Origin of the sequence: Sphingomonas citricola (assembly GCF_019429535.1) — a bacterium.
Classification (GTDB): Bacteria; Pseudomonadota; Alphaproteobacteria; order Sphingomonadales; family Sphingomonadaceae; genus Sphingomonas; species Sphingomonas citricola.
In genome coordinates, this window is record NZ_JAHXZM010000005.1 from 221709 (window position 1) to 278997 (window position 57289).

Genomic DNA, 57289 nt, shown 5'->3' on the forward strand with positions numbered 1-57289 from the left:
CGCTGTTCGACGCGGTCGCGGCGGCGCTGCGGTGAAGGTCCAGCCGAGGGATGTGCTCGACTTCTGGTTCGACGAGGTGACGCCCGAGCAGCGTTTCGCGAAGGACGACGCGCTCGACCGCACGATCGCCGAGCGGTTCGGCGCAGCGCGCGACGCAGTGCTGGCGAGCCGTGCGCAAGGGTGGCGCGACACGCCCGAGGCGTTGCTTGCCGCGATCATCCTGCTCGACCAGTTCACGCGCAACATCCACCGCGGACAGGCCGAGGCGTTCGCCGCCGACCCGCTCGCACGCGAACTGACGCTCGCGGCGATCGAGCGCGGATGGGAGACGCGATACACGCCCGAGCAACGCAAATTCCTCTACCTGCCGCTGATGCATGCCGAAGACGCCGCGCTACAGGCGCTGTCGGTCGAGAAATTCGAGGAACTGGGCGACGTGGAAGCGCTCGATTACGCGCGCGACCACCGCGACGTCCAGGCGCGCTACGGGCGATTCCCGTCGCGCAATGCGGCGCTCGGGCGCGCGTCGTCGCCCGAGGAACAGGCGTATCTCAACCGGCCCGATGCGGGTTGGTGATGTAAGAATGATGGCGGGGTGGTGGAGCTGAGGGGAATCGAACCCCTGACCTCTGCAGTGCGATTGCAGCGCTCTCCCATCTGAGCTACAGCCCCGCCCGGCCCGGCCACGATGGACCGAGCGCTGCCACTAGCGGCGTTGATCGCGCGGTGCAACAGCCTTTGCGGCAGAAATCTGGTCGGCGTCGCGAATAGATCGGTCGCGCATCGCCCGACCGATCCAATTCCTTTACCGCCCCAGCAGGACGCGTGCCTGCCCCGCGATCTGCGCGAGCATCGCCGCGTTCGGCGCGGGGGCGTGGCGGGCGCGGTCGACCACGGCCTTGAACTGTCCCACGCGCGCGGCATTGTCGGCGAGCCAGCGCGCGACTGCCTCCTCGGGCGCGCCGTTCGCGGTGCGGCCGAGGAAATCGAGCCGCAGCTGCTGGAAGTCGCGCGCGAGCCCCGCGATCAGCAACCGCTCCCACGGATCGCTCGACGTGATCCGCGCCGCGGTCGACTGCGCCCAGTCGAGCCCGAGCGCCTGACCCAGATGCGTGAACGCGCGCGCCAGCCGCGTCTCGTCGACCTGCGAGCGCCCGCCCAGATCGGCGAGCCCGACGACGCCATCCAGTTCGAACAAGCGGACGACGCGCGTGACCAGATCGGCGGGCGCGCCCGTTCCTTCGAGCGTCGCGGCGATGCGGCGGCTCTGCGCCTGCGCCTCGTCGAGCAGCAGATCGCGTGCAGCGGCGTCGAGGTGTGCGATCCCCTGCCCCAACCGCTCGAGCACCGCCGAGGGCATCGTGCCCGGAGCCTCGACGCGGAGCAGGTCTGCGACGTGCGAGCGCGTCGCGACCGCGACCTCGTCGAACAGCGCGTAACGCGCCGCCTCGGGCATCGCGGTCTGCTCGATCTCGCGCCACAATTCGGCGAGGCCGAACTGTCGCTCGGCGACGACGAACATCGCCGCAATGTCGGCGAGGGTCGCGCCTTCTTCCTCCGCGAGTTCGAACGGATGGAGGATGCCGATCCGGTTGACAATTCGGTTGGCGAGCTTGGTCGCGACGATCTCACCGCGGAGCCGATGCTGATCGATCGCGTCCGCGAACCGTTCCTGCATCGCGTGCGGGAAAGCGGCGTGGAGGTCGGGCAGCAGCGCGGGATCGTTGCCGAGCGCGCTGCCCTCGATCGCGTCCTGCAACGCGAGCTTGGCGGTCGCGAGCAGCACCGCGAGTTCGGGGCGCGTCAAGCCCCGCCCGTCGACGCCGCGACGCAGGAAGTCGACGTTGGAGGCGAGCCCCTCGACCTTGCGATCGAGCCGTCCGGCCTCCTCGAACACTTCCATCACGCGGACGTAGCTCGGCACCGCTTGCGCGGCGTCGTTGCCCGATCCTTCGGCGATCGACAGCGCCAGCGTCTGGAGGCGGTTGTCCTCCAGCACCAGATGCGCGACGTCGTCGGTCATGCTGGCGAGCAGCGCGTTGCGGTCCTCGTAGCCGAGCCGCCCCTCGGTCATCTCACGATTCAACGCGATCTTGATGTTGACCTCGTTGTCCGAGCAATCGACGCCGGCCGAATTGTCGATGAAGTCGGTGTTGATGCGGCCCCCGCGTGCGGCGAAGGCGATGCGTGCGGCCTGCGTCACGCCCAGGTTCGCACCCTCGCCGATCGCGATCGCGCGCAATTCCTCCGCATCGACGCGCTGGCGATCGTTGGCAGGATCACCGACCGTCGCGTTATTCTCCGCCGCGGCCTTCACGTAGGTGCCGATGCCGCCGAACCAGATCAGGTCGACCGGCGACTTCAGGATCGCGGCGATCAACAGCGACGGCTCCATCTCGCCCGCGGGGATATCGAGCGCGGCGGCAACTTGCGGAGTGATCGTGATCGACTTGGCCGCGCGGCTGTGGACGCCGCCGCCCGCCGACACGGGGGCGGAATAATCCGCCCAGCTCGACCGGGGCAGCGCGAACATCCGCGCGCGTTCGTTCCAGCTCGTCTCGGGATCGGGGTTGGGGTCGAGGAAGATGTGGCGATGGTCGAACGCGGCGACCAGCTTGATCGCCTTGGACAAGAGCATGCCGTTGCCGAACACGTCACCCGACATGTCGCCGCAGCCGACGACGCGGATCGGTTGCGACTGCACGTCGACCCCGCGTTCGGCGAAGTGGCGCTGGACCGAAACCCACGCGCCCTTGGCGGTGATGCCCATCGCCTTGTGATCGTAACCGACGCTGCCGCCGCTGGCGAAGGCATCGCCCAGCCAGAAGTCACGCTCCAGCGCCAGCGCATTGGCAACGTCGCTGAACGTCGCGGTGCCCTTGTCAGCTGCGACGACGAAATACGGATCCTCGCCGTCGCGGATCACCACGCCCTGCGGATGCACCACGCCGGTGCCGACGATATTATCGGTGATCGACAACAATGTGCGGATGAAGATGCGATACGCCTCGGTGCCTTCCGCCAGCCACGCGTCTCGGTTCGCAGGCGACGGCAGCTGCTTGGCGTAGAAGCCGCCCTTCGCGCCGGTCGGCACGATCACCGCGTTCTTGACGCGCTGCGCCTTCATCAGCCCGAGGATCTCGGTGCGGAAGTCGTCGCGGCGGTCGGACCAGCGCAGGCCACCGCGCGCAACGGGTCCGGCGCGCAGGTGGATGCCCTCGACGCGCGGGGAATAGACCCACACCTCGCGCCACGGCAGCGGCTTCGGCAGCCCCGGCACAAGGGCGCTGTCGAGCTTGAAGGCGAGCGCCTCCTCGGCTGCGGGCGTGAAGGCGTTGGTGCGCAGCGTCGCGTCGATCACCGCGCGGAAGGCGCGCAGGATGCGATCGTCGTCGATCCCCGTCACCGCGTCGAGCGCCGCGGTGATCTCGCCGTCGCTCTCACCCGCGTCGCCGGTGAACGACGGATCGTGAAGCGCGTGGAAGCGCGCGATCAGCATGCGCGCGAGCCCGGCGTTGCGCGCCAGCGTCTCGACCACGGTCGACATCGTGTAGGTCAGCCCCGCCTGGCGGAGGTAGCGGTACCAGGCGCGGAACAGCACGGTCGCACTCGGCGACAGCCCGGCCGCGACGACGAGGCTGTTGAATGCGTCATTCTCGGCGGTACCGCGCAGCGCGGCCGCGATCGCTGCCTCGAGCACGCGGGGTTCATGATCGAACGCCGCGTCGGGCGCCTCGACGACGAAGTCGTGGACGAAGGCGTTCTCCGCCTCGCGCAGCCGCGTTGGCAGTTCGCCGATCACGCGGAAGCCGAAATTTTCCAGCACCGGCACCGCGTCCGACAGCGCCAACGCGCCGTTCAGCTTGTAGATCTTGAGCCGGTGATCCTCACCCGCGACGGTCGGATACAGATGAACCTGCCGGTCGCCCTCGCCGTCCAGTTGCGACAAGCGCACGATGTCCTGCGCGGCCTCGTCCGCGCTCTGCACGTTGCGGTAATTGGGCGGGAAGGCCGCGGCCCAGCGCAGCGCGAGCCGCGCGGCGCGCGGCGGGGGCATCCGCTCGGCCAGCGCCGCCTCGACATCGGGCACCCAGCCGCGCACCATCCGCGCGAGCCGCTGGTCGAGCGGGTCGGCGTCGGGCACGCGCCCGCCCTCGCGCAGGTCGAGCGTGAAGCGCAGCAACGCGATCACCTGATCCTCGAGGCTGATCGACCAGTTGATGACGCGCCCGCCCGCGGCCTCGGCCAGCATGTCGCCGATCGCGACGCGGCGCGCGGTGGTCACGTCGTCGCGCGGCAGCCACACGAACGCGAAGAGGTGACGCGCGAGCGGCGAACGCACCAGCACCAGCTTGGGGCGCGGGCGGTCGGCAAGACTCATCGCGGTCAGCGCGAGCTGCTCCACTGCCGCGGGTTCGACCGCGGTGAGCAGGTCGTGCGGCAGCGATGCGAGCGCGTGCATCAGCGCCTTGCCGGTGTGACCGGCGGGATCGAAACCGAACTTGCCCTCGAACTCCGCCAACCGCTGCCGCAGCACCGGCACGCTGCGCGGGGGCGCGTTGAGCGCGGCCGAGGTCCACAATCCGGCGGTGATCGACAGCCCGATGACGCGTCCGGCCTGCATGACGGGGACGACCAGCAGGTCAAGCGGCACGCGGCGGTGGACCGGCGAAATGAGGCTCGACTTCAGCAGCAGCGGCGCCTTGTTGCCTGCCTGGAACCACTCGATCGCGAGGTGGCGCGAGCGGTCGGCGAGGAACGGCACGCCATGCTCGTTGCGCATGATGCCGAGCGCACCGGCGAGATCGTCGCCGTCGCTGACGCTCCAGCGCTGATGCCCCAGAAGCGTGAAGTGGCGGTCGAGGAACCAGCGCAGCAGGCTTGCACCCTCCGCGTCGCCGCCGGTGTCGTCGAGCGTGCCCGCATCGTGCGCGAGCGCTGCCTGCATCGCGCGCCAGTCGCGCGTCGCGGCGCGCACGTCGGCGAGGACCGAGGCGAGCTCCTCGACCAGCTCGCGCCGGTCGCGCGCGTCGGCGCGGTCCATCTCGATGTAGATCATCGATTCGCGCGCACCACCGGCCGCGTCGATCGCGGTCAGCGTGCCGTCGGCGTTGCGCGTGACCTGGACAACGGGATGGATGATCCGCTCGATCGCGATGTCGCGCGCGCCGATCGCACCCGCGATCGAATCAACGAGGAACGGCATGTCGTCGTTGACGATCGCGACGCGCATCTGGCGCGGGCCACCGTCACCCGGCAGCGGCTCGAGCGCGATTGCGGGGGTGCCGGGTGTGCGGGTCGCGCCGGTTTCGATCAGGAATTCGGCCGCACTCGCCTGCTCGGCCGCCGAAAAATCTAGCAACTCGTCGGGCAATGCACCGTGGGTAAGACGCGCCGCCAACGTGTCAGACAGTATCATCTGTAACTTCCTCGCCATGACCGCGGCTATGCGCTCGTCGCGATCATAGCTCAACCCCGCGCGAGACAGCGCGAGCGCGTGCCGCCCGCGTCCCCCGCACGCGGTCAGATCACCGTAACCGTGCGAGGACGCGCCGCGCCAGCAGCGGCTCCGCGCTGGCGCCCACGACCTCGATCGAACCGTCCGACGCGACGCGGCCGAGCATCACGACCGGCTCGCCCTCGCCCGCCGCGAGCCCCAGCTTATCCGCAGCGCCGATCCGGGCAAGCACGTCGCGCTCGGCGAGCAGCGCCGGTTCGCGCCGCAAGCGCGCGCGCCGGCGTGCGGCGCGCTCTTCCGCCACCATGCCGCGCACGCCGCCCGGCAGCGCCTCGATCAATCGTGCAAGCCCGCCCTCGGGCACGTCGCGGCGACGCGCGTAGGACAGCACCGCGCTCGCTTGCGCGACCGCCGCGCCGCGCCGCGCCGAAGATTGGTCGTCGGGGGCGGCGCCAAACACCAGTCGCGCCACCGTGCCGAGCGGATCGCGTGGATGCTCGGCGAGCCCCGTCGCCGCGAGCAGATCGGCGTAAGCGAGTGGCGCGCGCTCAGCCGCGCGGGCGAAATCGTGCGCGCGGCCGAGCGCGCGATGATGCGCTGCATGACTACGCGACCGCGCAGTGCGTGCGGCCGCGGCGCTCTCGCGCGCCAGCTCGAGCCGTTCGGACAGGTCGGCGTCGGCGCTGACATGGAGCGCGGGTGCGGCACTCGGTCCGTCGGCCCATACCGGCGACAGGTCGCTCGCGCGCGGCGCGGTGCGCACCGCCGCGGCAAGCTCGGCATCGAGCTGCGCCTGCGCGTCGCTGCTCACCATCTCCTTCCAGTTGATGACGCCGTAGATGTAATCGATCGCCGCGCCGTCGGACGAGAACGGCATCAGGATACCGCGGTAGAAGGTATTGTGCCCGCGGATGCCGACGAACTCGGCCTCGAAGCCGACCGGCGCGCGATTGGCGATGATCTGCAGATAATGATCGGTCAGGCGCGACAGCAGCGAGCGCGGCGGCACTTGCGCGATGCTGGTGATCGAATGGTCGACGCCGCATTCCACCCGCAGCGCGGTGCCCAGAAACTGGATCGCGGGGTTCTCCAGCCCGTCGCTAAAATCGAGCAGCACGCTGTGCGGCCCGAAATCGGCGATCTGCGCCGGGTTCAGGTCGGCGATCGTCGGAAACGGCCGATCGGCGAGCAGCGACACCCAGTGATTGTAGGCGCGCACGTGCATGCGGCGCTCGTCGCTGCCGATCTTGATCTCGGGCTCACCCACGCCCCCTTGCACCGGCTCGTTGTCCTGCCTGATGCCGGTCTCACCGGCGCCATCATTGCCGCGCGCACTGTCCATTACCCGTTCTTTCCCGACGGCGTCGCCAGCCAGCGATGCGACCCGTTTGCGCGCCGGCATGCACCCCGACGCGTAAATGCGGCGTAAACCCGGTGGTCGCCCGATCGTTCGAATGGCGCGGGACCGTGCGCGTCCGAGCCTCACGACGATCCCGCTTGCCACCCCCCGCCCCACCTGCTAAGCGCCGCGCCTCGCCCGATCAAAGGGCGCACCAGGCCGCTTTAGCTCAGCTGGTAGAGCATCGCATTCGTAATGCGGGGGTCACAGGTTCGAGTCCTGTAAGCGGCACCATCCTTCTTTATGTGCTTCCACGAGGAAAGCGGCGGCGGCCCAAGCTAGAAGGTGTTGGCTCGGGAACCCCGTGGGTTCCAGCTGGGGCGGCTTCTTATAGGGAACGCGACAAGGGCGCGTTCGCTGCAGCCCTCGCATCCAACATGCGAAGGCGCTGGCTAAACTGAGCGTCGGCGACCAGTTATTCTGCTCAACAAGACCCAAATGCAGAAGTTCAGGAGACCGCAAGCCAGTCCGGAAAGCGGACGCTTGTTCACCAGCTATACCGCGGTTCAGCCTGGGCAGGGATGGCCGATAGGTAGCGTCGGTGCACCTCACACCTGCAGGAGGGCAGGAGCATCAAGACAGCGCTGGCTGCCGCCGGGCAGACCACCGTGCCAGCGCGAACGCCACCCGAATACGGTGGCAGTTGCGAGCGATGGCGGGGCGATGTTCCCTGCCCCAATCGCCCGCAGCCCACAACTGGACCGAAATGCCGGCTGGCGGGTTTCCCCGGCGCTGTAGCAGCCTCGGCTGCTCGCCGGGGACGTTCGCGCCTTCTTCAGGCCGTTGCGCTGGCCGGATCTCCGCCGCCGGGCTGCTGCCCGAATATCAGGGCGCAAAGGCGGTCGTATTCGCTCGGTCTCGCGGACGCCGGATCCGAGAGGTCAGTAAGCGGACCCGGCTCGTGGCTGATCTCGGTCAGCAGGTCGGCGAAGTCGACCTTGCCTCTCACGACCACCTCCTGATGGTCACCGGCATCACGCGTGCTCAGGGCCGTGCCGTGGAAGCAGGACATGACCTGCGCCAGCCCACCGTCGTCGGTGACGTAGGTGGTGTGCCGGATGGATGTCAGGCCGAGATGGTAGTCCCTCTCGAACTCCAGCTTCCGGTCCATGAGCCGGCGGATCGCCATGACGTCCGCCAGCGCATTCTCGGCGTCGAAGGCGGCGGGGTCCCGCCTGAACTTCAGGACGCGCCTGGCCGACGCGTTGCCGTAGAGGCACGCGAGCGTGACGGCCAGCACGGGGTGCTGCCGGCTGATCTCCAGATCGTCGGCCATCTCGACCAGCGTCGACGCGACTTCGAAGCGCCTCGGCTTTGGGATCGGCTGATGGATGTCGAAGTCGCCACCGTTGACGGCGCGCAGAAACGCGAGGTAGGCGGGACGCCCAAGCTCGACGGCAATTCGCCTCAGCTGAGTAATGTAGTCTTCCACATACTCGTCGCGCTCAACCACTTCCGCGTGGTCGAAGAAGGACCGCGCGTGCTGGATGTCGCCGATGATCTGCGCCTTGAGATTCTCGTCGGTCCGGGTGCTCCGCGTGTCGCTGGTCTTTTCCATCAAGGCGAGCAAACAGGAGATGCGGTTCGTTGGGATGTCGAGCGCTTCCAGCCTTCCGGCCATAGCGGCCTTGCGCGGCTCGGCCGCGATCTGGGCCTTAGTCCGCTTGGTCACGTCGAGCGCGCAGATGTCGAGGAAGTGGATGGTAAGGTCGGGCGTCGTCCGCACGATCCCCCGCCGGCTACCTGGGGCGTAGGTCACGCGGAAGCCCCACGAGACTATGGGTCTTTTGACGCGGTCGACGTCGTTCGGTGTCGCCGCTCCCCGTCTTCGCTCCTCCATCTTGCTGCGACTTTCCGGCTGGCTGCCCGTCGGCACCCTGTCGCGACGCGTCGCACCTGATATAGGTGGGGTCTCGCGCGTTTGTAGGCGCGGCGGTTATCGTCGCCCTTCCGTCGAGGATTACCGGTCGATTTACGGCGGGTCGGCGGTCGGGGCGGCGCACCGCTTACGCGATGGGCGCGAAGCGATCCGAATACCTCTGCCCCGGGAACATGGCGCCGATTACGGCATCCGTCACTTGCAAAGGGGCTCGATCCCAAATGAAGTGCGCTTGCTCGATCGGCGTACCGGGGATCTGCGCGCCTTGAGGGAAGCCCTGAATTTCTGCGAAGTTAGCCAAGATCCGGGGATCCCAATGATAGTAGATCGGTCGGCTAGGATAGGCGCGGGAAGCCCGTGCCAAGACACCGAAGAGCTCGCCGGCTATATTCAGCTTTTCTCCATCCTCGGCGTCAATCGGCTGCTGCAAATCTGGGCGCCCATTGAAGCCAAGGTGTGCTTCCTGGTGGCACTTCTTGCACAGAGTGATGCCATTGCCGGGCTGGCAGCGAGCGCTCGGCATCAGCGTTTTGCGGATGATATGATGGGCGTCGAGCTTCTCGCTGCTCGTGCAAATGAGGCAGCGGAACCGATCTCTCGACCGGACGAAATGACTCCAACGACGGTGCTTCGTCGTGTCCTTGCGGTCAAGGACGATCGCATCGTCGAGCCGGATGAGCGCTGCATCGAGCTCCGGGATCAGCTTGTTCATGGTGGAGACCCCAATTTTTGTTATCAGTGAACATACGCATTAGTCAGTTTTGCATCACGGCATTTTCAAGCCGTAAGTTGCGGTTCTCCCGACTTGATGCGACCCGACATACCGGATGCGTCTGATCCCCTGTCAGCTGATAGCCCCCACCGCGGGGTAGGGCACCTTTCTCAGCCCGTGCTCCCTTGTGGGCCGCCTTCGCCTCGGCCACGTTCCCTCATGGGCCGGGCCACTCACCCATTTCCGGATACGGCATCCCGCTCCCCTCTCGGTCGAGGAGCTACCCCAAAGCAGCTGCTGAGCCATCAGCGGAAACGACGAAAACTAATCCAGCTCGGCAGCGTTTCGGGCGGTGCCGGGTAATGCACGGTTGACGGGCGAGCCATGTGATGGTGTAATTCCGACCTTGGGGGGAACATGCGCGCGGAATATGAGACGACACAGGATAGCGGACCGTATCGAGGAGCGACACTCCCGACGGCACCGGTTCCGGCTCGTCCGACCGTCAGCGCGTAGCATGACGATCACGCCTGAACCAGCCGACGGTGAACCGCCGGCGCCGCCCCGATTCATCGCCGTCGACTTCTTTTGCGGCGCCGGGGGCACTACCCGCGGCCTCATTGACGCAGGGGGATACGTGTTGGCCGGGGTCGATAAGGAGGCGCGCTGCAAGCGCACCTACGTCGAGAACAACACTAACCTGCGCGGCGACAGGAAGGCTCCCGAGTTCCTCCAACGAGACATCTTCCTCAAGTGCGAGGCGTACCCGGAAGGCGAGCAGGAGGAACTCGCGCGCGAGCTGAGCGATCTTATCCAAAAGGCGCAGGAACAGTTTCCCGGCGCACCCCTCCTCTTTGCCATCTGCGCACCTTGTCAGCCCTTTACCACACTGTCGTCGCGCAAGAAGATGAGCGGCGACAGGATCGAGAAGCGCGGCCGCGACAGCAACCTCCTTCGTGCCGCACTTACCTTCGTCGAGAAGCACAGGCCCGACTTCGTCCTTTCGGAGAACGTCGCCGGCATTCAGGATGAGCGTTTCGGCGGCATCTGGGGCGACTTCCGCGAGCGACTGAACCAACTCGGGTTCGTCACCGGATCTGAGACGGTCTGCGTGTCAAAGTTCGGCGTGGCGCAGCGCCGCAAGCGTTCGATCCTTCTCGCGGCTGACCGTGATCGGGTCCGCAAGGATCGGCTCACCGAGGACTTGGTCGCCAGCGAACTGATTGTGCCCAAGAAGGACGAGAACGCCGAGCCGCTAACCGTGCAGGAGGCTATCGAACACCTTCCACGCCTGGAGGCTGGAGACAACGATCCCTCGGTGGCAAATCACCGGACACGCTCGCTCACCGAAATCAACATCAAGCGCATCAGCTCGGCGAAGCCCGGCGAGACGAACCGCTATCTGGACGCGACCGAGCATGGCGACCTCAGCCTCGACTGCCACCGCCGCGTTAACGCCAAGCTGAAGACGCGCGGCTTCAACGACGTCTACACCCGGATGCGGCCGGACGGCCCCTCGCCCACAATAACAACCCGCTGCCACAGCATTTCGAACGGTAGGTTCGGTCACTATGACACGACCCAGAACCGCGGAATATCCCTGCGCGAGGCGGCGGCGCTCCAATCCTTCCCGGACGGGTACGTCTTTCACCCGGTGGAAATGATCGAGCCGGTTGCCCGGATGATCGGGAACGCCGTGCCCCCGCGCCTCGCCCAGTTCTTCGCGACCTATCTAGTCGAGTCCGTCGAGACCTGATCCCGACGCGCCTCTAATTCGGCAAGGAGGGCGGCAACACCGCACTCGAGGGCGCATTCCCAGATCACCCACACGTTCCAGCCGAGCTCCCGCAGGCCCGCCTTGGTAAGACGGTCACGCTCGAGGTTCCCGTCCAGCTTGGCGGTCCAGAACTCCCGGTTGGACGCTGGCCGTCTGCCGCGAGCGCAGTCGTGACCATGCCAGAAGCAGCCGTGCACCAGCACCGCAACGCGGTACCTCGGCAGGATCACGTCGGGCCTGCCCGGCAGTTCTTTCGCGTGTAAGCGGTAGCGGAAGCCACGAGCGTGGAGCGCGCGCCTGACCACCATCTCTGGACCGGTATTCCGATTCCTCACCCGTGACATGTTTCGGGATCGAGTCTCTGGGCTCACCCGATCCATTCAGCTTCGGCGTCCAAAGCGGCCTAGGCAATGATCATTGCCGATCACGACGAGAAGGCGGCACGCAGGGTCGCAGCGTCGTACGCCACTGGGGGCTCCTCATCGGCGACCACGCCATCAGCCGCAATCATGGTGGCGATCAGATTAGCGATCGCCTCATCCGGACTTCCCTCCACGACCGGGTCAGGCCGCGAGGCCGGACTTGCCGCTCCCCTCATTCTCTCCCGCCAACTCGCCGAACTTCGCATAATCCACCCCGATGCGGGACTGGTGATTGCCCAGGAGATGTAGGAACCTGGCCGCGTACTGGGGCCTAAGCTGGCTCACGGCGAAGGCCTTGCGCTCCCCGATGTCGAGCGCATCCCCCACTTTCCTCAGCTCCTTGAAGAGGAAGCCGTGCCTCTGCCACCCCAAATCGCCCGAGAAGCCGGTCGGCTCCAGCATCCACGTCAGCGGCCGAGGCTGCCGCATCTGCGTATGGACTGCGCGCAGGAAGTGTTGCTTACCGTCCACGCTGACGAAGACCTGCGTCCCGCGCTCTGCCTCAGGCAAGGCCTGCTTCGCCTTGCTCTTCTCCAGCTTGAGCAGGTGCACCGGGCGGAACGGGAACATGTCCGCGTGCCAACTGAATGCGTCCGAGGACTTGCGCGGCACCATGTCGCAGGCCGGCGTCACGCAAATCCACCACTCGTCGGTATCAGCCGAACAGAGCACCGTTCCGGTGGTCAGGTGACCGCCCCGAAAACGGTCCGACGACAGGTACTCGTTTAAGGCGTGCAGAACCTCGAACTCCATGTTCGCCTTGTCCCGCCAGGCTACACCCGCCTCCTTCGCCGCGGCCGCCACCACCTCCACCTCCGGCTTGCCGGTCAAGTCACCCATCGCCTCCACGGAGAGGCGGGCCGCAACCTTACCAAACCGCATCAACTCGGATTCCGGGTCGGCCAGTTGAACCTGGATGGACTGTTCGATGGACTCGGCCAGCCGGGCGTTCAGGGAAGCCACTAGGCCGTCAACGGCCATGTCTTCGCCACCGGCACCGTGCTCGCGCAGCATGTGGAACATCCAGCCTGCCTTAAGCAGGCTGGATGGCATTAGCGAGCTGTCGAAGGCATAAGACCGGTGTTCAAGCTCGTTCTGCAGCTCGGAGACGAGTAGCTGAAGGACGCTCGGCTTCCACGTCTTCAACGCCGCGTCGAGGCAGTCGAAGATGCCCGGCTCCTCATGCTGCGTCGGCCGCCCGTCCTCGCTCTGCTCGGGCTTCTTCATCAGGCAGACGAAAACGCTTCCCGCGTTCAGATAGGGTGGAGCCCCAGCCGGAGCGCCCTCGAGAGGGTGAGGTTCGGCCGCGTCCGCCTCGGCGCCATGACGTTGGATCGCGGCGCGGTGGATCAATGCCTCGAGGACGGCCTTCGTCTGGGCACCCGGCACCCTGTGCAGCTCTCGGAGGTCCTTGAGCAGTTGCTGGTACTGAGAGCAGATGTGCCTCATCCCGTGCAGGACGTAATCGCGCAGGACTTCATCGGGAACGAGTTCCAAGGTCCCTTCCGGGTCAATGTCGCCGACCAGCTCGTCCGCATCCCTGCCCTGGCCGAGGTCAAGGCCGTCGAGGAAATGCTCCTTTTCGCGCCAACCTCTATGCAGCCTGACGGCGGCTCGGGTCCAGACCTTCAAAAGGTTGTCCCGCGTGTAGATGATCACAAGATTGAAGTGCGGGCTATGCGACAGGCCCGAGAGCACGCGGACCGCGTCCTCGCTGTCCTGGGGCTCGGCCCGCCTCAGGTTCCAGTCGAGCACAACGAGGTCGCTCTTGCGGATCTTCTCGATGAACTCGCCATCCACGTGGCCGACCGTGTTCTCGACGTCGCACACGATTCGGTGCCTGTGCATCAACTCGTAAAGGCGCCGCGCCTCGTCGACGTCGGGGAAATCGGCACGAACGGCGGCCGCGTCGTTCGCCGCCAGCAGGTCGTTGTAGCTTGGGAAGCTGTCGTCGATGAGGATCGCGGACTGGACGGCCCGCTTCCGCAGCGTCTCGACGACTGCCTCGTCATAGGTCGCCGGCTCAGCCATGGGTCATGCCTCGAAACTCGATGATGAAGTTTGCGCCCGGCAGGACCTTGGGATCCTCCGGACCCGCGTAGCGGATATCGTGGTGCGAGACCGCCAAGTTCAACTTGCAGAGATGCAGGCCGACGCCCCTGCCGTTGGTCCGGCGCGTGAAAAACAGGTCGAACAGATTGGGAATGTCGTCCGGGTCAACGCCGGGCCCCGAATCTGCCACGACGACCAGTTCGCCGACCAGGTCCAGCGTTATCCTGCGGTCATCGACGAACCGCACCCAGTATAGGGCGTTGTTCACCAGGTTGATGAACACTGGCAGCAGACGGGACCTGAGATCGATGACCCGGATGGACCGGAACGCGGGCGTAGCGGTAAACTCAACCCGCTCGTCCTTAAGCCGGCGGCGGAAGAAGTCCTGGACGAAGTCGGCTATTGATTCCCCGGTGATCGTCTCCCGTGACCTGTAGCCCGCCAGGCGGAGCGGCGCCAGGAAGCGCAGCCGATCTGTGATCGCGCTGTGAGCTTCGAAGGCGAGCCGATAAGCATCGCTTTTCTGAACGTCGGCGGGAAGCCGGTGCAGGTTGCGCCGGACCTCGGCGTCCATCGTGTCCAGCTCGTGACCGATGATCTCGATCGCGATGCCCATCTGCGCTAGCACGTTGAAATCGTTCACGCGGCGATCGAGCTGTGCCCGCTCGTCCTCCGTGACGGCCAGCGCGCCCTCCAGGTCGATGTCGTTGCGCAGCTGCTCGAGCGCCCGTAGGAACGGCTCGTAGCGGCCGACGAAGTCCTCCTCGAGCTGGGCCGCCGTCGCGTCCAGCCCGTTTAGCACCGTGCCGAGCCGGATTCCGCGCTCGAGGTCCTGCAGCTGCGGGCTTGCCAGCAGATAGTACTGCTTAAAGTCGGACTCGGCCTGCGCCCGCCACTTCTCCCGCAGTTCGGAGATCTGGGCGTCGATGATTTTGCGGAACCGGTCGACCCTTGCGCTCAGCCTCGACTGATTGCTTTGAAGCCGCCGCGTCGCGACGGCATCCGGAGGCTCCACCCTCATCACCTCGATTGCAGCGGACATTTCGTTACCGGCAGCATCGATGGCCGCCCCGAGCGCCCGGTAGTCGTCGCGATACCGCCTGTACGCTACCTCCTGGTCGCCCAGCTTGGAAGGTACCTGCGGGACGCGGAGTCGATCTCGCTCGTCGCGCAGAGCGTCGAGTTCCTCGGATACGAGCGCGACCTCTCCCGGATCCTGCTCGGCTAGTGCCTCCGCAAGGCGCTGCCTCAGCGCGCCCGCCGCCTCCACTGCCTGGCGGACGGGCTCGGCATTCGACTTCAGGAATTTGCGAAAGGTCGAGGCCCGCGCCCGTGTGGCCTTCTGCGCCGCCTCCGCAGCAGACTTGTTGCGGGCCTTAATATCCTCCAGTTCCCCCTTCCGGATATCGGAGTCGGTGCCGAAGTACCGCTTTCCAACCGAGACCAGGAGGTCCTCCACGAGGATCCTGAGCTCGCGAAACGCCCGGTTGTCGACCAGTCCCTCGCGTCCCGCCTTGTCACGCAGATTGGGATTTTGCTCGCGGGTGAACGCCGTCCGGCCAAAGCTCCTTCGATGGGCCCAGAAGTATCGTCCCGCGTGGCGGGACCTGCGCTCCTCAATGGCATAAAGGTCGGATTCCGGATTGCCGTAAGGCATGATCCGAAGATTATCGCGATAGACGTAGACGCCCCCGTACTGATCCGTCTTCGCCGACAGGGCGGCATGGACAGCCTTCGGGTGCGTACTCGCATCCGCATCCTGCTCGAAGGTTCCGATGCAGAACTTCACCGGCCCTAGGCGTTCGCGAGAGCCGCGAGGCGGCGGCCGGGTCGGAACATGGGTGATCTCCCCGCGATCCTTGCCGAGCACGCGTAGCTTCCCACGAAAGACGCCGAGCTCGTCGAAGCCGCCGTCGATCGAGTGCTCAAGCGTTCGGAACTCGTCGATCCCGAACACATCCGCAGCCTTCACAATGGCGCGACGTTGTTCACCTTGGTGCAGGACTACCTCGTAGTCGAACGGTTCGCGGTCCTCCTCGAAGGGGTCGGTGAAGCCGGTCAGCGTCTTAACCAGATCCAGCCTGACCACTTCGACCTCGGCGTCGTCATCCGCCGCCGAAGTGTCGACTTGGACGGACAGCTCACGATGCACATCTAAGAGGAGGATGGCGGTTCCGGTCTCTCGCGTGCCCGCGAAGGCCGGCCAATCACGCAGGTGCCGCTCCTCGAGCTGCACGCGTGCTCCGGCTCGGATTCGCTCGGACGTGGTCTCCGAGAGGCCTAACGCGCGCTCGTATTCGTCAAACCGCGACCACGCCGCCGTCAGCCGGTCATGCCTCGGATCGTCCTCGTCCGGTCTGACGTTTGCTATGAGGGTCGCACGCATCGAGTCCAGAAGGCCGAGGATTTCACACGTCGAGGTGAAGCTCTCGACCGCCACTGCGATGTCCTCGAGAGCCAAATACGGGTTCTCGAACAACCGCCAGTCGACCATCACTGCGGCGAAATCGCTGTCCGCCCTCTTTGAGAGGATCAGGGTGACGGGCGCCAGGAACGCCGCCGAGAGACGCCCGATGCCTTTCTCGCCCTGACGGGGCCGCGGCGCCCGCCCCTTGGGAACATCGGCCTGGTCATCCCTGACCCTGATCTTCGAATCGGTGCCGACCACGAGCCAGCGCTCTAGGAAGTCGGCCCGCGACATGCCGAGGCCGTCGTCATAGATCGCGCCTACGGCGGGGCTGCCGTCAAACACGTGCAGGGACACGCTGTCGGCGTAGGCATCGTAGGCGTTCTTCCAGAGCTCGCTGACCGCGGTAGGGCAGTCGGCTATCTGACCGCGCCCAAGGTGGTCGATGGTGCGGGCGCGAGTCTGGAACGTGGTGCGCTGCACCGTCATGCGGACCACCATCGCACGTACGCGCCCCTGCCTCTCGGGCCGCTCGGCAACCTCTTCAAACCTTCTCCCCCCGCCCGCTGCGACCCCGAACCAGTACGGGTTTCCCTCTCTCGGGCTAACGAACCATAAACGCCGCGGCTGCGCCAGTCAGCAGACGTCGCAATTGGATTTGGGATTCAATCTATTTCGGCTGCAATTTCCTCCCAAATTTGGGGCAAGCCGAACAGGACGACCGGCGCCATGCAGTTCATCGTGGGTCTTCCAACGAGGTATGCCAGCTACGAGGGCGGAACGCGTACCCTCGCCACCTCCCGTTAATGGCTAGAACTGCACCCCGGATATTTCTCCAAGTGAACGAAGGGCTGCTCACCGCGGTCGGTACCCGAAAGCGGACCGGCCGAAATCCACCACAGAAGCTCAGATGAAAGGTCTGCGATATTGGCGGCCACGTTCAAGATGGGTCCGCAAGGGTCACCTACGACGCGCTTTACAAACGAGCAGTCTCAGCCATCTTATATGTAGGTAAGCAATACTTACCTACTTAGGAGCTCGTGTGGCTGAACCTTGAGCGCGTCGGCAAGCCTACCAAGCGCTCGCACGGACGGGTTTCTCGTACCACGTTCAAGGTCGCTGAGATAGCTGCGCTTCATTCCAGCCTCGAGCGACAGCTCCTCCTGCGACATGCCCGCTAGCTTCCGATAGCGGCGCACGTTCGCGCCAAGCAGCTGCACCACGTCCATGTCTCGACTTGGCCGCAGACGCATGCCCACGTCTGTCCACTAGACGTGTCATTTTCGCTTGCGGCCGCAATCCAAAGCGGGAACGATCCCGCTCAACCGCCCGACATCGGGCTCAACAGGAGAATAGATATGATGCTACGATCACGGGCGGGGTGCATCCTCGCCACTTTGCTGACGCTCGCCGGCTGCGGACGCGATCGCTCAGGCGCCGAAGCAGCCGTCAAAGAAGCCCTGAAGGCCCCTGAGTCAGCGCGCTTTGGCGAGTTCTACTTCAACAGCAAGACCGGCAAAGCTTGCCTTGAGACCAACGCGAAGAACTCGATGGGTGGGTACACCGGCGACAAGCAGGTCCAGCTCGTCAAGAACGGCAGCGGCTGGGAGTACATCGGCGAAACTGAGGAGACAGCGGACGAGTGTCGAAAGACACACGCCGATGAGACGCGCGATCCGCAACAGGTGCTCGACGACCGCCTGAAGAACCTGGAGTAGCCGGGTGGTACAGATCATCCTCGCGCTGCTCGCGATCGCCGCCGCCATCTACGCGGTGAAGGTCGCGGTCCTGCTCATCATCCTGGTCGGGCTGATCTTCCGCACCAGAACGACGGTCAGCATCCTGGTGATGCTGGGCGCGTGGGCGCTGCTCGGCCGCTACCCGGTCGCCGGCATCGCCCTGATCGCGCTGGTCGCCTTCGTGACGATCAAGCGCGCGCTCGCCAGCAAGGACGGCGACAATCTACCGGACAAGCCGTCCGACTGACCACCATCCTCTGATCGACCCATCAACCCACCAAAGCCCTCGGCCTCACCGCCGGGGGCTTTTCTCGTTTCAGGAGACAAGACCCATGCTCACCATCGACACCGACGCCCGGCTCGCCCGCGCGCTCGACCAGCCACTCGGCGCCGCCGTCCACCGCCTGCTGGCGCTCAGGCGCCATCAGCTCGGCAGCATCGAGGGCACCGCCGCCTTCCACCTCGTGGAGGCAGGCGACACGCTCGCCGACGCGGAAGCGGCTCTAGGCTTTCCCATCGCCACCGACATGGTCGAGGGCACCAGCTACCCCGACCCGGACTTCGTGCCCTCCTGGGAGAGCGCGGAACGGCACTCGGGCGGAGTGTACGAGATCGTCTACGTCCTCACCGACGACGGCCACGCGCACGTGCTGCTCGTGCCCGATCGCGAGGACACCGATCCCGTGCTGAGGTCGCTCCTTCGCGACCACGTCGACCAAGCCGAGGGTGCTCTTCCAGCCCCTTAGCTGTCCCCGCCGCCACGCTCTCGAAGCGGAAACGGCGGAAAACCTCACCGTCTCAAGCACCCCGCACCCGCAGCGCCCCGGCAGACCCGCCACGGGCGCTTTTCTCATGCCAGAAGGACAAGACCCATGCTCCACCTGACCGACCGTGCCGCGATCACCGCCGCGCTCGCCTCCGACATCGACCCTGCCTTGCGCGACCTGCTGGCCACGCGCGCCGCCGCCCTCGTCACCGACGACTACGACCTGACCGATTGCACCGAGTTCCTCATCGTCGAGGAAGGCGACACCGAGGCCGACATCGTCGCGGCCGTCGGCTTTTCGCCGCTGGTCGACCCGATCGATGGCTACCGCATCGACGAGCGCGGCTTCCAGCCCGGATGGGACTGGCTAGCCGATCAAGGCGAGTGGCTAGAGCTGAGCTTCAGCTTCGGTTCTGACGCCGCGGTTGTCACGATGATTGCAAGAACAAGTGCCCTCGGCAACGCTATAAAGGATTTAATGGTATAAATTAGACCAAACACGCCATGTGACACACTCCGCAACTTTAGACTTGAATTTACAGTCCGGTTCCAGGACGAAGAAGCTTAAGTGGTGATCTTTGATAGCTTTTCCATAGAGCGTCGACACCTACCTCGATTGCCTTTCGCTCAGCCGCGTTTGCCTTGCTTTGGGGAGGAGAATGATCAATTGCCAGATTGCGCAACAACGACTCCAGCCCTTCTACCCTTGCAGCCTGCTTGCGAAGCTCCTCTAGATATGGCACGTTTTTGACACTTGAACTCTGTACACAATCAATCTCGCGCCTGATTTTACGTATCACGTAAACATGATGAATTCTTAGTTTAGTAACCGTGTCATTGACATCGTAGTCACTGAGCGCCCTTAGTCTGGAACCCAGCTTTTCCGGTACACTTCGAGACTCATTTAGTATTTCTTCGATCTCACCACCGATCAGGTCAACATCTGCGAATCGCTGAAGCACTTCCTTGAAGACATCGTATACGGTCTTGCCATACTCCGTGGCTTGCACAGAAGGTCCCGGCCCTAGCAACTTGCCACCCCCCATAGCGTGTTTTACGCGACGTATGTTCCTGCTGATCGTTGCCTGACTTTTAGGAAGATGAACATCAACCTTCTTTCTACTGTTTGTCTCAAGAAGGCGCGTGAAGAGGTACATGTCTCTAAATGTGAGATTATATGCCCGCCTCACAAATTCGTCATTTTGCACTTCAGCGCTATCTTGCGCGATGGTTCGCACCTTTTCGAGAAGAGGTAACGCTTCAATAAGCAATGTATTGCAGTCTTCAAAAAACCATGGCCCATCACTCATATCAACCAGGATTGTGTCAAACTCTTTCTCAAGTGATCTAAGCTGGGACCTCACCGTTTTAGCATCAATCCCAAGCTCCTCCGCCGCCTTCACTTGCGACCTATAATGTACAAATGAACTGAGAGTATGCAGCCATTGCAGCCTTAGCTCAGGCGCCTTTTTGACAAGCTCCTCGATAGTCACCCTTCCCCCCAATTCCACTAACCATGTCACGTCGGCGGACGGTAGGTGCCACTGATCCATGCCTGTAGCCACTAGATAGCTGGCAAAGATCGCGGCCACTCCAAAGCTTTAGACCGCCGCGCTTCTGCGACGACCCATTGTGTGGTCGCGCTTCGACCGCAAGAACGGTCGTTGGAGACCGTGCGCACTAATCGATTCGACCGTGCGAATGACGATGAACGGCTCAACCACGCATTGATGACGATGGCTATCGAGACGCAGCCTCAGCAGCCCTCCCCCGTGCTGATCGCACCAGCACCGCGTTCAGCCGGTACGCACGCACCGGCCAGATAATACGCCTCCGGTATTCTGATAAATGCACCCTGTCTCTCTGCCGAATCTACCTAGGCGTATCGTGCAATTCTGAGCAGTTTTTAGTTCGCTGCTCGTTTGCTAGTTAGCCGTTGCGCCACCCAAACAGCGGCGGCGCAAAAGGATAGTTTCGGCGCAATCGGCGCCGCAACGCTCAAATATAATTTGGAGAAACAAAGATGCGACTTTTGGATAAGGCCGGCCTCATCCGCGGAGAAGCCATCATTGAGTGCGCTTTCAGCGGTGATGAAACACCCGAGGACTTTGAATTGGCAGATATCGTTGGCCTCGTAGCGGCATACGTCAACATGCGCGAGCCAACTCATGATATGTTCAAAGTCATGCACAAGCGTGTGGGCGTTGGCCTAGCTCGTGACATGGAGCGGGTTTTCCACATGTTTGACGACCTTGGTGGACGTGGTTTGTGGTCACAAGGCCCGGATATTGCGGACGTCCAGTTTACTCACCGGAAGCTAAACAAGCATTATCCACTCTTTGAGAAGAACACTCAAGCCTTACTGAACCGGGAGCGCGATCACCGCCATGGGGATAGCACTCCTTTCTAGGTCGGGTATCCACCACGATGACGGGCAGCCTTCCCTTCCGAACGACCTCCCAGAAGGCAGCTAACCCGTTCACTTAGTAGAGCGTGCCCTAAGCCCCCTGCGGGAACGCCCTTAAACCTCCATCGCCGAAGCCAAGCCGATGCGCGAGCAGTCCCTGCGCGTCGCTGCATTCGTGCGCCTGGAGAACACCGCTGCCGCCGTTTCGGACCACCCGGGCGGCGGCGGCATCTACCTTCTTGGAGAACAGGAAACCACCATGCGACCCTACACCAACGACGAGCTACTCAAGGGCATCGGCGCCTTCGAGCACGCGATGAACGCCCAGACCGATGTACCGGGCTTCCGCAAGCGGACCTCGCCAGCCACCGCCATCGGCATTCTCGCCTCCATGATGCGCAGCGGCCTGTCGGCGACCAAGATCGACCAGGTCATCGACAGCGAGTTCGCCGCCGACGCACCTCTCCTGCGGAAGGTGCTGGCCATGTACGAGGGCAACAACTGGGACATGGACATGTGGCACCTCCAGCCCAGCGGACAGTACAAGGTCTGCACCGACCTGTGCAGCGCGGTCGATCCCAACTGGCGCTACGCTCCCAACATCAGCCTGATGGACTGATCCACCACCCGCGTCCGGTCTGACAGCACTAGCCCAGACGCGTTACCCAGCCGCACTGCATCCCGCCGTCGGCTCAACCCAACACAGACCCGGTCACCCAAGGGTTCGCGAGCGCCGTGCTCGCGGGCCGCTGGACAGCCGCGTCTCGTCACCGAGAAACAAACATGAACGACATTGAACACACTGTCCAAGCACCGACACCTACCGACAGCCCGCTCGTGGCTGGCGACAACGACAACCCGGCGGCTGCCGATCGCTGGTCAGCCCTCGGCTTCACGCCCGCGGACGGCGGCGGTTACCTGACACCAGCCGACCTGATCGTCTTCGAGATCAGCGACGCCGCCGCCCGGCCCGCCATCGTGCAGACGCTGATGCACATGGGGGAGCCACCGCGCCTCAACGTCAAGATCGGTGCAGCCGAGCAGACCTTCTTCCGGCTCGCCGATCCCGAGCTCGCCGCGACGCTGAAGCGCAGCGTGCCGGCGGGTGTCTACGTCCGCACCGGCGGCGACACCATCCAGCTGCCCGACACAGCCGCATGGGCGACGCCAACCAGCTTCCCCGCCACCGCCGCCGACCTGTCGGCGATCACGGCGGTGGAGGTCAGCCGCATTGCCAAGGCCGACCTGCCGACCGCGCAGCCGCTGATCGAGCGGACACCACTCACGGCCATGAGCCTGCGCGGCCTGTCCGCCGAGTTCCGTGCGCGCGCAGTGGAGGCGAAGCCACTCCTCGCCGACCTGTGCTTCAGCGGGCAGGTCACGACGTGGTACGCGGCCCCCAACACCGGCAAGACGCTGATCACGCTCAACCTGCTCGTCGACGCGGTCAGGGAGGGCCGCGTGACCGGTGGCAACGTCTACTACATCAATGCAGACGACGGCAGCGACGGCATCGCCACCAAGATGGAGATCCTGGATCCTTTGGAAGTGCACACGCTGGTGCCGGGCTTCCGTGAGTTCAACCCGATTGAGCTCGCGGGCAAGCTCACCAAGATGGGTGTACGTGAGCAGTCCAGGGGCGTGTTCGTCATCATCGACACGACGAAGAAGTTCGCGTCGCTGATGGACAAGCGCGAGGCGACCGCCTTCGGCACCGCGTGTCGGCAGGTGGCGATGAACGGCGGCGCGGTGCTCAACCTCGCGCACACGACCAAGAACCCGAACGCGGACGGCACGCCGCGCTACTCGGGCACCACCGACCTCCTCGAAGATGCCGATGCGGCCTACACCATTGCCAAGGTCGACAGCGGCGGCGAGGCGGGCGAGCGCGTGGTCGAGTTCAAGTGCTTCAAGCAGCGCGGCCCCAACGCCGAGACAGCGGCCTACGCCTACGATGCAGCGCCGGACACGTCCTACCTCGACCGGTTCGCGTCGGTGCGCCGCGTCGACCTTGAGGCACTCGACCAGTTCAAGCGTGTCGAAGCGCAGCGAGCCGACGCCGAGGTGATCGAGATCGTGCGCAAGTGCATCGCCGAGGGGCACAACTCCAAGATACTGCTCGGCAAAGAAGCCGCGAAGCGTGCCGGCGTGAGCGTGCGACAGGCCTACCTGCTGGTGGAGCGCTACACCGGCACCGACCCCGCCCAGCACCGCTGGAGCTTCAGCGTCGGCGGTCACGGCATCCACCGCTTCGAGCTGCTGCCGCTCGCCGCCTGAGCCAGCCCGGCGTCACCGGTCGGGCAGCGTCGCAGGTTCGCAGCTTTTCAGTTTTTCAGCGTTGCGGGTGCCCGCCCCCGGCGCGGCGCTGCGGAACTGCAAAACTGCAGAACTGAAAACCTGCGGCGCTGCCCCGCCACCCCGCGCCCGCTGCCCAGCCCGGCGGCGGCGCGGGTGCCCCGAGCGGCCCGCCACAGCCCCGCTGGGCAGCGATCCCGGCCCGCCGGTCACCCGCCTACCCGCCGCCGCCCGCGCTGCCCGGCGGCTCAAACCCCCGAACACCCAACCCACAGGAGGGCATTTCCATGCCAAAAGCGAAACTCGACCACGCCTTCTGCCTCACCGCTCAGTGCGCGCCCGGCAAGAAGAAGACCGACTATTACGACGAGACCGTCACCGGCTTCGTGCTGGAATGCCGTTCGACGGGCGGCAAGACCTACTATCTCCGTTACCAAGACCAGGGCGGCGGCCAACGCCAGCACAAGATCGGCGGCTTCGGCGACATCACCTTCGCGCAGGCCAAGAAGGCGGCGCAGCGGTACCGGTCCGAGGTGGTGATGGGCGGCGACCCGCTGGCGGCCAAGGCGGAGGCCCGGGCCGTGCCGCTCTACGCCGAGCTCGCCGCGATGCACATGGCCGACGCCAAGCTGCACCAGCGATCGTACAGCACCACGGAAGGGTACGTCCGCAACCACATCGTGCCGCGCTGGGGCAGGACCCGGCTCACCGACATCGACAGCCGGGCGGTGGCGCAGTGGCTCGCCTCCAAGCGGAACGACGGCCTGTCACCCGCGACCGTGCTCAAGATGAAGATGATCTTCGCACGCTCCTTCGAGCTCGGCAGCAAGTGGGGCGTGGCCGGCTGCGAGCGGAACCCGGTGCGCGCCGTCGAGACCAAGGCGGTGAACAACGCTCGCGAGCGCTACGTCACCGCCGAGGAGGCGGCGCGGCTGGTCGCGGCGGCGGCGGCGTCGCGCAACAAGCAGCTGTCGGCGATCGTCAACCTGCTGCTGCTCACCGGCATGCGGGTGTCGGAGCTGCTGTCCGCCCGCTGGGCGAACGTCGACCTCGACCGCCGCACGCTGTTCGTGCCGATCTCGAAGACGGGGCGGTCGCGCCACGTGCCGCTCGCGCAGGCCGCGGTGGACGTGATCGCTGGCCTGAAGCGGGGAGAGTTCCTGTTCCCCAACCCCCGCGACCCCTCGAAGCACCTGACAACGATCAAGCACGGCTGGCACACCGTCCGTGACGCCGCCGGCCTGCCCGACCTGCGCATCCACGACCTGCGCCACTCGGCGGCGTCGTTCATGGTCAACAGCGGAGTCGACCTGTTCGCGGTAGGCAAGGTGCTCGGTCACGCCAACGTCGCGAGCACGGCGCGCTACAGCCACCTCGCCAACGACACGCTGCTCGCCGCCGTCGAGGCGGGTGCGAAGAAGCAGGCGGCCGCCTGACCCCTCCCCCGCCCCGCGCGCTGGCCCCTCAAGGCTGGTCCGCGGGGCGGGGCCTTTCTCTATTTTTTTTAGCTCGGGGCGGAGCGATTCACTGCGCTCAGCTCCCAACTCTTCGAGTTTCGAACGATAGCCTGCTTGCGTCTTTTACAACGATCTTATGGCGGTCGAACGCGTCATCGCACATCACCCTTAACGAGATAACCCGCTTCGATCCCGTTAATGATCATCTCGGCAAACACTTTCCCTACTTCCTCAGCGGGTTCTGATTTATCGGGCTTGAACCATCTGTGAGACCAATTTATCATTCCCAATATACCATAGGCCATGGTTCGACTCGAACCTACTTTCCGGAACGAGCCCGCAGCAAATCCCTGCTCGAGTATGTCGATCACTGACTGCTCGATGCTTCTGTTAAGTGCACGCATATCACTCGACCACGCTGACCTTTTGTCACTGACGTGCGCCAAGTCTTCGCGAATATAAATGTACAATAACGGATAGTTTTCGGAGTAGGACTGCATCAACGCTATCACAAGTTCGCGCATTTTCCGCTGCGGACTCATGACGCTGTCGGCGATCGTGCGCGCCAATGTGTCGTTTCGCTCCAGCACCGATCGCACGATCTCGTCGAACATCTGCTCCTTTGACGAGAAGTAGTAATACAACGTCGCACGATCGATGCCCAGTTCGGCCGCCACCGCGCTGACGCTGGCCGCACTGAAGCCAAGTCGGTGAAAGACCCGGACTGCCGCCTCCGAAATCTCCTGGCGGCGCGCGACGTAGGACTCCCGCGCGTCGGTGCCTGCCGCTACTCTACGCTTTCCGATCAGCGAAGATTGCTTAGCCACGGCCACACTCCCGAACGTTCAGTTGTCGGGCTATCGCGACCCTCCTGCCTTGACTAGCCCCGTGGGGCACCGGCCACATAAAGCACCTGCCCGGTCACGAAGGCCGATCGCTCGTCCGCGAAGAATGCGACGGCGTGCGAAATATCGTCCGGAACGCCGGGCCTTCCCACATGGATGTCGCGCATCATCGTCGCGACCATGTCGTCGAATGGCATCTTGATGCGCTCGGCAATCGCGCGGGTCATGTCGGTGACGATAAAGCCTGGTGCCACGGCGTTGACGGTGATCCCGTGTGGCCCGAGTTCGATCGCGAGCGTGCGCGTGATGCCCTGTACGCCCGCCTTCGCGGCAGAGTAGTTGGCCTCGCCGAAGACCCCTAACGCGGCGATACTCGATAGATTGACGATCCGACCATAACCCATGGCACGCATATGCGGCTGCACCGCCCGACTCATCAAGAAGACCGAGCGAAGGTTCACCGAAAGGACGACTTCCCAGTCTTCCAGGCTCATCCGCGCGAGAGTACGATCGCGCACGATCCCGGCATTGTTGACCAGAATGGCTGGTGCACCGAGCTGATGTGTGACCTCGTCAACGCCCCGCGCGACCGCAGCTTCATCGGCAACGTCGCAAGCGACCGCGACCGCACGTCGCCCATGCGCCTCGACCATCGCCACCGTATCCGAACAGTTCGCTGCATCGAGGTCGAAGAGCGCAACATCGTGGCCGTCTGCTGCCAACCGTCCAGCGACCGCGGCTCCAATGCCACGCGCTGCACCCGTCACGATCGCTACACGGGACGCTGATTGTTCAATGATCATCGCGCTTCCTCCAGCAGGGAACGAGCCTGTTCCACCAAGAGGAACTTCCTTGCACGCCCTGATGCCGTGACCGGGATGGTGGCTGCGTCGACGATCCAAAAATGACGCGGCACCTTGAAGCGGGCGAGCCGCTCCATGACGAACCGCTGCAAAGCCTGCGCATCCACAACGGCGTCCTGCCGCACGACGATGAACGCCGCGCCGACTTCTCCCATGCGCTCGTCGGGGATCGGCACGACATGCGCCTGCTCGACTTCGGCGTTGCTCGTCAACAGGTCCTCGATCTCGGATGGAAGCACCAGTTCGCCGCCGCAGCGGTAACTCTCCTTCGTGCGCCCCAGCAGGGTTATGTAGCCATCGGAGTCGATCCGCCCCAAATCACCCGTTCGCAACCAGCCGTCCTGGGTAAAGGCGGCGGCGGTTTCCCTCGGCTTCTTGTAGTAGCCACGGGTGACGCCCATGCCCTGCGCAACGAGTTCGCCCGCTTCGCCACAGGGCAGGACCGCGCCGGTGGAAGGATCGATTACACGATAGGTGACTAGGCGTTGTCTACTCGCCGGGTCACCTGCGACCCCGACGTCACGCTGCCGACCGTTCGTCGTCAGCAACCGCTCGAAGTGATCGTCGGGCCGGGTCACGGTCGTAGAAGCGGTCGTCTCCGTCATGCCGTAGCCAGTGGTGATCTCTTCCACGCCGAGCTCATCGCGGAGGCTAGACCACAACCGCTCCGGGGCGCGGCCGCCGGAAGCGAGAGCACTGTGCCATGATGACAGGTCGTAAGCATCCTCGCGTGCCGCATCCAGGACGGCCAGGGTCATCGTGGGGATTAGCAATGCATCGCTGGCACGGTGCCGCTCAATCGATCGAAGGGTATCAATAGCGTCGAAGCGAAGTCGCGGGATGATTGCGCCTCCCACAAAGGGAACGGCAAGCAATCCTTCAACGTAGCCGAACACGTGGTACATCGGCAGCGAAAACACGATCCTTCGTCCATCCTCAAACGCACGTGCCCAAGCACTCCCGAACGCCGTCCGGGTAAGCATGTCATGTGTCAGGAGAACACCTTTGGGCGAACCCGTCGTACCAGACGTATAGACTATGTCGCAGGTGGCTTCGGCCTCAACGACGGGCAACTTGCAGTCAGCCCCGTCCGCATCGTCTCGGTCCAGTTCGTCGAAGTTGATCGCAGTTGCGTGCGAAGCCTGGCTGACCGTTCCGAACACCACGATGCTGCGAAGTTTCGGCAACGTACCGCCGCCGCCTTGCCGTTCCCACCCCGGCGCGATGTCGTCGAGCGCGCGCAAATAATCATTGTCCCGGAAGCGATCCATCGTGACGAGCAGCACGGCGTCAGACTGCTCCAGCAGGTAGAACAATTCGTCGCGACGGTTCAGAATATTGATCGGCACGGCGACGGCCCCCACCCTCGCGATCGCCAGTTTCAACGCGACGAACTCCGGATGATTGGCCAGGATCATCGCGACGTTTTCGCCCGGTCTAACACCGAGTGCGACAAGCCCTGCGGCGATGCGCCGGGACCAATCCGCCATTTCGGCATAGGTCCATGTCCTGGCGTCGGTCACGAGGAAATCGCGATTGGGCCAAGTCGTGACTGCGTCGTCAAACGCACCATGCAAGGTCTTGGGAGTCCAAGTCGGGAAACGCGTGGCAATGGCACGCTGTCGTTCATCGATGGACATCATGGTTGCTCTGTCATCCTCGCCCATGCGGAACGATGCACGCCGTTCCGCTGTGTGCCTGTCGCCCGAGGGCCCATTGCACCGAAACCTAGGTCCAAAAGACTAGCCCCGTCAATGCCTACGTTGACAGCGTAAGTCCATTGTACCGGTAAGAGCATTCCAGAAGCTCGACATCTTTCCACATAGGTGTTGACTTTTTCCCCACCCGGCGCAAAATGAAGCTCATAGGAGAGTGTATGATAAGGGACGTTGACGTCGTCGTGATCGGCGCGGGCTTCGCCGGCCTGCGTGCCCTGCACACCTTTCGCGGTCTTGGACTGCGCGTCGCCGTACTAGAAGCCGCGGACGACATTGGTGGAGTGTGGTACCACAACCAATATCCCGGTGCTCGGTGCGACGTTGAGAGCTTTGACTATTCCTACCGCTTTTCGCACGAGCTCGAACAGGAATGGCGATGGAGCGAACGCTATGCGACGCAGCCGGAGATTCTGCGCTACATTAACCATGTAGCCGATCGCTTCGACCTGCGGCGTGACGTCGTGTTGAACACGCGTGTTTTAAGGGCAGCGTGGCAGGAGGACGACGCCTGCTGGATGGTAGAAGCGAGCGGGGGCTGCTGGTCGGCACCACGGCTCGTGCTTGCCGTCGGCCAACTGTCGACGCCCAAAGACACGCGCTACCCCGGTCAGGATGAATTTGCGGGCCAGATCATTAGCAGTGCCCGTTGGCCCAAGCAGCCGGTCAACTTCACCGACAAGCGGGTCGCGATCATCGGGACGGGCTCGTCTGGCGTGCAGATGACGCCCGTCATCGCACAGACCGCCAAACAGCTCACCGTGTTTCAGCGGACGGCCAATTACTCGATCCCCGCCGCCAACGCTCCGGTCTCCGACGAGGAGGATGCGGCGGTCAAGGCGCGCTATCGGGAGCGCCGGGAAGCCGCGCGCAACTCACCAAGCGGCCTGGGCTTCGTACCGGACCCGCGCTCTGCAAACGATGTGCCCGAAGCCGAACGTGAGGCGGCGTTTGAGACGGCATGGAACAAGTTGGGCTTCGGGTTTGCGCTCACGTTCAAGGACATCCTGCTCGATCAGGCGTCCAACGATCTCGCCTCGACGTTCGTGCGTCGCAAGATCGCCGAACAACTCGACGATCCTGTTCTGCGCGCAAAGCTGACCCCTGGCGACTTCCCGTTCGGTACGCGACGGCCGTCCGTCGACAGTGGCTATTTTGCAGCTTTCAAGCGCGAAAACGTCACGCTGGTCGACATTAGCGAAACGCCGATCACTCGCTTCACTCCCAACGGCATTGAGACGACGGCCGGCGAACATTCCTTCGACATTGTGATCTACGCGACCGGCTTCGACGCTTTCACGGGATCGTTGCTGAAGCCAGAGATCTTCGGCCGCAATAGCGTCACGCTTCGGGATAAGTGGTCGGCCGGACCTGTCAGCTTTCTGGGAATCGCCGTAAACGGATTCCCTAACATGTTTGTACTGGTCGGCCCGGGAAGCCCGTCGCTGCTTAGTAACGTGCTGTTGTCGACCGAGGAACAGGTGGATTGGCTGGCCGCGCTGTTCACGCACACCGATGCGAACGGCGTCCGCGTGATCGAGGCATCGTTGGATGCAGAACGCGACTGGGTTGCGCACGTCAACAAACGCGCGGAGGAGACACTGTATCTCAAGACCCCATCTTACTATCTGGGCGCAGAGATGCCGGGCAAGCCACGTGTGTTCATGCCGTACTCCGGAGGCGTTCGGGGGTATCGTCGCATTCTGGAGCGTACCGCAGCGGAGGGCTATCGCGGTCTGACATTCAGCCGGGCGGATGCTCATGCCGCCGCATGACGCCAGTGCCGTGCCGGACCAGGAACTGGCCGCGCTTCTATCGGATCCGCGCGTTGCATTGAGAGCACCCGTTCCGGATGTGTCGCTTGATCGATACCGCGCGGCCGCCAACAAGTTCCTCTCGCGTGCACCGCGGCCTGCGATCGCGATCGTGCGCGACCTAGAAGCGACGATTGATACCCATGCGCTTGCACTTCGCTTGTATGCGCCACGAGAAGATGCGGCATTGCCGCTCGTCCTGTTCGTTCATGGTGGGGGGTTCGTCTTTGGAAACCTCGACACACATGACGCGCTGTGTCGACACATTGCAATCGCGGCTGACGCGTGCGTGATTGCAGTTGATTACCGCCTCGCCCCCGAAAACCCTTTTCCAGCGGCGCTAAACGACGTCGAGCAGGCTCTTCGATGGTCACTCGATCATGCGCTTGATCTGAACGTAGATGCTGCGCGGGTGGCACTGGCTGGTGATAGTGCCGGCGGGCAATTGTGCATCGCTACCGCGCTGCGATCGCCCGACGTTGCAATACGGCATCTCGGCCTGTTCTACCCGTTGATCGATCCGACACGAGCATCGGCGTCACAGCGTGACTTTGGCGAGGGTTACATGCTCACGGGATCATTCCTCGATTGGGCATGGCATGCCTATATGCCCACCGGTGAGTTCGACGAACCGCTGCTCGATCTCACCCGTGCCGCGCTGGAGAACCTGCCGCCGTTGACGATCGTCACTGCGGCACTCGATCCGCTGCGCGACGAGGGCGAGGCGTTCGCCGTCCGTGCGCGAGATGCTGGACAGTCGGTCTCATTTCAACGTTTCGAGGGAATGATTCACGGCTTTGCAGGCTTGCCGCAGCCACCTGCCGCTGCGGCAAAGGCAATCGACTTCGTCGGGCGCTCGCTGGCGAAAGCGCTGCACCGCTGAGCACGATCACCGACTGAGCAGGACCGACCCGCCGTTCGCCCCCAATCCCAAGACTGCGGTCAATCCGACGCGCGCATCGGGAACCTGATGCCCTTCGGCACGACCGCGCAACTGCCAGGATACTTCGCAGATTTGCAGCACAGCCTGCGCCGTTGTTGCCTCACCAAAGGATAGAAAGCCCCCGCTGGGATTGATCGGCAGTCTTCCGCCAATGTCCAGCTCGCCGCGCTCGAGCATGACATCGCTCTCACCGGGGGCGAAAAAGCCGAATTGCTCAGGCCAGGCCAGAATATGCCACGCGGTGTTGTCGGCCATCTCTAGCAGATCGATATCTTTCGGCTCCATGCCAGCCATCGCGAATGCGCCTGCAACGGCATTAGCCACCTCGCTCGTGTGCACGACACCATCCCGCACCGGGGACGCAATCGTGGGGATGCGCCGCGCCGGATCGCCAAAGCTGCCGGTGGCAATTGCACAGCCTGCGACTTTGACCCCTGTTCCTCCATTGCGCTTCATCCACGCCTCGCTACCCAGTACGAGCGCAGCGGCGCCATCGCTCACCGGGCAAATCTGCAGCAGGTGAAGTGGATCAGCGACCATCGCAGAGGCTAGCACCTCATCGATCTGTGTCGCCGTTCGAAATCGCGCGAGCGAATTACCGACCGCATTGCGACGCATCAGCACAGCAGCCCGGGCGAGCGTCTCCTCGCTCGTGCCGAGTTCATGCATGCGGCGGTGTGCTTCGATCGCCCAGTAAGCCGGGTTCGTCGCGCCCATCGCCACCCAGCGGAGGTAATCTTCGTCGGTCACGTCATCCTGGCTGCCCGGTGGCCGGGGAATGAAGCCTTTTGGCATCCGTTCTGCGCCCACCACGCACACGACTTCGTGCTCGCCACTCGCAATCATGGCGTGCGCGGTGTGAAACGCGATTGCGCCTGCGGCACACGCACCGCCCACGTTGACGCACGACATGCCTTTTTCAGCCACAGCCTGGACGATTTCATTGGCGTGCAGGCCCCAGCCCATGCCGCCTTCGAAGCGCGAACTTGCTGCAACCACCGCCTCGACGTCGTTCCAGCTTACGTCAGCCTCGCCGAGTGCACCTGACAACGCATGCAGTGCCAGTTCCAGCTGCGTCTTGTTTGGCCACTTTCCCCATGGGTGTGCGCCAGCTCCCAGCACGTAAACCGTTTGGCTCATGCCGACACCTCATTCGCCGTGAAGGCGTACGTCATCACTGTGTTACGCTCGTCGTCATAGAGCGGATGGGCCACGACCCGCACGCGTGTGCCGATCCGGATCGCGTCGAGCGGGACACCCGACAGGATGCCCATCACCTCCAGCGTTTGCTCATAATCGAGCCGGACGAGCCCGATCGCATACGGCTCCCAATCATCGACCCGGAACAGCGGCGGGGGACGGTAGCGCTGAACGGTGTAGCTCACCAATGTGCCTTCGCGCGGCAGCAACGTCGTCTCGACCGTCTTTGCGCGGCAATCGGGATTCCGGCAGCTCAACGATCGCGGAAAATACACACTTTGGCACGCCGTGCAGTGGGTACCGATCAGTTGCACACCCTCGGCGCCGACCTCGAACAACCCATCTGCAACGGGTATGATGACATCATCCAACATCGCCGTTCTCACAACGACAGGATGTCACGGGTTTCGCGGAAGTATAACGTGCCATCCGCCACATCCTCGACCTTGACGGCATGCCGTACGTAGCGGCGTCCGCGCTTCTCGTATTTGTCGGTAGCACACGTAGTGATGCGCACTGTTGCGCCAACCGGGATCGGAGCAAGTATCTCGGAATCATGGTTGGTGTGGATCGACCCGATCGCAAATGGGCGGGTGTGGTCGAACTGTACCGATAGCACGAAGTGCGACACGAGTAGTGGCGGTACGATTGCACCACCGAACGGCGATCGTCCCTCAATCCGCCAGCTGTTCATCCGCCAGCCTTCGTACCATTCGTTATAGTCTTCAACGCCATCGGCATAGAGGATCACGAGTTCAGCCGTCAGCGTGAGCTCACGCGAACGCTCTTCACCGATCTCGACCATGTCCCAATACGTCTGCGACCCTGCTTCTAGGCCGGCGATGAATGATCGCGTTTGCTCGATCTGTACGGCTGACATTGGACGTAACGCGTCGGTTACTGCAACAGCATCATGCTCAAACATCGACATCCACCTCCACGAAGCCAACCGTCTTCTTTTCACCCGCGTCATTGTCTGCCCAGACATCGACAATGAAACGGTACCCGTCGCCCTTTGCAATCTTCTCACGTACGATACCATGCGTCGTGATGATCTCGTTGGCGTAGGTGGAAGCAATATATTTGCACACGACGCGAGCACCGGCGAACATGGCGGCGCCGAAGTGGTTTACACACATCTCAGCAATATATGCTGAAGACATCTCACCAGTTTGGATCGGCGCCTTCAGCCCGGTTTCTGCGGCGTAGACGGGGTCCCAATGATTAGGGTTGAAGCGCCCCCACAGTCTTGAACCCATCAACTGGATGGCTGCCTTCTTCTTGACCGGCTGCAATTCAAAGCCAAGTGGTGTGTCGCGCGTCACCCGCAACGATCGCGTATCAGCTTCGTCCATGAAACATCCCTTTTGTGATGATTTCGGTAATCAGAAGCGACCCGAGACTTGCAGGGCGATCTCACGTCCCCGCGCCACCACGCCCCGCTGTTCACCGATTGCCCCGGGTACGCTGGCGCCGCCGGTCCGGTCGGCAGCGTAGAGCAAGTAGTATTTGTTCGACAGGTTCCGTCCGATCACGGAAACCGCCCAGCGATCGTCCACTTCTGCGAGCCGTGCGCTGGCGTTGAAGCGCCAGAACGCGTCCTGACGCGTTGACGGGGCCATCGTTTCGGCTGCCATGTAACTACCGCTGTAGAAAGCGTCGCCCGTAAACGCGATCTTGGTCGCACCGAGCGGGATCGTAACCTCAGCACCCCCGTTACCAGCCCAATCGGGTGAGCGCGCAGGCGCACGTCCCCCGAAATCTTGCTGCAACGTCAGCGCTGTTGCATTGACAAACGAACAATTGGGCGGCGGGACTGCCGTAGCGCGCGTCGTGCCGGTAGGAAAGGCATAGCCGTAACATTGGCCGACGAAATTGCGGAAACGGTTATGGGTGTATGCGATAGCGCCATGTAGATTGAAGTTGCTTGTGGGAGAGTAGTTTACCTCCAACTCCCCACCACGCTGCCTTACCTGCCCGGCATTGTTGATCGTGTACGCGACCCGCGCCGGATCATAGGTATTCACCTGAAGGTTGGTGAACTTGTACGCGAACGCTGCGACGTTGACGCGGAGTCGGCCGTTGAGGAACAAGCCTTTCGCTCCCGCCTCGAACCCCCGTGCCTTTTCCGATTCGAAGTCGGCATCGCCGATGCGCGTTCCCGTCTGCAATGGACTTGTCAGCCCAAAGCCGCCAGATTTAAAACCCGTTCGGTATGCGACGAACAACGTTTTGGTCGTGTCCGGCCGCCAGGTAACCGTTGCCTCGGGCGAGACGTTGTCATCGTCAAAGCTGCCCTGCAGAAACCCCACTGTATCTGATCCAGGATATACGGTGTTCAGGGTGTTGAAGGTGCCAACACCATAGACGTTCTGCTTACGAAAACGCTTCCGCTCGCGCGTATACCGTGCACCCCCCGCAATTTCGAGTGTATCGACCGGCTTGATCAGCGCTTGTGCGAAGGCCGACAGCGTGTTGCCAGTCTGCACGCTGCGATCTTGGTAGGTGGAAAAGCGATTGGCGGCGGCATTATAGCTTCCATCGTTCAACTTGGTGTCATTGGCGTCGCGAAGGCGTGCGGTCTGGTAAAAGCCTCCGGCCATGAAGTTAAACGCGCCGTCTAATTCACTGGTAACCCGGAATTCCTGCGAAAACTGCTCTGCTTTTTGCTCGTTGTAGAACGCAAGCTGTGAATAGGTGGTTTGATCGAAACCGGAAAGAAATTGGTAGCTCGTGTAATTGTATCCGGTCGTGGAATCGAGGCGGATCGCGCCAAGTGACCAACCAAGGTCGATAGCCTGCGTGGCGACTGTCAGCTTCCCATAGGGCGTGCCGTCGCCACCGCCGCGTATCGTCGCTGCAATGGCCAAGGGCAGATCGCCTATCGTCGTGCGGCGATCAGGAACGCAGTCGGCGTTAGGGTCGGCAATCCCATACATACGCGGGTTCGGCCCGGTACATGGACCGATGTTCTGCGTAGCTGCACCAGGGCCATCGTCCCTGTTGTAAGCGTAAAAGGACTTGGCGCGAAATGAGAAGTTGTCTGACGGCTCACCTTTCAGCGTTAGGCGCGCAAGAACTTCTTGGTCGCCAGGCCGCTCGTCGGAGGCGCCGGGCAATTGTGCAGCACCAGCGGGAGCACCCGTTGCCGCACGGTAGAAGGGATTTGCAATCGGTTTCGCCGTGTTTCGCAGCCAGCCGTCAAGATTACGATAGCGTACCGCCAATCGGGCGCCAAATGTATCCGACAGAGGACCAGAGATTGCAGCCTCGGTTGTCACCTCATCGCCGACAAACTCGTACGCGGCTCGCCCCGTGATTTCCAGACGGTCGGTCGGATCCGCCGTGGCTATCGAGATCACACCAGCCGTATTATTCTTGCCGAATAGAAGCGCTTGCGGTCCCTTAAGGACCTCAACCTGAGCGACATCAAAGATCCCAAGCTGAGCGATGCGGCCGTCGCTTGTCTGCACCCCATCGATGGCGACGGACACCGCCTGTTCGAAACCTGCTTGGTTAGCTGGTGAGCTGACGCCGCGGATCGCGATTGATCCACCGCCCGCCGATTTATATGCCCCGACGATAACGGTGGGAGTCAATTCACCGATTTTGCTCAGGTCATTGGCGTTGTTGTTCGCGATCTGCTCGACGCCAATCACCGACACAACCACAGGAACCCTGTTCAGGGATTCACTTCGCCGTCGTGCCGTGACCACGATGTCGCCGGCGGCGGCGCCTTGAGGCGCGCGATCCGCGTCTGGCTGATCAGGCACTTGCACTTGATCTTCGTTCGTAGCCTGCCCTGCTGTGGTTTGCGCTAGAGCGACTGGCGCACTTGAGAGCGCCGCAATCGAGATCCCGGTTGCAAGTAGCATCCGCCGTGCCGCTACGCTCATGCCGTCCTCCATCCATCACCTAGAATGCGCCGCTTTCATGTGAAGCGGTCGCACGATCAGGGCTGCCGGAAACCGTTTGGCTTGTCAATGCGTGTGTTGACTGGTTCTCGGGCGAACGAGCGATCGTCGAGGAAAAATGAGAGAAACGGCTGTCATATGCCCTCTTGAAGGGCAATGTCTCGATGGAACGCGTCACGGTGTGGGCGAGATGCACCTACAGGCTTGATCGTTTCTCAACACACCTGTGGAATCGAAAAGTTGGCAGTGCAGCCTTTGCGCACTGCCAGCGCTATTCCGTGGTACCGATTGAGCTCCTACCTCACCTAGCGCCGAAGAAGCTGCAACCATAAGAAGGACTACTCGAAATTGGTCAGAGGCAGCTGGACCAATCAAAACTCAAAATCGTCGCCCGCAGGTATGGCGCAGGTTGCTTTTCGCGCGTTTCCCACGCCAAAGCGCTTTCACTAGGAAACGGCTGATAGAGGGGTTCGGCCCACTCTGGGTGATCAGTGGGTGATGCAGGAAGGTCACCAGCAATTGATGTTTATCTCCTTGCTATCGCAGCATTTTTTCAGGCGCTAGACAGGCCTTCGTAATGCGGGGGTCACAGGTTCGAGTCCTGTAAGCGGCACCATCCTTCTTTATGTGCTTTCACGAGAGAAGCGGCGGCGGCCGAGGCTAGCGGGCGTTGGCTTGGGAACTCACGTGGGTCCTGGCGGGGACGGCGTTCGGTAGGGAGCGTCAGAAGGAGCGTTTACGTTGGCCCTCGCACGCAACGTGCGAAGGCTTCGGCTACCCCAGCGTCACCAGCGACACGAGCCAGGCGATAGCCTCAACCATAAATCGACGGGTGGGTGAGTAAGCCCCGCGGGACGTCATGGATGCATGTCTACGGCACGACGCTGCTCAGCGGCATTGGATTCACCATGATCCTGTTCATCGGCGGCCTCGCCTTCATCGACATCACACTGGAGCGCGAAGTGAAGTTCCGCGTTCTGGCCGGCTCTGTCCTTTCGGCACTTTGCGGTTCCTAAGTGTTGTACCTCGGAGGGAGGCGTCACGCGCCACCCTTGAGAGACAATATCGTCACGGAACAGGGAGTGACATGAACGAGGCAGCGGTTACCCGCTTCGACCTGAACGGACGGCTCGCTCGTCTGGCATTGTATCGCTGGTGGCGTCGCACGATCGTCGGACGGGTCGATCATGAGGCCGTCGTTTCACGCATCGTCGAGGAAAGCGGCTGGTCGCCCCGCTTCGCCTTCATGACGATGATGTCGGCCGGTATCGCGGTACTGGGTCTGCTCCTCTCGTCACCAGCCGTGGTCATCGGAGCTATGCTGATTTCCCCGCTGATGAACCCGATCCTCGGCTTTGGCTTCAGTTTGGCGCTGTTCGACTTTCGCGAATTGCGCCGGTCGTTGAAGGCACTGGCGATCGGATCGACTGCCGCTGTCGCCTTCACCGCGTTGATCGTGCTCGTCTCCCCGCTGCAGGCGCCGACCGCGGAGATCGTCGCGCGGACACGACCCAATCTATTCGACCTCGCCGTCGCATTGTTCGCCGCGCTTGCCGGCAGCTTCGCGATCATTCGCGGGCGGGGCGAGACGATCGTCGGCGTCGCCATCGCCACCGCGTTGATGCCGCCGCTCGCCGTCGTCGGCTACGGCATCGCGACACGAAACATGCCGGTAGGCGCGGGCGCGTTCGCGTTGTTCGTCACCAATTTCATCACGATCGCGCTGTCGGCCACGCTGATGGCGCGCTTCTACGGTTTCGGCCACCATCTCTCACGTCGGCAGAGCTGGACACAGACGATACTGCTCACCCTCGTCTTCGTCGTCATGGCTGTCCCGCTGGCAATCTCGTTGAACCGGATCGGGCGCGAGGCAGTAGCGGTGTCGCAGACGCGAACCCTGCTGAGCGAACGGTTCGGCACAGAAGCGCGCGTGACGCAACTCGACCTCGATTTCGCTGTAAAGCCGCTGATCGTGCGTGCGGTGGTCATCGCGCCGCGCGGCGCCATGCAGAAGACGCTAGCCCTGCAAGAGGCGCTGGCGGACCGGCTCGGCCGTCCGATCAGACTCGACCTCGACCAGATTCTGCTCGAGCCGGGCGCCGGCGCGCTGGAGGCGCAACGCGAGGAACTACGACAGGCAGGCGATTTCGCGAAGCAGGAGGCCGAGCGAAGCGCATCGCTCGCCCGAATGGTCTCGCTCATTACCGGGGTGGCGGCGGATGACGTGACGGTCGATCGCGATCATCACCGCATCATCGCGTCGGCGAACGCTTTGCCCGGCGCCAGCCTGGGCACTTACCGGGTGCTGGAAGCGCGGGCGGCCGCGGAGGATACGGGCTGGTCGATAATGGTCGTGCCGCCGCAGTCGCCGCTGCCGCAGATTGCATTCGCTGACAATGTCGACACCCTGGATGCGGCCGCCCGCACCGCCGTCGCGACATCGATCTGGGCGGCGAAGCGCTGGAACATGCCGGCGCTCGGCGTGCCCGGCCTTCCGACCGGCGCTCCGCCTGCCCGCCCCAATCTCGCGCAACGTCGCGCACTAGCGATCGCGGCCGCGTTGCAAACTCAAGGCATCCGGGCTGTGGCTACGCCCCCCGCCGGTCAGCGTTTTGGGCTTGCTCCCGCCAGTGGTTTGAATGGCGCAGCCGTCTCAGTCGGGCAGATCGATCGATGAGGGCACGGCTAGTCAGGTTCGCGAACGAACTCGGCGAGAGTTATTGGTTCGTGCCGACGGTTATGGCGATCGCCGCGCTGCTGCTGGCTGGGGCAATGGTGTGGCTCGACAGCCATCATATGGCGACATGGATGGACCGGCTGCCGTGGCTTTATGCTGCGCGGCCATCCGGGGCACGCAGCCTGCTGTCGTCGATTGGCGGATCGATGATCGGGGTGGCGGGTACGACTTTCTCGGTAACGATTGCCGCAGTCGTCTACGCCTCGGGTCAGTATGGCCCCCGGCTCCTGAGCAATTTCATGTCGGATCGCGGCAATCAGGTGACGCTCGGCACCTTTATCGCGACTTTCCTCTACTCACTCGTCGTCCTGCGCACGATCCGCTCCCCGGACGACGCGGCGGGCGAAGCGGCGTTCGTGCCGCAATTGGCGGTGCTGGTCGGACTGCTGCTCGTGCTCTGCTCGATTGCAGTGCTGATCTATTTTATCCATCACGTGCCGAGCCGCATCCACATCAACAGCGTGATCGAGCGAATCGGCAACCGCTTGCTACGCGAGATCGAACACCGCTTTCCCGACTCGATCGGACACCCTTCCCGACAAGCGAAGGAGCGCCCTGGCATCCCGGCTGCGTTTACCAGCGCTGCAACGCCGACCATGCTTCACCAGCGCAAGTGTATTCCTGCCAGCGAAACCGGTTATGTCCAACTGATCGACGCGGACGCGCTGCTGGAGATTACCAGCGAGCGCGACTTGATCATCCGCCTGCAATATCAGCCGGGCGACTTCGTCCATCGCGGCAGCACATTGATCGAGGCCTGGCCCGCCGAACGAGTGGATGATGACACCATCGAGGCTTTGCGGGATACCTTCGCGGCGGGATCGCGCCGCACCGCGTTGCAGGACTTGCGCTTCCTTATCGACGAACTGGTCGAGATCGCCGCCCGCGCCTTGTCGCCGGGGGTCAATGATCCATTTACCGCAAATTCGTGTCTCGACTGGCTGGGTGCCGCTTTGGCCGATCTCGGCGGGCGCGACCTGCCCGAGCGACTGCGCGTCGATAACGGTGGGAAGCCCCGCGTCATCACGCATCCCGTCACGTTCGCGGGCTTCGTCGACCGGGCGTTCGGAGCACTCGCGCAATATGCGTCCGCGGACATGATCGCGGGTCAGCGCTTTCTCGCGGTCGTGGGGGACGTCGCGCTCGGCTGCGATGCGCCCGATCGGCTGGAAAAGCTGGCAAGCCTGACCCGACAATTCCGCGACCTAGCCGACGAGGCGCTGACGGGCGTAAATCACGACGTCGTGCTGCGCCACGCCGACGAGATGCTGCACGCACTCGCCGCATCCGACCACAAACGCCTGCTGCGCGATCGGCAGGCCTGTTTGGGAGAAACCGCATGATCGTCGCCATCGCCCTTCTTGTCGCGCTGATCGTGACGCTGTTGCTGACGTTCGGCCGTTTCGCACGCAGCAATGGGTGGCGTGCCACGATGACGCCGCTCGCCTCGATCATCGGATCGGGCTTTCTGATCTGTGGGCCGCTGCTCGCGCGCGAATTCGGGAGTGCCGCCTTGCTCGCGATGGCGGCGCTGCTTGCCATCGCCTATGCCGCTGGCTGGGTGATCCGGTTCAACATCGTCCATGTCGAGAACCACCTGGCCCACGCCTCCTTCAACGATCCGATCGCGTGGACCGCGCGGATCACGCAAGGTGTCCTCGCACTCGCCTATGCCGTGTCGGTTGCTTATTATCTGAAGCTGCTCGCCGAATTCTCGCTCAAACCAGTCGCGCTCGATCCGGCATGGCAGCCCGTGGCAGCGAACGTCATGGTGACCGTCATCATCGGTCTGATGACGCTGCTCGCGCTCGGGGGCAGCCTGCGTAAGGTCGAGCATCTCGCGCACGGCACCGTGTCGATCAAGATCGGGATCATCGCGGGGCTGCTCGTCGCGCTTGCGATCGCCTGGGCCACGAACGGCATGGCCGATCCGCTGCCACCTGCACGGCTGTCGTGGGCGAGCATCCCGATGTTGCTCGGGCTCATCATCACAGTGCAAGGCTTCGAGACGTCGCGCTACCTTGGGCACGATTATGCTGCTGATCTTCGCATCAAGACGATGCGGCACGCGCAATGGATCGCCTCGGCGATCTATCTGGCGTTCATCGCGCTGCTCACGCCGTTCCTGTCGCGCGCTGCGGCCACCGAAGGGGTGGCCGGCATCCTTGACATCATGGAATTGATCGCCCCGGCGCTCGGCATGTTTGTGCTGGCAGGGGCAGTGTCGAGCCAGCTGAGCGCAGCGGTGGCGGATTCGATTGGGTCGGGTGGCCTGGTCAACGAGGTGTCGCGACGGAAAATCGGCGTACCCGTCGCCTTCACGCTTGCCGGGGCGCTCGCCGTCCTGGTCGTATGGCTGACGGATCCGTTCGAGGTCGTCGCACTGTCATCGCGGGCCTTCGCGCTGTTCTACGCGATGCAATGCGCCCTCGCCTTCCTTGTGTCGATCAAACATGGGTCGGGGACGGTGGGGCACCGAGTTGGTTTTGTCGTGATCGGCTTAATCTGCCTCGTTGCGGTGTTCGTCGGCGCCCCAGCGGAGGGTTGATGCCTCAAATGAGGTTCCTCATCCCACAAGATTGATCGTGAGTATGCCCTCGGTCTTCCTTAGCAACCGCGCTGTTCAAACGGCGGTTCGTGATAAGTGGTGTTTTCGAAGGCGGATGTGATCCGATTGGCACCGTCGTATTTCGCCCGCCGAACAGGCGCCCTCTCCATCCATAGATTCAGGACATGTCGCCGGCGATGGGTGATTTTATCGACGAGCATCAGCCGGAGGCCATTACACGCTGGATTGGGCGTTTGTGGCGAACGGTGCGCAGTGGCGTCCGCGACGATTTCGGTATTGCAGCAAGCTCGATCGCCTTCGCCGCCTTTCTCGCGATCGTCCCGCTCGTTGGTCTGATTACAGCCGCCTATGGCTTCTTCGTGCCCGCGACGACGGTCGCACAAAACCTGCGGACGCTGACGATGATCATGCCGGCGGACGCAAGGGAGATCGTTTCTAGGGGCTTGCACAACGCACTGGTGAACGATCGCGCCTCCGTCACGACGCTGCTCGTGTCGGTGGGCATCGCGCTGTTCAGCGCACGTCGTGCCGGGCGCTCACTGCTCCACGGCATCAACCTCGCCTACCGGATCGAGCGGGAGCGCCGCGGCCTTCGGCGGCTACTTGTCTCAATTACGCTGGTCCTCGGTTGTGCGGCACTCGTACTGACCGCGCTCGTGTCACTGTCGGTGCTGGCCTTTCTGCAGAGCTATGTTCCTGACGGCTTGCCGGGGGGGCGCCTCGTCTCCGTCATCACGTTGTTCGGATCGTTGACACTCGGCGCAAGCGCAGGCCTGATCCTGATCTACCGCTACGCCCCCGCGTCAGAACATCCGATCGGATGGCGCGACGTTCTGCCGGGCACGGTCGCGGGCGTGACAATGTGGCTCGCTGCGACGATTCTATTCCGGTCCTATGTCGCACACGTCGCGCGTTTCGACGACACCTACGGCTCGCTCGCGGCGGTTGTGGTGTTGATGTTGTGGCTGATGGTGTCGGCTTGGGCACTATTATTGGGTGCACGTCTCAACGCCGAGGCGATGCACGATGCAGGCAGCAGAATCAAGGAAATCGACGAATGACGCGTGACTTGGTGCAAGACTACTTTCGAAAATAAGCCCTGACAACGAACGCGCTGACTGCTGCGCCTGGTAGCGCGTATGCCAAGGTCAGGCTGATCTCGTTCACCGCGACCATCGCTGCCGTATATTGGCCCTAAAGCGCTAGCCCGGGCGCTGTCGAGCTCACCTCGATCACGGTTGTTATGACTTGTGGTAATCTTCATTGCCTACTTTAGCACGGTTCGCCTTTCGATCGGCACGTCGCCCATCAACGCAGTTGCATGAAAACGGCGAGTGCGTTGCGCGTGCTGTCGGCGAAGCGGTCGTACACAAGGCGTGCAATGGCGGCGATTCCCGGCTGACGATCACGCCCGCCCCGTGCGAAGATCGCAATGGCGACGCGGTGGCCATCGGGCATGGTTATAAATCCGACGTCGTTGGTCACGCCATCGAGCGTGCCGGTCTTGTCCTCCACCGTGGTGCCTGGCGGCAGCAGTGCTCGAATGCGACGAGTACCAGTCATGCAGCGGCGCATCAGACCGAACAAATACCCGCTACTGCGCGCCGTCAGTACCGTGGCGTCTTCCAACCTGCTCAGAAGGGCAACCATTGCGGTCGGTGTGGCAACATCCTTTACGTCGGCGAGATGGCCGCGTTCGCGGAGTAACTGGGCGATGGTACGGTCGACGCGAATACCGGCAAAGCCATGCGCGTTCAGCCACCCTTGAATCACCGCTGGTCCGCCAACGGCGGCGAGAAGTTGATCGGCAGCGTGATTGTCGCTGCGCACGATCATCAACTCCATCGCGTCGCTCGCCCGTCTTCCGCCGACCACGTCGTCGAGACTGCGGCGCCCCGCATCGACATCCGCTAGAAAAGCGGCGGCGATCGCGAGCTTTACGGTACTCGCCATCGCAAACGGCATGTCACCGTTCACCGCAACACTGGCCCCGTCGCGAAGGTCTAGCGCGGCGACGCCGTATTCCCCCGATCGGCCACTAACTAGATTTCGGAGCTCGTTCTCCAGCGCGCGAAGGTCCGACGAGCTGGCCATCGCCTGGGCTGGAAGGAGACTCACCGTCACGCACATGAAAGTTCTGAGAAACGGTATACGCATGACAGCTCGGTTTATGATCTCGACTGAGGTTGGACGAAATTAGCGTATACATGCACATACAGCACCAACGCCGCGTATCATATATCAAGTGGCCGTCGCGCAGATCGAAATGCTAGCCGGTTTTGCCCGTCTGTTCGTCGATGCGCCGGAATTGCGCCAAGTCCTGGTCACAGACCAGCTAATCGGCTGCCTGTCCCGTCGTGGCTTTCTCACAGCGGAAGACAGCGAGAGCGAATGGTGTCGCCGTTAGGACCGATCAGACCCGCTCGCCATTCTCGACGTCGACCATTTCAAGCGGGTGGCCGTTCGAACTCTGCGCCTGACCCGTCAACGTACGAGAGGAGCGAGCAGGGCAACCTGATCCGAATATGTACTGCTGAGTGACCTGAGTTTGGTTTGCGCCGAAAAGGAGATCGGTGCCACGAACCGGGCGATCCCCTGACCATAGATAGATGGGCTCTCCGCAGATATGGCGCAGGTCGCTTTTCACGCGTTTCCCACGCCAAAGCGCTTTCACTAGGAAACGGCTGATCGGGCAGCACGGCACGTTCTGGGTGATCAGTGGGTGAAGTAAGAAATCCATCCGCTGATTAAGGCCAAAGCGTTGCATTCGTTGCACTTTTTCAAACGCTACACAGGCCTTCGTAATGCGGGGGTCACAGGTTCGAGTCCTGTAAGCGGCACCACTCCCGGTCAAAGATGGGCACCGTGCCCTCTTTGACGGAAAGTCCAACTGCAAGCCCATTTTCCAGCGCCGACAATGGACCTGAGATGATGATCTCGCTCGGTCCAACCCTAACCTCTGCAACGAACATCCGCAGATAGGCCGAGCGTAAGCTGTTGTCCTCGCCGCGAAGCTTATCTCGCAGCATATCGCCGAAGCGGTCGACGGTTCGTTCGTCGATCTTCCGCTTACCCCTGGCTAACTGGGCCTCAAGAATGTCGATGCGGCTGATCACACCCGCCAATGCCGTCCGGTTTATTGCCATCCGCTCAGCGAACGCCGGATCGCGCGGACTCATGGTGCCCTGCTCAATAAGGATCAGCAGATTTTTGGTGGCGCTTTCGAGCCGGGTTCGCTCGGCACGGGCGCGAGCCAGTTCTACCTCGCGTTCCTCCGTCCGCGCCTGTGACACGTCGAGCACACCCGCCAGCAGCTTGCGCAGCCTGTTGCGCTCGAGCAGTCGTTCTTCGATCGCGTCGAGCACGACGCCGTCGAGTATTTCGCGTCGGATGTTCGGGCACGCGCATTTGCCGCCCTGGTTCACCTTGTTGTTGCAGGTGTAGTAGGCATAGCGACCGCCCTTGCCGGTGCGGATTGTCATGCCGCTGGCACAATCGGGCATCCCGCAACGCGCGACTCCCGTCAGAAGCGTGGTGCCGGCTGCGACGTGAGGCGCTGTCCGTCTCGGATTGCGTGTCGCCCGGGTCGCTGCGACCCGCTCGAACTGATCTTGCGTGATGATCGCCGGGCAGGACACGGCGATCGCATCCTCGGCGTCCGGCGTGATGCCTTCATCGTCGGCGGTCCGATCGTGATAGACGCCGGTATAGCGCTCGTTGCCTAGGGTCAGGACTCGTTATCACAGCCAGAAGATGACGGTGGCAGCGAGGGCGACGGCAGAGAAGAAGGCGATGGGGCAGCGGTCGTAGCGGGTGGCGACGCGGCGCCAGTCCTTCAGGCGGCCGAACATGATCTCGATGCGGCTGCGGCGCCGATAGCGGCGCTTGTCGTACCGGACCGGCTCGTTACGCGACCTGCGGCCTGGGATGCAGGGCTGGATGCCTTTGGCCTGAAGGGCGTCCCTGAACCAGTCGGCGTCGTAGCCGCGGTCGCCGAGCAGCCACTGCGCCTTCGGCATGTCATCGAGCAGCGCTGCCGCGCCGGTGTAGTCGCTGACCGGGCCCGCGGTCATGAAGAAGCTCAAGGGGCGCCCGTTTGCATCGGCGACGGCATGCAGCTTGGTGTTCATACCGCCTTTGGTGCGGCCGATCAGGCGGCCGAGATCCCCTTTTTAACCCGCAGGCTTGATGCCGTGCGGTGCGCCTTCAGGTAGGTTGCGTCGATCATGACCGTCTGCGGCTCGGCGCCAGCTGCAGCCAGACCTTCCATCATTCGCGTGAACACACCGGCCTCGCCCCAACGTTTCCATCGATTATACAGCGTCTTGTGCGGGCCGTAGTCGCTGGGTGCATCTCGCCAGCGCAGCCCATTGCGGTTTACGAAGACGATGCCGCTCAGCACCCGCCGGTCGTCCACCCTCGGCTTGCCGTGGCTCTTTGGAAAGAATGGCCGCAGCCGCTCGATCTGCTCATCCGTCAGCCAAAACAGGTCCCTCATCCCGGTCTCCTTGCGGAGGCTGAATCAGATCGCGACGCTCACATCAATGGGTCCTGACCCTAGTTCAATCACAGCGCTGCACCAAACGTATCGAATGTTGCCGCCCACCCGTCCGCTCTCGCGTGCGCGATCGCGACCGCATCGCTGCCTGGAGTGGCGAGCGGCGCGACCGGCGTAGTACCGGGTCCCCCCAAGAAATGATTGGCGAACGATGCCGCGACGATCCGGGTCTTTTCACGCGCGCGCTTTCGCACGGCAACGATGTTTGTCGCCATTTCGGCGGATGGCCACACCTGGTCACGCCCCCCGGCGATCAGCAACAGCTTGCCGTGAAACCGCTCTATCTGGATGCGGGCGGCATCAACACGATCGGGGTGGGCGGCGCGTCCCTCCACATGCACCCGGCGCAGATCCATCGGCTCGCCCCTCGCCGCCTTGGCCAGTTCGGCATCCATGCCGGCATATGGCTCGAATGCGAGCGGCCTGCCGTCGAATGCAAAGGAGGCGGTCGCCGGCCCTGATCCGCCCCAGCCCTCCCAGACCAAATCGCTTGGCACCACCGCCACGACCGCCTTGATCCAGGAATAACGGCTCGCCGCGATCAGCGCGAACTCCGCCCCCTTGGACGCACCCCAGAGACCGATGCGGCTCGCGTCCGCGTCCGGCCGCGCCTTCAGCCATTCACGCACCGCCGACAGCCGGTCGACCGGGATGGCGGTGAAGCTGTGCGGCAACCCTTCCATCCGATCGGACGGGTCATAGCCCGGGTCATAGTAGGGAAGACCCAGCGCCGCGTAGCCGCGGGCGGCGAACAGCGGCGCCATCGCGCGCGCGGTCGAGCTGCCTCCTTCCGAGCCGCCCAGCACGATGACGACCGGATGACGGCGGTGGTCCGTGGGCACCGCCCACACGGCGCCGGGGAACGGCGTCGCGGTCGAGAGGCGGATACCGGCGGTGTCGGGCCTGATGCGGACGGTCCCGGTCGCAATCTCGCGGCCGTTTACCCTGACGGTGACGCGGGCATAGCCGATCGCGATGTCTTGCACGGCCCCTGACGGGTTTTTCACTTCCATAGCCGACCAGAAGGCCCCCAGTGGCTCGACGCCGGAGTAGCTGCCCGTGATCGGCGCCTGTCGCGCGGTGTCGACAGTACCGGCCTTGGTCGCGCGGAAGGTTACGGCAGCTTCGAAGCGTCCGTCGCGGTCACGCTGCTGGACCGTCGTCAGCGTGACGGTCGCGGAGGGTGGTAGGCCTGTGACCCTGATCGGGGCGGGTCGTGGTGCCGAAAGATCGGGCGGCACGGTCAGCCTCACCGGTGCCGCGTGAACAGCAGCCGGCAAAAGTATCGGAAGCGCGAACAGGATGAAGCGAGACAGGTGAGCGGGCATGGAACCTCCGGTGGCAACCGAAACTGCCTACCCACGTCGCGGAGGGCATCGACGAAAAAGCCGTAAACGCGCACGATCGCGGCCCAAACGGGCGTGCTGATCGGCGAATGGTCGTATCAGACGACCAACGACCGCAGCACCTGCGCGCCCGAGCGGCTTACGGGAACCTGATCTCCGTTCGACATGTGCGCGAGCATCCGTCCACCACCTGCCGGCTCGGCACGGGCGAGGTGATCGAAGGCGATGATGGTCGAGCGATGGACACGCAGGAAACGCGCGGGGTCGAGCCGCCTCTCAAACTCGGCTAGGCTCATGCGAACCAAATGCCGCCCGGTGAGCGTCACGACCTCGGCATAGTCCTGCGCGCCAGTGATCGAGACGATATCGCGCACACTGATCGGCACCATCTCGTCGCCGGACCGCGTCAAGTAGCGCTCCATCGGTGCAGCCGAGACAATCGTGACGGTAGCGGCCTCGCGTCCGCCGCGAATGGCGTAGGTGGTGGCGGCAACGGTCGCATATAGAACGAGGCCCTGGAACACCTGCCAAGTGAAGGCGGGGCCGGAGAAGCCGGACACTCGCCAACCATGCCCGGCCAGCCCACCGACAAACGCCAGCAGGACCAGCACCAGCGCGTACCACGTGGTGGCGAACACGATTGCCAGCGCGGCATGTGCTGCCGCCTGGACGGGCACCGACCGTGGCATCACCTGTCCCTTCACCATGATGTGGGTCACGGCCGCGAGCAGCGTGAGGGGCAGGACGTTCGCGCCCGCATCGATGAGGGCCTGGCCGGCCCCCTCGCCGGTGGCCTGCGTGAAAACGAGGGCGTAGAGCAGCCAGAGCAGCGTCGAGCCGCCGAGCCAGAGCATGGGCCCACTTGGCGGTCGGATCGACTGAACGGTGGGGATGTCGGAGTTGGTAGCCGGCATCGATATCAAGCCTCTTATATAGGCACAGGTGTTGCCCTTAGCGGCTCACGAGCATCGTCCCGCGTAGGTTCACCATCCCGAACGAGACGGATGCGGCCGGCACGCCGGCCACTCTAGCAAAAAGCGCACGTCGCCAACTCATGCTGATAAGACTTCCACGGCGCGGGTTGAAGCACCGGCTGGTGGGTCTTGGAGCCGGCGGAGAAAATGACTGATGTCTAGATGACGCAGCCGCTGCGTGCTTCGTTACGCTGTTGATCGAGGATCCACGCCTTACAACATCACCGATCAGCTCCCCGCTCACCCACACCTTGTAAAGGGGTTGGACGCGCCCGACATAGGTAAAACCGCGCACACTTTCTGGGCGTCGCGCGGCTGAGAGACCTGGCGCTCCCGCTCGAAGTGGAGGTCGCTATGCGTCGTTTTCCTACAATATTCATATCGCTACCGCCCGCATGCCTCTGTGGCTTTTGCGGAGGGGTGTTCAATTGAACCGCTCCATGAACGTGACGCTCGATCAGCAGGTCGTTCTTTCACAGGCTGAGCGCCATAACGCACCGATCAGCGCGATCGAGACGATCCTGTCCGGTGGCACCCGGGTCGTATTTATGAACATGCCCGATGCCGAACGCATGAGGGAGGTATTATCAAAGTCACTCATCAAGGGTGATATCGTAAGAAGCCGCTGGGTGCGGAATGGCTGACCGACTGCGAGCGGCGTCTGCACACGCTCGCTGGACGCAGACCGACATTACCAATCTACGTGAGCGAGCAGGCTCGGGCGCTCCGCTGACCGAACTTGCAATGCTGCTAGGACGATCAGCTGAAGACGTGCATCACATGATGATGCGACTGCGGATCACAGCGCAGGATGATAGATAGCCCAAGGTTTGGGATTACGTTCGTCTGACTAAATGTCATCTGCCAGCATGAAGGCTGGATGATTGCTCTTATATAGGAGTAGGCGTCATGGACGTTAATTATATACTCGGGCGCGAACAGACATCGCTTTACAACGCCGCGCATGCTCAATCCGCGCCAGCGCGAATAGCACATGAGCAGCTCGCAAGTGCCTATGGTAAGTTGCTTGCGGCAAGCAGCTTTCCTCACCGCACCAATGTCTCATTGTCGTTCCGCGCAGCCCCGAGCGAGAACGAGGATAGATGGGCCGACGATGGTGGCAGCCGATGAAAGGCGACCAAGCAGCCGCATACGCCTTTTACGCCGAACAACAGCGCAAGTTGGCCGACGCGACAATTGACGACGAGAACAGCCGACGAGCGCACCTAGACGCAGCGGCCAAGTGGACAGCCCTGGTCGAACAGCTGAGATCTGCTGGCGAGAGCGGCAATGCGGCAAATTGAGGTTGTTGCACGCGCCCTCGCCGTGGCCGAGAAAGGCGATGCATCAGCATGGCGGCTCTTTTCCGATGAGGCACGGTTGGCCGTAAGTGCTTTGCGCCTGGCTCGTCGACATGATGGAAGAGATACCAGATTAACCTGATCCCGACGTTCATCGAACGACCGCTGTCCAGCTGAAGCAGATAACTTTTTTGTTCCACCATCCTGATCGCGAAGCCTGATCGTGGCTCCTTGATCGGGAACGCGGCTGATCACGCCAGTGTGAGCGAGGCCGCGGTTTCACGGTAGGCGTGCAGCGGGCGACCGAGCAGGGCGATCAAGCGCTGTACATCGCCCGCCTGCGGGATCATGCCGTCGCTGACGTAGCGTTCGGCCATCAGCCGCATCTCGTATCCGAGAATATGGTGATCATGCCGGCGCGCCCCGTGACTATAAAAAGCTCGGCTCGGACCTTTCCAAGCCGCCATTGATTGGATGAATTGTCAATCACTTAGCTAGGCGGTCAGTATGAGTAATTCGAGCGCCATAGGCGAGAGTGCCGCGTTACGCGAAGCGCGAGGTTTGAAAGGCGGCTGGGTCGCGCGGTTTGGCTCTGACTCTAGCGTTGTTGCGCAGATGATGATCACCAGTATGATCGATCAAAACTTGCCGCTTCGCGCCGACGTATATCGCGAGCTTGCAGGATTAGTGGGCAATCAGAACTGATCGTCTTTCGCACATTCCCACGCGAAGAAGATTTATAGCCCTATAGGAGCGGCATTTTGATTAAAGCATGCAGAGGCACGTGACCGAGGGAACGGTCACGCGACTCTGATGCTATTTTCAAGCTCTAATGACTGTCCTGCCTTGTTAAGCGGGGGTGCAGCTCTACATTGTGAGTACCGTGTTTCCTCCTCGAGCACTGCGCGGCTGAGAGACATCGCGCTCCCGCTTCAGGGAGTCCGGTACATGGACATAAAGTCTATCCTCGGTCGCGAGCAGACGTCGCTTAATAACGCCGAGCTGGCAGTTCACGTTAGTGCGCGCGCTTCGCATCGCGGTTTAGCCAAGGCATACGAACGACTTCTCGCAGATAGCGTGTTTCCGCATCGGCAACCCATCTCACAGCACGTGCACTATCAGCACGACGATCATGTTTTGATAGCTGAAGATACGCTGAGCGCAGGCACTACTCTGGCACGCACCGCAATGGCGTTTGAACGAGATGCCAGGAGCCTGGACCGTGCTGAGCAACGCTTAGCTGCGGAATTTGCGGATGGCAGAGTCAGCCCGAAAGCGTTTCAAACACGTAGCCGCTTTCTTAGACAGGAGCAGGACCGAATTAGCTCCACTCTCCGCGACGCAGCGCCACCAGAAACAAGGTCGCACCCGACGGCTGATGCTTCTTTATTAGGGGCTCGCTGATGCTTGAGCTAATCGCACAAGACGGATCAAAGCTGTTCGTAAATCCGCGAGCAATTTGGCACATTCGCAGCAGTGGACTGGACGCAACGGCGATCTATACCACTTCTGGCGCAGCGTTGTTCGTACGCGGTGATGCGGAGAAAGTCGCCCTAGGGGTGAACGCCTGGTTTAAGGCGGGCATTGACCGCGCCTCTTCTCATCCCATCGACTAGCCACGAAGGTTAGATGCTTCGTTCACGAGATACCTAATCGTGAGCCTCTTTCGAAAGGGAACTTCATGCCTCCATCATCGGCTTTTTGCCGCGCCCAAGAAACTGTGCAAATGAAGAGAGCGGACTCAGCCACTCTACCAAACGTCCGAAACCTAGCCTTAGTAAGCGCAGCGGCTTGGGCCAGAGAGAGCGCGCTTGCAGAAAAGCGCGAGCGTCGCCACGGAGCCGGGATGGCTCACGAGGCAGATCTCAGGGCTGGCGAAGCGTTTGCTGATCTCGACGCTGCGATGAGCGAGAATCCTGATCGGGGCACGCTCAGTATCAGGCGGGCTGCTAGTACGGTTAAACGTCGATTGGCTTGATTATGTGCGCCGCCAGGATTTTCACCCAGCCGGTGGTAGGGCGGTGAAGATAGCGGCAATGTTGAGAATGCCTTTGCCGAATACGTTATCGGGACCCGGCGTCCCGGCGTCCGTGGTGTTAGCGAGCAGCAACGTGACAATCTGCGCGCCCGTCAGGTTGGGCCGCGCCTGCGCGACCAGCGCCACTGCACCACTGATCGCAGCGGCGGCCGGCGAGGTGCCGCTGTAGCGGACGAGGCTACCGTTGCGATCGGTCATCACGACGTCCCGCGACAAGGCCGTCAAATACCAGGCGGCCGCCGGACTGCCCCCCGCCCGATTTGCGAGCTGATAGTCGAAGGCTCCGGACGTGTCGTGCCCGCCTGCGATGATCACCCACCCGGGAGCCGCTTCGGCGAAGGAACGCGAGAGGAGCAGCGGCTGACGTGCGTCGCCGTTGTTGTTACCAGCGCTGATCACCGTGACGATGCCAGCGGCCGCGGCACGGCGGACGGCTGCAATGAGGGTCTCGTGCGTGACGTCCGTCGTCGCCGAGATGTTGATGACCCGGACTTTCGCGTCGATGGCAGCATCGATCGCGCGGATGAGCAACTCGGCCGAAGCCGGGCAATCGTCGGCGGAACGACAGGTCGCCGGGTTTGATGCGTTTAAGGACACAAGCGTCGCTTCGGGGGCGACGCCGTGCATGCCGCGACTGTCGCGTGCCGCAAGCGCTACGGACGCCATCAGCGTGCCGTGACCACTGGGATCGGTCAAACCGCGCGTCCCGGCCATGTCGGCGCTGGCAGGATCGATCCGGCTGCTGAACTCGGTCAGACCTGGGGTGATGCCGGTGTCGATGATCGCAATCTTGACGCCGCGGCCGGTCGCGCCCGCACGATAGGCGGCGTCTACCTCCCACCTTCTGGCACTGTACTGCCAAGGGGTGCCTCCACCGACCCGGGGTAAAAGTCGGATGGCGGCTTTGTCGTTTTACCCTGGGTAGGTTGAAGCGCGCCGCTCGCCGGGCCGGCAACGCCCGGGGGCATGGACACTGTCACCACCCCGCCTTTTGATCGGCTGCAAAGGATCGCCGAGGACTTCGCGGCGACCGAACAGAGGATCACCGACAGGCTCGCCATCGTCGTGGAAACCGCCGCCGAGCTTCGGCGTCAGTACCGCGCCGCCGACAAGCGACGTGGCGGGCCGGGCTCGGCCGACGCCCGCAAATATGCGCTCGGCTCCGTCCTCGTCATGGTGGGGCTCGACGGCGTCAGCGACACCGCGCTCCTCGGGCTGATCGCGCAGGCGGCTCGCCGAGGACTATGACAAGGCGGTCGGGCGTTATAACGCCGAGGTGGAAGCAGGCCGCATCGGCGTCGAAGCCTATTCGCACATGGCTGCGCTCGGCGGAAAGGTCGCCCAGGCGGCTGACCAACTGAAGGGCCGCATCGATGCGGCGCTGCGTGCCCTGTGCCGCTCCTCGACGGCTACGCGGCCGCGGCGAGCTGCGCGCTCGCCTGATCGCACGCGGCGAGCATCGCCTTGAGCTCGTCGCGGTTCCAGTTGTCCATGTCGATCTCCGCATGGGTCGATACGATCGTGAGCGAACCCATCGCGACCTTGCCCTCGCGCGCGATGAATTCGAGCAGCCGGCCCAGGCCGATCAGGTTGCCGAGCAGCTTCTCGACGTAGAAGTGGTTGCGATACATCACCGTCATGGACAGCCGGCGGTCCCCTCGCGGCCCCGTCAGCTTCAGGCTGGCGAAGCTCATGCAGTGGCCGCCGCGGGGCGACCCGACCGCGACGAGCGCGTGACGCTGGCTGGGTTCGGGAAGCTCGCCCGGCGCGGCGTCGACCACACCATCCACCGGCATGAAGAACGAGCGCGACAGCATCGTCAGGACGACTACCGGGCAACCGGCCGCGAGCCTCGAGCGGACACCGCCGAGATCGCCATCGCCGGCGACGCCGTCGCGGGCGAAGCGCTCGCCGACCGAGGCCGGCGGCACCCAGGCTGCAGGGTCGGGCGGCATTGCGTCTAGGTAGCGCCATCCCGCCTCGACGGGCTGGCCATCCACCCACAGCGCCTCGAGCATCGCGCCGAGCTCGGCGCCTTGGGCCGGCGAACGACCGGCGCGGCGCTGGGCTTGATAGAAGGCGAACTCGCAGGACAGCGGCTCCCATCCCGCCCGCACGCCCGCGTGCGAATCGCTCGCGGCGAACGCGAGGCACGTCGGCCGGCGACCTTGGTCGCGGATCGGCCCGAACTCTCCCCGCAGATCGACGTCGACCTCGACCGTGACCGTCATGCGGCCTCCAGCCGTCGCCGGCGGTCCGCGCGCGACATCCCGGTCGGCTCGGGGCCGGTCATGTCGTAGTCCAGGATGAAGGTCGCGGCCGGGGGGATCGGCTGCCATGGACGACGCTCGTCCATCGAGAGGCGCCCGCGGTCGGCGGCGTCGACGGCCGCGGTCACGCGGCGGATCACGGGGCCGCCGACGCCGTCCGGATCGACGGAATGGCGATCGTCGGCGACCACGGCGAAGCCGCTGGCCGCCAGCTGGTCGAAGTCCCACACGTAGCCGCCGCCGCTATGCTCGGTGAGCTGCATGACGAAGATGTCGTTATGGCTACCGTCGATGCGCGTGCCCGCGTCCCACTCGGTCAGCAGCCAGACGTCGCCGCGGTAGTCGCCGGGTATGTGGTCGGCGAGGAGCGCGACCTTCTGCGCGCGCGGCTTGCTCGCCAGCAGCACGTTAATCGCGGGCGTGTCGATCAGCCGGTAGCGCGCCAGCGTCCTGCATGTCGCCTCGTAGCTGGCGCCGAGGCGCAGCGACATCTGGTAGGCGATTTCGGGCCGGCGCAGGTCGTCCACCAGCCAGCCCTGGCGGGCGGCGTGGCCGAGGATCAGCCACTTCGGCATCATGAAGGCGACGGCGAAGGCGTCGGCCTCCGTCTCCTGGAAAAGCCCAGTAGGCTCGGGCGAGGTCGGCATCCGGCGCAGGATGCCCTCGTCGTCGAGGCTCGGCTGGTGCTGCATCCGCAGATGGCCCAGTTCATGCGCCGCGGTGAACCGCTGGATGCTCATCTGCCGCTCGGTCGTGACGATGATCCCGGGCACCGGATCGTTCAGATAGGCGCCCAGCAGTCCCTTGAGCGGCCGCAGCATCAGCGGCAGGTCCAGCCCGCTGATCGCGCCGAACACGTCGACACCGCCGCCTTGGCGCTCGACCCGCTCCCTGATGCCGAGGTCGGCATGGGCGCGGGCTGCGGCCAGCGTGCCGGCCCGAACCGCGTAATCGTAGTCGCCAGCCACCGATCAGGCCCCACCGCCCGAGCGGGACCGCAGGTATTCCGCGAACCGGCCGAGCTCCTCGCGGTCCTCGACGGACAGGTCGGCGACGCGGCGCGCGAGGTGGGCGACGTCGATCGGCAGCCCGGCCGACGCCTCGTCCTCACCGGTCAAGTAACCGACCGACTGCCGGTAGAGCTGCGCCAGACGGGTCAGCTCGATCGCCTCAACGCGACGCTGCCCGCTCTCGATGTCGGTCAACGCCGTCCGCCCGATCTTGAGGTAGGCCGCGACCTCCTCCTGCTTCAGGCCCAGATACTTGCGAGCCTCGCGCAGCCGCTCGCCCAGGCGCCGGCGGGCGTTCTCGTCGTCCTCGCGCGTCGGGATGCCGGTCACGGCTTCTTCACCTGGTGCATGCTCCACGCGACCTGGATGCGGGGAACCAGGTGATCGATCGCCGCCTGGACCGAATCGTAGCCGCCGGTCCGGACGATGCTCTCCTTCAGCTCGAAGCCGAGGTGCTTCTCGACGGCGACGAGCGTAGCGACGACCGACAGCGAGTCCATCGGGACCGCGGCCGCCATCATGCCGGGACGGTCGGCCGGCAGGGCGATGCCCCTGACCTGCGCCTCGTCCTTCGCGATCAGCAGCAGCTCGTCGACGAGCGCCTTGGTCACGTCGTTGACGGGGAAGCCCTGCTGGGCCGGTGCCGGTGGTGCGATCGTCGCCATAAAAGCCTCGCGTGATTAGCCTACATCGAACCTCTATAATGTCGGATTATCCGACATTATAGATGGCTCCGCGGATCGTCTTGGAATATGCCCCGGACGGGCCGATCTGGATGCGAGCCGGGAGCGCGGAATGACCTTCGACGAATATCAGACGGGCGGGATGGCGCTCTACGCCGACTTCGCCGAGGCGGTGGCGGACATCATCGATGCCGCGATCGCCGAGCAACGCGACCTTCGCCTGCAGAACATCCAGTGCCGCGCGAAGGAGCCGGCGTCGCTCGAGGCGAAGCTCGCCAAGGCCGGGGCGAAGGCCGACACGCCGATCGGCGACGTCGCCAAGGACGTCGCGGGCTGCCGCGTGATCCTCTACACCAACGGCGACGTCGAGCGGTTCCGGAACAGCGGCATCCTGCGCGACAACTTCGACGTCGATTACGATCGCTCCAAGATGCACTATCCCGAGAGCAAGGAGGAGGGCGCCGAGTTCTTCATTTCGGAGAACTGGGTGGTGACGCTCAGCGAGGCGCGCTGCGCGCTCCCCGAATACCGCCGGTTCACCGGCCTGCGCTGCGAGATCCAGATCCAGACGATCCTCGACCACGCCTGGGCCGAGATGGCGCACGACACCATATACAAGCCGATGACCGACGTCGGGTTCGGCGCCGCAAAGATCGAGGCGATGCGCAAGCGGCTGCGCAAGGTGATGCAGGAACACCTCCAGCCGGCGGGCTACGCCTTCGACAAGATCGCCAGCGACTACGCCCACCTGCGCGACGGCAAGGAGATGTTCGACGGCGACGCCCTCGCGGCGATCCGCGGCTGCGACGACCGCAACAGCCTCGAGGAGACGGTCGAGCGCTACTCGAACTTCGTGCTGCCCCACTTCGACGACTACGTCGCCGCCGCGCCCGACATCATCGACGCGATGTCCGACGCGGCGATGCGCGCGCCCGGGATGCCCGAGGTGCCGCTCAGGTACTTCAACCGCGAGTATCCCGGCACCAGGTCCCACGCGGTCATCGTCAAGATCTGCCGGATCCTGGAAAGCGGTTACCTGCTCTACGCGGCGCCAGAGCGGATGTTCGACGCCGTGATCGCCATGCGCCGCGCCGCCGTCACGGACGATGAGCGCAAGCCGATCGACGATCTCGCCAGGCGGTTCGCCCAGTATGACCTCCATGCCTGGAAGAAGGTCGGGCCAGGAATCCAGCGACTGATCGTCGACAGGTTCGCGGGGATGGAGGATACCTCGCTGCTCGACGCCGCCGCGACCGCCACGATCATGCTGAAGGAGACCCTTTCGAGCACGGTGACCGGCACCAGCTGGAAGGCCGACGCTACGCTACTCCACAACGGATCGGTCGTCGTCACCGACGAGCTGAAGCAGATCCGCCACGACGCGCTGGGACAGCTCGAGCGCCTGCACGCGCTCCTCGCCGACGACGGGGCGAAGGGGAACGTGCGGCACGCCATGCTCGCCGCGGGCAGCACGCCGAACAACGCAGGCTACACCGATCAGCTCGGCGAAGTCATCATGGACGACCTCGCACGTGTGATGGGGTTCTTCGCTGGGGTGATCCCCGGCCTCGGGCTCGAGGCGAGGCGGCATCTCGAGGTCGCCGTTCATCAGCGATACTACGCCTACCACGCGCTGCCGCCCGCCATGGCCGGCAACGCCGCGCTGGCGGCGGCGCAGGGGCGGCTGCTTGAGGCGTTCGCCGCCGTCCGCGCCGCGCTCGACGCCGATCCCGAACTGG

General features: G+C 63.5%; 52 protein-coding genes and 2 tRNA genes (2 of these 54 only partly in view). 24 read left to right on the plus strand and 30 right to left on the minus strand.

All coding sequences use genetic code 11. The annotated features are described in order from the left end of the window. Both KZ810_RS13855 and KZ810_RS13860 read left to right on the plus strand, forming a co-directional pair. Positions 1–35, plus strand: partial view of a hypothetical protein gene (locus KZ810_RS13855; RefSeq protein ID WP_219769699.1) — the end only. 151 nt of this gene lie to the left of the window's left edge; only the last 35 of its 186 coding nucleotides appear in the window; its start codon lies off the left edge, out of view; its stop codon occupies positions 33–35. Beyond that, the gene (locus tag KZ810_RS13860; protein ID WP_219769700.1) at positions 32–577 is read left to right on the plus strand and encodes a DUF924 family protein; all 546 of its coding nucleotides are present in this window, start codon (positions 32–34) and stop codon (positions 575–577) included. Before KZ810_RS13855 ends, KZ810_RS13860 begins: the two co-directional genes overlap by 4 nt. 19 nt (positions 578–596) lie before the next feature. Here KZ810_RS13860 and KZ810_RS13865 read toward each other — a convergent pair. The 3 genes from KZ810_RS13865 to KZ810_RS13875 form a co-directional block, all read right to left on the minus strand. Beyond that, positions 597–672: transfer RNA gene (locus KZ810_RS13865), tRNA-Ala, on the minus strand. A 133-nt stretch (positions 673–805) separates the two neighbouring features. Then, entirely contained in the window at positions 806–5437 is a 4632-nt protein-coding gene (locus KZ810_RS13870) for an NAD-glutamate dehydrogenase (RefSeq protein ID WP_219769701.1), read from the minus strand. Positions 5438–5528: 91 nt separating this feature from the next. Continuing rightward, positions 5529–6800: a PAS domain-containing protein gene (locus tag KZ810_RS13875; protein ID WP_219769702.1), complete on the minus strand. Its 1272-nt coding sequence runs from the start codon at positions 6798–6800 to the stop codon at positions 5529–5531. A gap of 215 nt (positions 6801–7015) precedes the next feature. On the opposite strand from KZ810_RS13875, the gene KZ810_RS13880 reads away from it, so the two are divergent. Then, positions 7016–7091, plus strand: a tRNA-Thr gene (locus tag KZ810_RS13880). A 541-nt stretch (positions 7092–7632) separates the two neighbouring features. On the opposite strand, the gene KZ810_RS13885 is transcribed toward KZ810_RS13880, so the two are convergent. Both KZ810_RS13885 and KZ810_RS13890 read right to left on the minus strand, forming a co-directional pair. Further along, positions 7633–8616, minus strand: coding sequence for a hypothetical protein (locus tag KZ810_RS13885; protein WP_219769703.1), 984 nt, complete (start codon positions 8614–8616; stop codon positions 7633–7635). 247 nt (positions 8617–8863) lie between these two features. Next, positions 8864–9448, minus strand: coding sequence for an HNH endonuclease (locus KZ810_RS13890; protein WP_219769704.1), 585 nt, complete (start codon positions 9446–9448; stop codon positions 8864–8866). Positions 9449–9965: 517 nt separating this feature from the next. Between KZ810_RS13890 and KZ810_RS13895 the strand changes: the two genes are divergently transcribed. Then, positions 9966–11204 (plus strand): DNA cytosine methyltransferase, encoded by a 1239-nt coding sequence (locus KZ810_RS13895; protein ID WP_219769705.1) that lies wholly within the window; start codon positions 9966–9968, stop codon positions 11202–11204. On the opposite strand, the gene KZ810_RS13900 is transcribed toward KZ810_RS13895, so the two are convergent. From KZ810_RS13900 to KZ810_RS13915, 4 genes are all read right to left on the minus strand, one after another. Beyond that, positions 11177–11605, minus strand: a complete 429-nt coding sequence (locus tag KZ810_RS13900) for a very short patch repair endonuclease (protein ID WP_219769706.1) — start codon at positions 11603–11605, stop codon at positions 11177–11179. The genes KZ810_RS13895 and KZ810_RS13900 overlap by 28 nt on opposite strands. A gap of 183 nt (positions 11606–11788) precedes the next feature. Further along, positions 11789–13678 (minus strand): response regulator receiver domain, encoded by a 1890-nt coding sequence (locus KZ810_RS13905; RefSeq protein ID WP_219769707.1) that lies wholly within the window; start codon positions 13676–13678, stop codon positions 11789–11791. Next, positions 13671–16595, minus strand: coding sequence for an ATP-binding protein (locus tag KZ810_RS13910; protein WP_219769708.1), 2925 nt, complete (start codon positions 16593–16595; stop codon positions 13671–13673). Before KZ810_RS13910 ends, KZ810_RS13905 begins: the two co-directional genes overlap by 8 nt. A gap of 533 nt (positions 16596–17128) precedes the next feature. Beyond that, positions 17129–17359, minus strand: a complete 231-nt coding sequence (locus KZ810_RS13915; RefSeq protein WP_308461559.1) for a helix-turn-helix domain-containing protein — start codon at positions 17357–17359, stop codon at positions 17129–17131. Between the two features lie 105 nt (positions 17360–17464). Here KZ810_RS13915 and KZ810_RS13920 point away from each other — a divergent pair, with 105 nt between their 5' ends. The 4 genes from KZ810_RS13920 (at position 17465) to KZ810_RS13935 (ending at position 19098) form a co-directional block, all read left to right on the plus strand. After that, positions 17465–17824 carry a hypothetical protein gene (locus KZ810_RS13920; protein WP_219769710.1) on the plus strand — a complete coding sequence of 120 codons (360 nt, stop codon included), beginning with the start codon at positions 17465–17467 and terminating at the stop codon, positions 17822–17824. A 4-nt stretch (positions 17825–17828) separates the two neighbouring features. After that, positions 17829–18092 (plus strand): hypothetical protein, encoded by a 264-nt coding sequence (locus tag KZ810_RS13925; protein ID WP_219769711.1) that lies wholly within the window; start codon positions 17829–17831, stop codon positions 18090–18092. Between the two features lie 85 nt (positions 18093–18177). Continuing rightward, entirely contained in the window at positions 18178–18591 is a 414-nt protein-coding gene (locus KZ810_RS13930; RefSeq protein ID WP_219769712.1) for a hypothetical protein, read from the plus strand. A gap of 126 nt (positions 18592–18717) precedes the next feature. Beyond that, positions 18718–19098, plus strand: coding sequence for a hypothetical protein (locus KZ810_RS13935; RefSeq protein WP_219769713.1), 381 nt, complete (start codon positions 18718–18720; stop codon positions 19096–19098). A 49-nt stretch (positions 19099–19147) separates the two neighbouring features. Here the strand turns inward: KZ810_RS13935 and KZ810_RS13940 are convergent, their stop codons facing one another. Next, positions 19148–20203, minus strand: a complete 1056-nt coding sequence (locus tag KZ810_RS13940; RefSeq protein ID WP_219769714.1) for a helix-turn-helix domain-containing protein — start codon at positions 20201–20203, stop codon at positions 19148–19150. A gap of 440 nt (positions 20204–20643) precedes the next feature. Between KZ810_RS13940 and KZ810_RS13945 the strand changes: the two genes are divergently transcribed. From KZ810_RS13945 to KZ810_RS13960, 4 genes are all read left to right on the plus strand, one after another. After that, positions 20644–21021, plus strand: a complete 378-nt coding sequence (locus KZ810_RS13945) for a hypothetical protein (protein WP_219769715.1) — start codon at positions 20644–20646, stop codon at positions 21019–21021. 139 nt (positions 21022–21160) lie between these two features. Continuing rightward, positions 21161–21637 carry a hypothetical protein gene (locus tag KZ810_RS13950; protein WP_258044911.1) on the plus strand — a complete coding sequence of 159 codons (477 nt, stop codon included), beginning with the start codon at positions 21161–21163 and terminating at the stop codon, positions 21635–21637. Positions 21638–21801: 164 nt separating this feature from the next. Continuing rightward, positions 21802–23295 (plus strand): AAA family ATPase, encoded by a 1494-nt coding sequence (locus tag KZ810_RS13955; RefSeq protein ID WP_219769716.1) that lies wholly within the window; start codon positions 21802–21804, stop codon positions 23293–23295. Positions 23296–23600: 305 nt separating this feature from the next. After that, positions 23601–24749, plus strand: a complete 1149-nt coding sequence (locus KZ810_RS13960; RefSeq protein ID WP_219769717.1) for a site-specific integrase — start codon at positions 23601–23603, stop codon at positions 24747–24749. Positions 24750–24922: 173 nt separating this feature from the next. Here the strand turns inward: KZ810_RS13960 and KZ810_RS13965 are convergent, their stop codons facing one another. From KZ810_RS13965 to KZ810_RS13975, 3 genes are read right to left on the minus strand one after another with little or no spacing between them, the layout of a single operon-like run. Beyond that, a complete protein-coding gene (locus tag KZ810_RS13965) occupies positions 24923–25597 on the minus strand; it encodes a TetR/AcrR family transcriptional regulator (RefSeq protein ID WP_219769718.1) in 675 nt (224 codons plus the stop codon). A 53-nt stretch (positions 25598–25650) separates the two neighbouring features. Beyond that, the gene (locus tag KZ810_RS13970; RefSeq protein ID WP_219769719.1) at positions 25651–26418 is read right to left on the minus strand and encodes an SDR family oxidoreductase; all 768 of its coding nucleotides are present in this window, start codon (positions 26416–26418) and stop codon (positions 25651–25653) included. Further along, positions 26415–28118, minus strand: a complete 1704-nt coding sequence (locus tag KZ810_RS13975) for an AMP-binding protein (protein WP_219769720.1) — start codon at positions 28116–28118, stop codon at positions 26415–26417. The genes KZ810_RS13970 and KZ810_RS13975 overlap by 4 nt, the downstream gene beginning before the upstream one ends. 236 nt (positions 28119–28354) lie before the next feature. Here KZ810_RS13975 and KZ810_RS13980 point away from each other — a divergent pair, with 236 nt between their 5' ends. Both KZ810_RS13980 and KZ810_RS13985 read left to right on the plus strand, forming a co-directional pair. Beyond that, positions 28355–29968, plus strand: coding sequence for a flavin-containing monooxygenase (locus KZ810_RS13980; protein WP_219769721.1), 1614 nt, complete (start codon positions 28355–28357; stop codon positions 29966–29968). Continuing rightward, on the plus strand, positions 29955–30890 hold the full coding sequence (locus tag KZ810_RS13985; protein ID WP_219769722.1) for an alpha/beta hydrolase: 936 nt from the start codon (positions 29955–29957) through the stop codon (positions 30888–30890). Before KZ810_RS13980 ends, KZ810_RS13985 begins: the two co-directional genes overlap by 14 nt. 6 nt (positions 30891–30896) lie before the next feature. Here the strand turns inward: KZ810_RS13985 and KZ810_RS13990 are convergent, their stop codons facing one another. Genes KZ810_RS13990 through KZ810_RS14010 form a run of 5 tightly spaced genes read right to left on the minus strand, consistent with a single transcriptional unit; the run spans position 30897 to position 36046 of the window. Continuing rightward, the gene (locus KZ810_RS13990) at positions 30897–32090 is read right to left on the minus strand and encodes a lipid-transfer protein (RefSeq protein ID WP_219769723.1); all 1194 of its coding nucleotides are present in this window, start codon (positions 32088–32090) and stop codon (positions 30897–30899) included. After that, positions 32087–32524 carry a Zn-ribbon domain-containing OB-fold protein gene (locus KZ810_RS13995; RefSeq protein WP_219769724.1) on the minus strand — a complete coding sequence of 146 codons (438 nt, stop codon included), beginning with the start codon at positions 32522–32524 and terminating at the stop codon, positions 32087–32089. Before KZ810_RS13995 ends, KZ810_RS13990 begins: the two co-directional genes overlap by 4 nt. 8 nt (positions 32525–32532) lie before the next feature. Further along, entirely contained in the window at positions 32533–33075 is a 543-nt protein-coding gene (locus KZ810_RS14000; protein ID WP_219769725.1) for a MaoC family dehydratase, read from the minus strand. Continuing rightward, entirely contained in the window at positions 33068–33505 is a 438-nt protein-coding gene (locus KZ810_RS14005) for a MaoC family dehydratase (protein ID WP_219769726.1), read from the minus strand. The genes KZ810_RS14000 and KZ810_RS14005 overlap by 8 nt, the downstream gene beginning before the upstream one ends. 30 nt (positions 33506–33535) lie before the next feature. After that, positions 33536–36046 carry a TonB-dependent receptor gene (locus KZ810_RS14010; protein ID WP_258044912.1) on the minus strand — a complete coding sequence of 837 codons (2511 nt, stop codon included), beginning with the start codon at positions 36044–36046 and terminating at the stop codon, positions 33536–33538. A gap of 854 nt (positions 36047–36900) precedes the next feature. Between KZ810_RS14010 and KZ810_RS14015 the strand changes: the two genes are divergently transcribed. The 5 genes from KZ810_RS14015 (at position 36901) to KZ810_RS14035 (ending at position 42431) form a co-directional block, all read left to right on the plus strand. Continuing rightward, positions 36901–37080 carry a Na+/H+ antiporter NhaA gene (locus KZ810_RS14015; RefSeq protein ID WP_308461558.1) on the plus strand — a complete coding sequence of 60 codons (180 nt, stop codon included), beginning with the start codon at positions 36901–36903 and terminating at the stop codon, positions 37078–37080. 71 nt (positions 37081–37151) lie between these two features. After that, on the plus strand, positions 37152–38741 hold the full coding sequence (locus tag KZ810_RS14020; RefSeq protein ID WP_219769729.1) for a DUF389 domain-containing protein: 1590 nt from the start codon (positions 37152–37154) through the stop codon (positions 38739–38741). After that, positions 38738–40144, plus strand: a complete 1407-nt coding sequence (locus KZ810_RS14025; RefSeq protein ID WP_219769730.1) for a DUF2254 domain-containing protein — start codon at positions 38738–38740, stop codon at positions 40142–40144. Before KZ810_RS14020 ends, KZ810_RS14025 begins: the two co-directional genes overlap by 4 nt. Then, entirely contained in the window at positions 40141–41349 is a 1209-nt protein-coding gene (locus KZ810_RS14030; protein ID WP_219769731.1) for an Aq_097 family APC-type transporter, read from the plus strand. Before KZ810_RS14025 ends, KZ810_RS14030 begins: the two co-directional genes overlap by 4 nt. A gap of 185 nt (positions 41350–41534) precedes the next feature. After that, positions 41535–42431 (plus strand): YihY/virulence factor BrkB family protein, encoded by an 897-nt coding sequence (locus KZ810_RS14035; RefSeq protein ID WP_219769732.1) that lies wholly within the window; start codon positions 41535–41537, stop codon positions 42429–42431. Between the two features lie 247 nt (positions 42432–42678). On the opposite strand, the gene KZ810_RS14040 is transcribed toward KZ810_RS14035, so the two are convergent. The 6 genes from KZ810_RS14040 to KZ810_RS14065 form a co-directional block, all read right to left on the minus strand. Continuing rightward, positions 42679–43527, minus strand: coding sequence for a serine hydrolase (locus tag KZ810_RS14040; protein ID WP_258044913.1), 849 nt, complete (start codon positions 43525–43527; stop codon positions 42679–42681). 256 nt (positions 43528–43783) lie between these two features. After that, positions 43784–44137, minus strand: a complete 354-nt coding sequence (locus tag KZ810_RS14045) for a hypothetical protein (RefSeq protein WP_219769733.1) — start codon at positions 44135–44137, stop codon at positions 43784–43786. A 46-nt stretch (positions 44138–44183) separates the two neighbouring features. Continuing rightward, entirely contained in the window at positions 44184–45008 is an 825-nt protein-coding gene (locus KZ810_RS14050; RefSeq protein WP_219769734.1) for a recombinase zinc ribbon domain-containing protein, read from the minus strand. 102 nt (positions 45009–45110) lie between these two features. Next, positions 45111–45868, minus strand: a protein-coding gene (locus KZ810_RS14055) for an IS5 family transposase (protein ID WP_219769735.1) whose coding sequence is annotated in 2 segments (ribosomal slippage) — positions 45111–45535 and positions 45535–45868 — 759 coding nt in all. Because the reading frame shifts where the segments join, the coding sequence is not laid out codon by codon here. 68 nt (positions 45869–45936) lie between these two features. Then, positions 45937–47256, minus strand: a complete 1320-nt coding sequence (locus KZ810_RS14060; RefSeq protein ID WP_219769736.1) for an acyl-CoA thioesterase/BAAT N-terminal domain-containing protein — start codon at positions 47254–47256, stop codon at positions 45937–45939. A gap of 116 nt (positions 47257–47372) precedes the next feature. Further along, complete coding sequence (locus tag KZ810_RS14065) at positions 47373–48128, minus strand: LytTR family DNA-binding domain-containing protein (protein WP_219769737.1); 756 nt, start codon at positions 48126–48128, stop codon at positions 47373–47375. A gap of 560 nt (positions 48129–48688) precedes the next feature. Between KZ810_RS14065 and KZ810_RS14070 the strand changes: the two genes are divergently transcribed. Further along, positions 48689–48892: a hypothetical protein gene (locus KZ810_RS14070; RefSeq protein ID WP_219769738.1), complete on the plus strand. Its 204-nt coding sequence runs from the start codon at positions 48689–48691 to the stop codon at positions 48890–48892. 483 nt (positions 48893–49375) lie between these two features. Then, a complete protein-coding gene (locus KZ810_RS14075; protein ID WP_219769739.1) occupies positions 49376–49552 on the plus strand; it encodes a hypothetical protein in 177 nt (58 codons plus the stop codon). Positions 49553–49800: 248 nt separating this feature from the next. Here KZ810_RS14075 and KZ810_RS14080 read toward each other — a convergent pair whose 3' ends face one another. Continuing rightward, the gene (locus KZ810_RS14080) at positions 49801–49926 is read right to left on the minus strand and encodes a hypothetical protein (RefSeq protein WP_258044914.1); all 126 of its coding nucleotides are present in this window, start codon (positions 49924–49926) and stop codon (positions 49801–49803) included. 130 nt (positions 49927–50056) lie between these two features. Between KZ810_RS14080 and KZ810_RS14085 the strand changes: the two genes are divergently transcribed. Then, positions 50057–50254 carry a hypothetical protein gene (locus KZ810_RS14085; protein WP_219769740.1) on the plus strand — a complete coding sequence of 66 codons (198 nt, stop codon included), beginning with the start codon at positions 50057–50059 and terminating at the stop codon, positions 50252–50254. Between the two features lie 1294 nt (positions 50255–51548). Here KZ810_RS14085 and KZ810_RS14090 read toward each other — a convergent pair. Further along, positions 51549–52484 carry a S8 family serine peptidase gene (locus tag KZ810_RS14090; protein ID WP_219769786.1) on the minus strand — a complete coding sequence of 312 codons (936 nt, stop codon included), beginning with the start codon at positions 52482–52484 and terminating at the stop codon, positions 51549–51551. A 69-nt stretch (positions 52485–52553) separates the two neighbouring features. On the opposite strand from KZ810_RS14090, the gene KZ810_RS14095 reads away from it, so the two are divergent. Then, positions 52554–52835 (plus strand): hypothetical protein, encoded by a 282-nt coding sequence (locus KZ810_RS14095; protein ID WP_219769741.1) that lies wholly within the window; start codon positions 52554–52556, stop codon positions 52833–52835. Positions 52836–52996: 161 nt separating this feature from the next. On the opposite strand, the gene KZ810_RS14100 is transcribed toward KZ810_RS14095, so the two are convergent. The 4 genes from KZ810_RS14100 to KZ810_RS14115 are packed head-to-tail and all read right to left on the minus strand — an operon-like array spanning position 52997 to position 55532. Beyond that, positions 52997–53818 carry a hypothetical protein gene (locus KZ810_RS14100; protein WP_219769742.1) on the minus strand — a complete coding sequence of 274 codons (822 nt, stop codon included), beginning with the start codon at positions 53816–53818 and terminating at the stop codon, positions 52997–52999. After that, a complete protein-coding gene (locus tag KZ810_RS14105; RefSeq protein WP_219769743.1) occupies positions 53815–54825 on the minus strand; it encodes an ImmA/IrrE family metallo-endopeptidase in 1011 nt (336 codons plus the stop codon). Before KZ810_RS14105 ends, KZ810_RS14100 begins: the two co-directional genes overlap by 4 nt. A gap of 3 nt (positions 54826–54828) precedes the next feature. Next, positions 54829–55197 carry a helix-turn-helix domain-containing protein gene (locus KZ810_RS14110; protein WP_219769744.1) on the minus strand — a complete coding sequence of 123 codons (369 nt, stop codon included), beginning with the start codon at positions 55195–55197 and terminating at the stop codon, positions 54829–54831. Next, complete coding sequence (locus KZ810_RS14115; RefSeq protein ID WP_219769745.1) at positions 55194–55532, minus strand: hypothetical protein; 339 nt, start codon at positions 55530–55532, stop codon at positions 55194–55196. The genes KZ810_RS14110 and KZ810_RS14115 overlap by 4 nt, the downstream gene beginning before the upstream one ends. A gap of 130 nt (positions 55533–55662) precedes the next feature. On the opposite strand from KZ810_RS14115, the gene KZ810_RS14120 reads away from it, so the two are divergent. Further along, positions 55663–57289, plus strand: partial view of a RelA/SpoT domain-containing protein gene (locus KZ810_RS14120; RefSeq protein WP_219769746.1) — the 5' portion only. It continues 1370 nt past the right edge of the window; only the first 1627 of its 2997 coding nucleotides appear in the window; it begins with the start codon at positions 55663–55665; the stop codon falls past the right edge of the window.

Bases quoted from the DNA above. Each gene is read 5' to 3' on its own strand.
- KZ810_RS13870 (WP_219769701.1), bottom strand. From the start codon at position 5,437: ATGGCGAGGAAGTTACAGATGATACTGTCTGACACGTTGGCGGCGCGT.
- KZ810_RS13875 (WP_219769702.1), bottom strand. From the start codon at position 6,800: ATGGACAGTGCGCGCGGCAATGATGGCGCCGGTGAGACCGGCATCAGG.
- KZ810_RS13890 (WP_219769704.1), bottom strand. From the start codon at position 9,448: ATGAACAAGCTGATCCCGGAGCTCGATGCAGCGCTCATCCGGCTCGAC.
- KZ810_RS13895 (WP_219769705.1), top strand. From the start codon at position 9,966: ATGACGATCACGCCTGAACCAGCCGACGGTGAACCGCCGGCGCCGCCC.
- KZ810_RS13900 (WP_219769706.1), bottom strand. From the start codon at position 11,605: ATGGATCGGGTGAGCCCAGAGACTCGATCCCGAAACATGTCACGGGTG.
- KZ810_RS13905 (WP_219769707.1), bottom strand. From the start codon at position 13,678: ATGGCTGAGCCGGCGACCTATGACGAGGCAGTCGTCGAGACGCTGCGG.
- KZ810_RS13910 (WP_219769708.1), bottom strand. From the start codon at position 16,595: ATGACGGTGCAGCGCACCACGTTCCAGACTCGCGCCCGCACCATCGAC.
- KZ810_RS13915 (WP_308461559.1), bottom strand. From the start codon at position 17,359: ATGCGTCTGCGGCCAAGTCGAGACATGGACGTGGTGCAGCTGCTTGGC.
- KZ810_RS13920 (WP_219769710.1), top strand. From the start codon at position 17,465: ATGATGCTACGATCACGGGCGGGGTGCATCCTCGCCACTTTGCTGACG.
- KZ810_RS13930 (WP_219769712.1), top strand. From the start codon at position 18,178: ATGCTCACCATCGACACCGACGCCCGGCTCGCCCGCGCGCTCGACCAG.
- KZ810_RS13935 (WP_219769713.1), top strand. From the start codon at position 18,718: ATGCTCCACCTGACCGACCGTGCCGCGATCACCGCCGCGCTCGCCTCC.
- KZ810_RS13950 (WP_258044911.1), top strand. From the start codon at position 21,161: ATGCGCGAGCAGTCCCTGCGCGTCGCTGCATTCGTGCGCCTGGAGAAC.
- KZ810_RS13955 (WP_219769716.1), top strand. From the start codon at position 21,802: ATGAACGACATTGAACACACTGTCCAAGCACCGACACCTACCGACAGC.
- KZ810_RS13960 (WP_219769717.1), top strand. From the start codon at position 23,601: ATGCCAAAAGCGAAACTCGACCACGCCTTCTGCCTCACCGCTCAGTGC.
- KZ810_RS13970 (WP_219769719.1), bottom strand. From the start codon at position 26,418: ATGATCATTGAACAATCAGCGTCCCGTGTAGCGATCGTGACGGGTGCA.
- KZ810_RS13975 (WP_219769720.1), bottom strand. From the start codon at position 28,118: ATGTCCATCGATGAACGACAGCGTGCCATTGCCACGCGTTTCCCGACT.
- KZ810_RS13980 (WP_219769721.1), top strand. From the start codon at position 28,355: ATGATAAGGGACGTTGACGTCGTCGTGATCGGCGCGGGCTTCGCCGGC.
- KZ810_RS13985 (WP_219769722.1), top strand. From the start codon at position 29,955: ATGCCGCCGCATGACGCCAGTGCCGTGCCGGACCAGGAACTGGCCGCG.
- KZ810_RS13990 (WP_219769723.1), bottom strand. From the start codon at position 32,090: ATGAGCCAAACGGTTTACGTGCTGGGAGCTGGCGCACACCCATGGGGA.
- KZ810_RS13995 (WP_219769724.1), bottom strand. From the start codon at position 32,524: ATGTTGGATGATGTCATCATACCCGTTGCAGATGGGTTGTTCGAGGTC.
- KZ810_RS14000 (WP_219769725.1), bottom strand. From the start codon at position 33,075: ATGTTTGAGCATGATGCTGTTGCAGTAACCGACGCGTTACGTCCAATG.
- KZ810_RS14005 (WP_219769726.1), bottom strand. From the start codon at position 33,505: ATGGACGAAGCTGATACGCGATCGTTGCGGGTGACGCGCGACACACCA.
- KZ810_RS14010 (WP_258044912.1), bottom strand. From the start codon at position 36,046: ATGAGCGTAGCGGCACGGCGGATGCTACTTGCAACCGGGATCTCGATT.
- KZ810_RS14020 (WP_219769729.1), top strand. From the start codon at position 37,152: ATGAACGAGGCAGCGGTTACCCGCTTCGACCTGAACGGACGGCTCGCT.
- KZ810_RS14025 (WP_219769730.1), top strand. From the start codon at position 38,738: ATGAGGGCACGGCTAGTCAGGTTCGCGAACGAACTCGGCGAGAGTTAT.
- KZ810_RS14030 (WP_219769731.1), top strand. From the start codon at position 40,141: ATGATCGTCGCCATCGCCCTTCTTGTCGCGCTGATCGTGACGCTGTTG.
- KZ810_RS14035 (WP_219769732.1), top strand. From the start codon at position 41,535: ATGTCGCCGGCGATGGGTGATTTTATCGACGAGCATCAGCCGGAGGCC.
- KZ810_RS14040 (WP_258044913.1), bottom strand. From the start codon at position 43,527: ATGCGTATACCGTTTCTCAGAACTTTCATGTGCGTGACGGTGAGTCTC.
- KZ810_RS14045 (WP_219769733.1), bottom strand. From the start codon at position 44,137: ATGCAACGCTTTGGCCTTAATCAGCGGATGGATTTCTTACTTCACCCA.
- KZ810_RS14060 (WP_219769736.1), bottom strand. From the start codon at position 47,256: ATGCCCGCTCACCTGTCTCGCTTCATCCTGTTCGCGCTTCCGATACTT.
- KZ810_RS14065 (WP_219769737.1), bottom strand. From the start codon at position 48,128: ATGCTCTGGCTCGGCGGCTCGACGCTGCTCTGGCTGCTCTACGCCCTC.
- KZ810_RS14070 (WP_219769738.1), top strand. From the start codon at position 48,689: ATGAACGTGACGCTCGATCAGCAGGTCGTTCTTTCACAGGCTGAGCGC.
- KZ810_RS14075 (WP_219769739.1), top strand. From the start codon at position 49,376: ATGAAAGGCGACCAAGCAGCCGCATACGCCTTTTACGCCGAACAACAG.
- KZ810_RS14080 (WP_258044914.1), bottom strand. From the start codon at position 49,926: ATGGCCGAACGCTACGTCAGCGACGGCATGATCCCGCAGGCGGGCGAT.
- KZ810_RS14085 (WP_219769740.1), top strand. From the start codon at position 50,057: ATGAGTAATTCGAGCGCCATAGGCGAGAGTGCCGCGTTACGCGAAGCG.
- KZ810_RS14095 (WP_219769741.1), top strand. From the start codon at position 52,554: ATGGACACTGTCACCACCCCGCCTTTTGATCGGCTGCAAAGGATCGCC.
- KZ810_RS14100 (WP_219769742.1), bottom strand. From the start codon at position 53,818: ATGACGGTCACGGTCGAGGTCGACGTCGATCTGCGGGGAGAGTTCGGG.
- KZ810_RS14115 (WP_219769745.1), bottom strand. From the start codon at position 55,532: ATGGCGACGATCGCACCACCGGCACCGGCCCAGCAGGGCTTCCCCGTC.